General features: G+C 74.2%; 46 protein-coding genes. 23 read left to right on the top strand and 23 right to left on the bottom strand.

Going from position 1 to position 54,772, the window contains the following annotated elements; genetic code table 11:
• Positions 1-36 precede the first annotated feature (36 nt).
• Complete coding sequence (locus tag ACFRAR_RS21335; protein ID WP_380699694.1) at positions 37-1,425, bottom strand: gluconate:H+ symporter; 1,389 nt, start codon at positions 1,423-1,425, stop codon at positions 37-39.
• Positions 1,426-1,427: 2 nt separating this feature from the next.
• Positions 1,428-1,982: a gluconokinase gene (locus tag ACFRAR_RS21330; protein WP_380699690.1), complete on the bottom strand. Its 555-nt coding sequence runs from the start codon at positions 1,980-1,982 to the stop codon at positions 1,428-1,430.
• A 151-nt stretch (positions 1,983-2,133) separates the two neighbouring features.
• On the opposite strand from ACFRAR_RS21330, the gene ACFRAR_RS21325 reads away from it, so the two are divergent.
• Together ACFRAR_RS21325 and ACFRAR_RS21320 are read left to right on the top strand one after the other, a co-directional pair.
• Positions 2,134-2,829 (top strand): FadR/GntR family transcriptional regulator, encoded by a 696-nt coding sequence (locus ACFRAR_RS21325; protein ID WP_380699689.1) that lies wholly within the window; start codon positions 2,134-2,136, stop codon positions 2,827-2,829.
• Between the two features lie 173 nt (positions 2,830-3,002).
• Positions 3,003-3,539: a hypothetical protein gene (locus tag ACFRAR_RS21320; protein WP_380699688.1), complete on the top strand. Its 537-nt coding sequence runs from the start codon at positions 3,003-3,005 to the stop codon at positions 3,537-3,539.
• A 22-nt stretch (positions 3,540-3,561) separates the two neighbouring features.
• On the opposite strand, the gene ACFRAR_RS21315 is transcribed toward ACFRAR_RS21320, so the two are convergent.
• The 4 genes from ACFRAR_RS21315 to ACFRAR_RS21300 all read right to left on the bottom strand — a co-directional run bounded on the left by ACFRAR_RS21315 (position 3,562) and on the right by ACFRAR_RS21300 (position 11,539).
• Complete coding sequence (locus tag ACFRAR_RS21315; protein WP_380699687.1) at positions 3,562-4,329, bottom strand: phosphodiesterase; 768 nt, start codon at positions 4,327-4,329, stop codon at positions 3,562-3,564.
• Positions 4,330-4,348: 19 nt separating this feature from the next.
• Positions 4,349-8,932, bottom strand: coding sequence for a hypothetical protein (locus ACFRAR_RS21310; RefSeq protein ID WP_380699686.1), 4,584 nt, complete (start codon positions 8,930-8,932; stop codon positions 4,349-4,351).
• A 95-nt stretch (positions 8,933-9,027) separates the two neighbouring features.
• Positions 9,028-9,903 (bottom strand): hypothetical protein, encoded by an 876-nt coding sequence (locus ACFRAR_RS21305; RefSeq protein ID WP_380699684.1) that lies wholly within the window; start codon positions 9,901-9,903, stop codon positions 9,028-9,030.
• A gap of 91 nt (positions 9,904-9,994) precedes the next feature.
• The gene (locus tag ACFRAR_RS21300) at positions 9,995-11,539 is read right to left on the bottom strand and encodes a hypothetical protein (RefSeq protein ID WP_380699693.1); all 1,545 of its coding nucleotides are present in this window, start codon (positions 11,537-11,539) and stop codon (positions 9,995-9,997) included.
• A 194-nt stretch (positions 11,540-11,733) separates the two neighbouring features.
• Here ACFRAR_RS21300 and ACFRAR_RS21295 point away from each other — a divergent pair, with 194 nt between their 5' ends.
• The 6 genes from ACFRAR_RS21295 to ACFRAR_RS21270 all read left to right on the top strand — a co-directional run bounded on the left by ACFRAR_RS21295 (position 11,734) and on the right by ACFRAR_RS21270 (position 17,887).
• On the top strand, positions 11,734-12,786 hold the full coding sequence (locus tag ACFRAR_RS21295; protein WP_380699683.1) for an IPT/TIG domain-containing protein: 1,053 nt from the start codon (positions 11,734-11,736) through the stop codon (positions 12,784-12,786).
• A 594-nt stretch (positions 12,787-13,380) separates the two neighbouring features.
• Entirely contained in the window at positions 13,381-14,157 is a 777-nt protein-coding gene (locus ACFRAR_RS21290; RefSeq protein WP_380699682.1) for a LamB/YcsF family protein, read from the top strand.
• On the top strand, positions 14,154-14,780 hold the full coding sequence (gene pxpB, locus ACFRAR_RS21285; RefSeq protein ID WP_380699681.1) for a 5-oxoprolinase subunit PxpB: 627 nt from the start codon (positions 14,154-14,156) through the stop codon (positions 14,778-14,780). The genes ACFRAR_RS21290 and pxpB overlap by 4 nt, the downstream gene beginning before the upstream one ends.
• 12 nt (positions 14,781-14,792) lie before the next feature.
• Positions 14,793-15,656 carry a biotin-dependent carboxyltransferase family protein gene (locus ACFRAR_RS21280; RefSeq protein ID WP_380699680.1) on the top strand — a complete coding sequence of 288 codons (864 nt, stop codon included), beginning with the start codon at positions 14,793-14,795 and terminating at the stop codon, positions 15,654-15,656.
• Positions 15,657-16,033: 377 nt separating this feature from the next.
• The gene (locus ACFRAR_RS21275; protein WP_380699679.1) at positions 16,034-16,729 is read left to right on the top strand and encodes a class I SAM-dependent methyltransferase; all 696 of its coding nucleotides are present in this window, start codon (positions 16,034-16,036) and stop codon (positions 16,727-16,729) included.
• Positions 16,730-17,044: 315 nt separating this feature from the next.
• Positions 17,045-17,887, top strand: a complete 843-nt coding sequence (locus ACFRAR_RS21270; RefSeq protein ID WP_380699692.1) for an undecaprenyl-diphosphate phosphatase — start codon at positions 17,045-17,047, stop codon at positions 17,885-17,887.
• 114 nt (positions 17,888-18,001) lie between these two features.
• Here ACFRAR_RS21270 and ACFRAR_RS21265 read toward each other — a convergent pair whose 3' ends face one another.
• A complete protein-coding gene (locus tag ACFRAR_RS21265) occupies positions 18,002-19,513 on the bottom strand; it encodes a HEAT repeat domain-containing protein (RefSeq protein WP_380699678.1) in 1,512 nt (503 codons plus the stop codon).
• A 289-nt stretch (positions 19,514-19,802) separates the two neighbouring features.
• Here ACFRAR_RS21265 and ACFRAR_RS21260 point away from each other — a divergent pair, with 289 nt between their 5' ends.
• Positions 19,803-20,360 carry a hypothetical protein gene (locus tag ACFRAR_RS21260; protein WP_380699677.1) on the top strand — a complete coding sequence of 186 codons (558 nt, stop codon included), beginning with the start codon at positions 19,803-19,805 and terminating at the stop codon, positions 20,358-20,360.
• 124 nt (positions 20,361-20,484) lie between these two features.
• On the opposite strand, the gene ACFRAR_RS21255 is transcribed toward ACFRAR_RS21260, so the two are convergent.
• Positions 20,485-21,966: a hypothetical protein gene (locus ACFRAR_RS21255; protein ID WP_380699676.1), complete on the bottom strand. Its 1,482-nt coding sequence runs from the start codon at positions 21,964-21,966 to the stop codon at positions 20,485-20,487.
• Positions 21,967-22,512: 546 nt separating this feature from the next.
• Between ACFRAR_RS21255 and ACFRAR_RS21250 the strand changes: the two genes are divergently transcribed.
• Positions 22,513-23,754, top strand: a complete 1,242-nt coding sequence (locus tag ACFRAR_RS21250; protein ID WP_380699675.1) for a phosphotransferase — start codon at positions 22,513-22,515, stop codon at positions 23,752-23,754.
• A 67-nt stretch (positions 23,755-23,821) separates the two neighbouring features.
• On the opposite strand, the gene ACFRAR_RS21245 is transcribed toward ACFRAR_RS21250, so the two are convergent.
• The 4 genes from ACFRAR_RS21245 to ACFRAR_RS21230 all read right to left on the bottom strand — a co-directional run bounded on the left by ACFRAR_RS21245 (position 23,822) and on the right by ACFRAR_RS21230 (position 27,042).
• Positions 23,822-25,219, bottom strand: coding sequence for an acyl-CoA dehydrogenase family protein (locus tag ACFRAR_RS21245; protein ID WP_380699674.1), 1,398 nt, complete (start codon positions 25,217-25,219; stop codon positions 23,822-23,824).
• A 167-nt stretch (positions 25,220-25,386) separates the two neighbouring features.
• Positions 25,387-25,470 carry a putative leader peptide gene (locus tag ACFRAR_RS21240; RefSeq protein ID WP_350526312.1) on the bottom strand — a complete coding sequence of 28 codons (84 nt, stop codon included), beginning with the start codon at positions 25,468-25,470 and terminating at the stop codon, positions 25,387-25,389.
• 104 nt (positions 25,471-25,574) lie between these two features.
• Positions 25,575-26,069: a hypothetical protein gene (locus tag ACFRAR_RS21235; protein WP_380699673.1), complete on the bottom strand. Its 495-nt coding sequence runs from the start codon at positions 26,067-26,069 to the stop codon at positions 25,575-25,577.
• Positions 26,070-26,814: 745 nt separating this feature from the next.
• A complete protein-coding gene (locus ACFRAR_RS21230; RefSeq protein ID WP_380699691.1) occupies positions 26,815-27,042 on the bottom strand; it encodes a DUF397 domain-containing protein in 228 nt (75 codons plus the stop codon).
• 366 nt (positions 27,043-27,408) lie between these two features.
• Between ACFRAR_RS21230 and ACFRAR_RS21225 the strand changes: the two genes are divergently transcribed.
• Entirely contained in the window at positions 27,409-27,948 is a 540-nt protein-coding gene (locus ACFRAR_RS21225; protein WP_380699672.1) for a PTS-dependent dihydroxyacetone kinase phosphotransferase subunit DhaM, read from the top strand.
• Between the two features lie 104 nt (positions 27,949-28,052).
• Here ACFRAR_RS21225 and ACFRAR_RS21220 read toward each other — a convergent pair whose 3' ends face one another.
• From ACFRAR_RS21220 to ACFRAR_RS21210, 3 genes are all read right to left on the bottom strand, one after another.
• Positions 28,053-28,541: an NUDIX domain-containing protein gene (locus tag ACFRAR_RS21220; RefSeq protein WP_380699671.1), complete on the bottom strand. Its 489-nt coding sequence runs from the start codon at positions 28,539-28,541 to the stop codon at positions 28,053-28,055.
• Between the two features lie 10 nt (positions 28,542-28,551).
• Positions 28,552-29,106, bottom strand: a complete 555-nt coding sequence (locus ACFRAR_RS21215) for a sugar transferase (RefSeq protein ID WP_380699670.1) — start codon at positions 29,104-29,106, stop codon at positions 28,552-28,554.
• A gap of 383 nt (positions 29,107-29,489) precedes the next feature.
• Positions 29,490-29,762 carry a hypothetical protein gene (locus ACFRAR_RS21210; RefSeq protein ID WP_355260827.1) on the bottom strand — a complete coding sequence of 91 codons (273 nt, stop codon included), beginning with the start codon at positions 29,760-29,762 and terminating at the stop codon, positions 29,490-29,492.
• 372 nt (positions 29,763-30,134) lie between these two features.
• Between ACFRAR_RS21210 and ACFRAR_RS21205 the strand changes: the two genes are divergently transcribed.
• A complete protein-coding gene (locus tag ACFRAR_RS21205) occupies positions 30,135-31,280 on the top strand; it encodes a polysaccharide deacetylase family protein (protein WP_380699669.1) in 1,146 nt (381 codons plus the stop codon).
• A gap of 279 nt (positions 31,281-31,559) precedes the next feature.
• On the opposite strand, the gene ACFRAR_RS21200 is transcribed toward ACFRAR_RS21205, so the two are convergent.
• Positions 31,560-32,330: a glutamate racemase gene (locus tag ACFRAR_RS21200; protein WP_380699668.1), complete on the bottom strand. Its 771-nt coding sequence runs from the start codon at positions 32,328-32,330 to the stop codon at positions 31,560-31,562.
• Between the two features lie 57 nt (positions 32,331-32,387).
• Here ACFRAR_RS21200 and ACFRAR_RS21195 point away from each other — a divergent pair, with 57 nt between their 5' ends.
• On the top strand, positions 32,388-33,536 hold the full coding sequence (locus tag ACFRAR_RS21195; RefSeq protein WP_380699667.1) for a glycosyltransferase: 1,149 nt from the start codon (positions 32,388-32,390) through the stop codon (positions 33,534-33,536).
• A 66-nt stretch (positions 33,537-33,602) separates the two neighbouring features.
• Here ACFRAR_RS21195 and ACFRAR_RS21190 read toward each other — a convergent pair whose 3' ends face one another.
• On the bottom strand, positions 33,603-34,277 hold the full coding sequence (locus tag ACFRAR_RS21190) for a thiol:disulfide interchange protein DsbA/DsbL (RefSeq protein WP_380699666.1): 675 nt from the start codon (positions 34,275-34,277) through the stop codon (positions 33,603-33,605).
• 174 nt (positions 34,278-34,451) lie between these two features.
• Positions 34,452-35,651 carry a glycosyltransferase family 4 protein gene (locus ACFRAR_RS21185; RefSeq protein WP_380699665.1) on the bottom strand — a complete coding sequence of 400 codons (1,200 nt, stop codon included), beginning with the start codon at positions 35,649-35,651 and terminating at the stop codon, positions 34,452-34,454.
• A gap of 459 nt (positions 35,652-36,110) precedes the next feature.
• Here ACFRAR_RS21185 and mscL point away from each other — a divergent pair, with 459 nt between their 5' ends.
• The 5 genes from mscL to ACFRAR_RS21160 all read left to right on the top strand — a co-directional run bounded on the left by mscL (position 36,111) and on the right by ACFRAR_RS21160 (position 42,002).
• Positions 36,111-36,557 carry a large conductance mechanosensitive channel protein MscL gene (gene mscL, locus ACFRAR_RS21180; RefSeq protein WP_380699664.1) on the top strand — a complete coding sequence of 149 codons (447 nt, stop codon included), beginning with the start codon at positions 36,111-36,113 and terminating at the stop codon, positions 36,555-36,557.
• Positions 36,558-36,990: 433 nt separating this feature from the next.
• Positions 36,991-37,794: a DUF6643 family protein gene (locus ACFRAR_RS21175; protein ID WP_380699663.1), complete on the top strand. Its 804-nt coding sequence runs from the start codon at positions 36,991-36,993 to the stop codon at positions 37,792-37,794.
• 199 nt (positions 37,795-37,993) lie between these two features.
• Positions 37,994-38,869: an MOSC domain-containing protein gene (locus ACFRAR_RS21170; RefSeq protein ID WP_380699662.1), complete on the top strand. Its 876-nt coding sequence runs from the start codon at positions 37,994-37,996 to the stop codon at positions 38,867-38,869.
• A 265-nt stretch (positions 38,870-39,134) separates the two neighbouring features.
• Positions 39,135-41,642, top strand: a complete 2,508-nt coding sequence (locus ACFRAR_RS21165; RefSeq protein WP_380699661.1) for a right-handed parallel beta-helix repeat-containing protein — start codon at positions 39,135-39,137, stop codon at positions 41,640-41,642.
• Between the two features lie 48 nt (positions 41,643-41,690).
• Positions 41,691-42,002 (top strand): DUF6191 domain-containing protein, encoded by a 312-nt coding sequence (locus ACFRAR_RS21160; protein ID WP_380699660.1) that lies wholly within the window; start codon positions 41,691-41,693, stop codon positions 42,000-42,002.
• Between the two features lie 174 nt (positions 42,003-42,176).
• Here the strand turns inward: ACFRAR_RS21160 and ACFRAR_RS21155 are convergent, their stop codons facing one another.
• Together ACFRAR_RS21155 and ACFRAR_RS21150 are read right to left on the bottom strand one after the other, a co-directional pair.
• Positions 42,177-43,295, bottom strand: a complete 1,119-nt coding sequence (locus ACFRAR_RS21155; protein ID WP_380699659.1) for a PLP-dependent cysteine synthase family protein — start codon at positions 43,293-43,295, stop codon at positions 42,177-42,179.
• 129 nt (positions 43,296-43,424) lie between these two features.
• Complete coding sequence (locus tag ACFRAR_RS21150; protein WP_380699658.1) at positions 43,425-44,705, bottom strand: ROK family protein; 1,281 nt, start codon at positions 44,703-44,705, stop codon at positions 43,425-43,427.
• A gap of 17 nt (positions 44,706-44,722) precedes the next feature.
• Between ACFRAR_RS21150 and ACFRAR_RS21145 the strand changes: the two genes are divergently transcribed.
• Both ACFRAR_RS21145 and ACFRAR_RS21140 read left to right on the top strand, forming a co-directional pair.
• A complete protein-coding gene (locus ACFRAR_RS21145; protein ID WP_380699657.1) occupies positions 44,723-46,030 on the top strand; it encodes an MFS transporter in 1,308 nt (435 codons plus the stop codon).
• Positions 46,031-46,124: 94 nt separating this feature from the next.
• Positions 46,125-46,697, top strand: a complete 573-nt coding sequence (locus ACFRAR_RS21140) for a HutD family protein (RefSeq protein ID WP_380699655.1) — start codon at positions 46,125-46,127, stop codon at positions 46,695-46,697.
• A gap of 144 nt (positions 46,698-46,841) precedes the next feature.
• On the opposite strand, the gene ACFRAR_RS21135 is transcribed toward ACFRAR_RS21140, so the two are convergent.
• The gene (locus ACFRAR_RS21135) at positions 46,842-47,597 is read right to left on the bottom strand and encodes an acyltransferase (protein WP_380699654.1); all 756 of its coding nucleotides are present in this window, start codon (positions 47,595-47,597) and stop codon (positions 46,842-46,844) included.
• Between the two features lie 207 nt (positions 47,598-47,804).
• On the opposite strand from ACFRAR_RS21135, the gene ACFRAR_RS21130 reads away from it, so the two are divergent.
• A complete protein-coding gene (locus ACFRAR_RS21130) occupies positions 47,805-48,566 on the top strand; it encodes a maleylpyruvate isomerase family mycothiol-dependent enzyme (protein ID WP_380699653.1) in 762 nt (253 codons plus the stop codon).
• A gap of 132 nt (positions 48,567-48,698) precedes the next feature.
• Here the strand turns inward: ACFRAR_RS21130 and ACFRAR_RS21125 are convergent, their stop codons facing one another.
• A complete protein-coding gene (locus tag ACFRAR_RS21125; protein WP_380699651.1) occupies positions 48,699-49,472 on the bottom strand; it encodes an enoyl-CoA hydratase family protein in 774 nt (257 codons plus the stop codon).
• Positions 49,473-49,686: 214 nt separating this feature from the next.
• Positions 49,687-51,009 carry an MFS transporter gene (locus ACFRAR_RS21120; RefSeq protein ID WP_380699649.1) on the bottom strand — a complete coding sequence of 441 codons (1,323 nt, stop codon included), beginning with the start codon at positions 51,007-51,009 and terminating at the stop codon, positions 49,687-49,689.
• A gap of 156 nt (positions 51,010-51,165) precedes the next feature.
• On the opposite strand from ACFRAR_RS21120, the gene ACFRAR_RS21115 reads away from it, so the two are divergent.
• Together ACFRAR_RS21115 and ACFRAR_RS21110 are read left to right on the top strand one after the other, a co-directional pair.
• Entirely contained in the window at positions 51,166-52,152 is a 987-nt protein-coding gene (locus tag ACFRAR_RS21115; protein ID WP_380699647.1) for an ArsR/SmtB family transcription factor, read from the top strand.
• Between the two features lie 265 nt (positions 52,153-52,417).
• Entirely contained in the window at positions 52,418-54,721 is a 2,304-nt protein-coding gene (locus ACFRAR_RS21110) for a glycosyl hydrolase family 18 protein (RefSeq protein WP_380699646.1), read from the top strand.
• The last annotated feature ends 51 nt before the right edge of the window (positions 54,722-54,772 follow it).

Here is a 54,772-nt window from a genome sequence, read left to right as displayed (position 1 = left end):
GATCTTGACGTGCTCGCCCGATCCAGAAGAAGGGCCCTAGATGACCAGGGACAGCAGCAGGACCAGACCACCGGCGACGACCGAGATGATCGTCTCCATGACGGACCAGGTCTTGATGGTCTGCCCGACGTCCAGGCCGAAGTACTCCTTCACCAGCCAGAAGCCGGCGTCGTTGACGTGCGAGAGGAACAGCGAGCCCGCGCCGATCGCGAGCACCAGCAGGGCCGCGTGGGTCGAGGACATGTTCGCGGCGAGCGGCGAGACGATACCGGCGGCGGTGATCGTGGCGACCGTCGCCGAGCCGGTGGCCAGGCGGATCAGCACGGCGATCAGCCAGCCCAGCAGCAGCGCCGAGATGTGCCACTTGCCGGACCACTCGCTCACCGCGTTGCCGACGCCGACGTCGATCAGGGTCTGTTTGAAGCCGCCGCCCGCGCCGACGATGAACACGATGCCGGCGATCGGGCCGAGCGACTTGCCGACGGTGTCGGAGATCCGGGCCCTGTCGAAGCCGGCCGCCTTGCCGAGGGTCGCCATGCCTAGCAGGGTCGCGGCGAGCAGCGCGATCAGCGGGGAGCCGATGAAGTCGAACACCCGCTGGCCGATCGCCTTCGGGTCGTCGATCACCACGTCGGCCAGCGCCTTGCCGAGCATCAGCGCGACCGGCAGCAGGATGGTGGCCAGGACCGCGGCGAAGGACGGGGTGCGGTCGCGCTTGGCCGTCTCCTCGGGGGCGGTGGCCGCCGGGATCTCCAGCGGGCCGACCCAGCGCTCGGCCACCCGTGCGAACAGCGGACCGGCGATGATCAGGGTCGGGACGGCGATCAGCAGACCGAGCGCCAGGGTGATGCCGAGGTCGGCCTTCAGGGCGTCGACGGCGACCAGCGGGCCCGGGTGCGGGGGCACCAGGCCGTGCAGCACCGACAGGCCGGCCAGGGCCGGGATGCCGACCCGCATCAGCGGCACGTTGCCGCGGCGGGCGACCAGCAGCACGATCGGGATCAGCAGGACGACGCCGACCTCGAAGAACAGCGGCAGGCCGAGGACGGCCGCGATCAGCGCCATCGCCCAGGGCAGCGCCTTGTTGCCGGTGCGGGAGAGCACGGTGTCCGCGATGATGTTGGCGCCGCCGGAGTCGGCGAGCAGCTTGCCGAGCATCGCGCCGAGGCCGATCAGCAGGCCCACGCTGGCGACGGTGGAACCGAAGCCGGTGGAGAAGCTGCTGAGCAGCTTGTCGAAGGGGGCGCCCGCGACGGCGGCCAGCAGACCGGAGCCGAGCGTGAGGGCGAGGAACGGGTGCAGCTTCAGCTTGGTGATCAGTACGACGATCGCACCGATGCTGAGCAGCACCGCGATCAGCAGCTGGGAGTCGCTGCCGGTGTGCGGCAGGGCCGGTGGGGCGGCCGCCAGCAGGGTGGGGGCAATGCTCACGCGAGGTCTCCATTGACGGGCCGCAGCAGTGCCACGGCCTTCTCGACGAGTTCTTCGGGGGACGGGCCCACGTCCAGGTCGGCACCGCGCTCGTCCGTCGCCAGGGGTTCCAGGGCGGCGTACTGGGAGTCGAGCAGCGAGGTCGGCATGAAGTGGCCGGAGCGGTGGCTGAGCCGGTCCTCGACCAGCTGGTGGCCACCGCTGAGGTGCAGGAAGAAGGCGCCCGGGCAGGCCGCGCGCAGGGTGTCGCGATAGCGGTGCTTCAGTGCCGAGCAGGTGACCACACCGCCGGTGCCGGCCTCGGTCCGCTCCTTGAGCCAGGCGCCGACGGCGCGCAGCCAGGGCGCGCGGTCCTGGTCGTCCAGCGGGATCCCGGCGGACATCTTGGCGATGTTGGCCGCGGGATGGAAGTCGTCCGCCTCGGCGAAGGGGAGGTCGAGGCGGTCTGCCAGCAGGCGGGCCAGGGTGGTCTTGCCGACGCCCGAGACACCCATCACCACGACGGTGAGAGGGGTCTGCGGGAGGTCGTGGTTCTCGACGCTGAGAGCCATGGGGTGGTGCTCCTTCGTTGCCTGGCCGCCACTATCGCCTCAAAGATATGACGTATTCAAGTGACGGAAACCAAATCGTCATACTTTTGCGGTGTGGTGTGGATCGCAGGGCGGCATGAGCGCCCGCGCGGCGGCCGTCTAGGCTGGGCGGATGGAGATCCAGGGGCTGCCCGGACGGCTGCTTGACGAGCTCGGGCCGGCGATCGCGTCGGGGGAGGTCCCCGAGGGCGCGGTGCTGCGCGCGGAGGAACTGGAGGAGCGGTTCGGGGTCTCCCGGACGGTCGTCCGGGAGGCGGTGCGGGTCCTGGAGGGGATGGGCATGGTGGCGTCCCGGCGACGGGTCGGGATCACCGTGCGGCCGAAGCCGCTCTGGGACGTCTTCGACCCGATGGTGATCCGCTGGCGCCTGGCCGGCTCGGACCGGTCCGCCCAGCTCCGTTCGCTCGGCTCGCTGCGGATGGCCGTCGAACCGGCCGCGGCCGCGCTCGCCGCCACCCACGCGAGCGACGACGACCGGCGCGAACTCAGCTCGCTGGCGGTGGATCTGACGGTCACCGCGCGGGCCGCCGACCTGGCCACCTTCCTCCGGCACGACATCGCCTTCCACTCGCTGGTGCTGCGCGCCTCGGGCAACGAGATGTTCGCGCACCTCGGGGACACCGTCGCGGCTGTGCTCACGGGCCGGACCGAGTACCATCTGATGCCTCATCAGCCGGAGCCGTACGCGATCCGGCTGCACCGCGAGGTCGCGGAAGCGATCTGCGCCGAGGACGCCGCCCACGCCGAGCAGGCGATGCGGACGATCGTGACCGGCGCGCTGGAGGAGCTCAACCTCCAGCTGGGCTGAGCCCGGGCCGCCGGTCGGCCGGGTTTCCCGGATGACACGATTTGGCGGCAGTTCGTCGGTTTCGGACGCATAGTCCCGGTTCGACAGGGCAGAGTGAGGCGAGGGGGCGCGTTTCGTGTGCGCCCGTTCCGTATCCTTCACCGAACACGCGCCACGCGCCTGGGGGTCGCTCGATGTCCGTGCCACGCCGCCGTCGTCGCCGCCGCCTTCCCGACGAGGTGCGCGCCGCCGCAGTCCGGGCGGTCCTCTGCCTGTCCTTCACCCTGGTGGGCGTCGTGGTGGCGACCTTGGCCTCGTACGCGGGCAGTTGGCTGCTGACGCCCGCGCTGCTGGCGATGGGGCTCGGGGTGTTCGGCACCATGTGGTGCCTGCTGGAGATCCTGATCTCCCGCCAGGTCGCCGCCCAGCGGATGCGGGCGCCCGACGCCGCGCACCCGATGGCGGGCAGCCGGGCGCCGGGTCCGCCGCCGGCCGCGCGGCCGCTGCCCCGGCCCGGCTCCTCGTCGGTCTACCGACAGCCGTACGAGTCGCCGCGGCCCCAGCCCCGCCCGCAGCCGTACCCCCACCCGCAGCAGCACTCCCACCCGCAGCAGCGGCCGCAGCCGCCGTACGGGCAGGGGCAGCAGTCCCACCAGCAGCCGCACCAACAGTCGTACCAGCAGCCGCCCCAGCCTCCGCGTCAGACCCGGCTGCGGACCAACCAGCCGTAGCGCCGCGCCCGTTGGCGTGCCGTCAGTCCCTGACCGGCAGCGCCCGGTAGTGGGTGGTGAGCCGACGCTCCCCGTCCAGGACGTGGAAGGCCAGCATCGGCGGGTAGTCGAAGGAGATGCCGGGCCCGCCCTCGCAGGGCAGCGTCACGGTGGAGACCACACCGGGGGCGATCAGCAGCGGCAGGCCGGCGAAGGTGGTCGCCGCGGGGGTGTGCGAGTGGCCGCAGAACAGGGCGGCCACCCGGGGGTACCGGCCCAGCACCCGCGCCAGCCGCTCCTCGCCGAACTGGCGGATCGGGTCGACGTACGGCAGGTGCAGCTCCACCGGCGGGTGATGGAAGGCCACCAGCGCGGGCAACTCGGCGCGGCCCTCGGCGAGTTGCTCCTCCAGCCAGTCCAGCGTCCGGTCGTCCAGCAGGCCGTCGTGCTTCCCGGGTATCGAGGAGTCGAGCATCAGCACGTCGGCGCCGGGCAGTTGGTGCAGCCGGTTGACCGGTTCCTCCCCCGGCGCCTCGCCGAGCAGCACCTCCCGGTAGGGCGCCCGAACGTCGTGGTTGCCGGGGCAGGTGAGCACCGGGTGCCGGGAGGCCAGCACCTCCGCGACCTCCCGGTACTCCTCCGGCAGGCCGTGGTCGGCGAGGTCGCCGGTGACCAGCACCGCGTCCAGCGGGCCGGGCAGGGCGTCGAGGTACGCCATCACCTGCTCGGCCCGCCGCCGGGCGCGCTTGCCGCCGTCCCGGCCGTCGAGCTGGCCGAGGTGGATGTCACTGAGGTGCGCGATCGTCAGCATGCCGACCACGCTAGTGACTTCAGGACTGGACCGGAACCTCCGCCGGGCGCTTGAACATCCGGGTGGCGGTGATCTCGCCGTGGATGGCCGGGCCGTCCGGGTCCGGCGCGGCGGGCAGGCCGGGGCGCAGGTGCTCCTCGACCGAGATGTACTTGAGGCCGGCCCGCAGGTCGGCGTCGTTGCGCAGCCGGATGACCAGCGGGAACTCGGCGAGCGCGGTGGTGTCGAACAGGCCGGTGGTGTAGATCAGTTGGACGCCGAGCGCGTCGGCCACGGCCCGCTGGAGCTCCAGCAGGTAGGTGGCGTTGGCGCGGCCGATCGGGTTGTCCAGGAACAGCGTGCCGGCGTGCCGCAGCTGGGACTGGCCCCGGTCGTTGGCGCGCAGCGCGGCCATCGTGCAGTACAGGGCGATGGCCGCGGTGAGCAGCTGGCCGCCGGAGAAGACGTCGGACATCTGGCCGACGCTCACCCGCTCGGCGCGCAGCACCGCGTCGGGCTTGAGGATCTCGACGCTGACGCCCTTGGGGCCGATCGCGGCGGCGACCCCGCGCAGCAGCAGGGACATCCCGTCGCGGCGCAGGTCGCTGTTCTTCCTGACGGCGGCGCGGGTGGCCTCGTCGATGACCTCGCCCAGGCGCTCGACCAGGGTGGCGTGGTCAGGGTCCTCGAAGCGGATCCGGAGGAACTCCTGGCCGGACCACTCCCCCAGGCCCTCGGGCAGCCGGGACAGCCGCTGGGCGGCGCGCAGGGTGGTGAGCGAGGACTCGACCAGGCCGCGCAGCCGGTCCACGATCGAGCCGCGGTTCTTCTCCAGCTGGGCGAGTTCGTCGGTGAGCACCCGCAGCCGGGGGGCGAAGGCGGCGGCCCAGGCGGCGGCGTGCTCGGGCAGCGCGGCGGCGGGCAGTTCGCGGATCTGCTGGCGGGCCGGGGTACGGACGGCCTCGTAGCGGGCGGCGTTGGCGTGCCGGACCAGGGCGTCGGAGGCGTCGCGGACGGCGAGTTCGGCGGAGGACAGCTCCCCGACGGCGGTGCGCAGGGAGCGGCGGGCCTCGGTGGCGCCGGTACGGGCCTCGGCCAGCGCGCCCAGGTACGGCTCGACCGGGTCCTCCTGGTCCTCCTGGTGGTCGCGCAGACCGTCGCGGAGCTGGCCGGCCAGCTCGTCGAAGTCGGCGGCGGCGGCCTGGGCGCCGTCGAAGGTGCGCTGGAGGTCGGCGTGGGCGGTGCGGGACGCGTCCAGGGCCTCGCGGCGTTCGGCGAGACGGCTGGTGGCGGTGCGCAGCAGCGCCTGGGCGTGCTCCGGGTCGGTGGGGACGAGGTCCTCGGGCAGGTCGGTGTGCGCCTCGCCGTCGGCGGGGGCGGAGCGCTCGGCCTCGCCGCGCAGCCGGCCGAGCTGCTCGCTGGCGGCGGCGGAGCGGGCCTCGATGGTGGCGACCAGTTCCTCGGCGCGGGCGGCGGCGGCCTGGCGGGCCGGGCCGTCGGCGCCGTCGGGGCTGCCGAGGAGTTCCTCGGCGCGGGTGCGCACCTTGTTGGTGAGGCGGTCGAGTTCGGTCGCGGCGGCGGCCTCGTCGCCTTCGGCGCGGGCCTGCTCGGCGCGCAGGTCGGCGCCGACGCCGACCTTCTCGTACAGCTGGGAGGCGGCGCGGTAGGCCTCGCGCAGCGCGGGCAGCGCGGCGGGGGCGGTCTCGGCGGGCTCGTCGGCCTGCTCGGCCGCGGGGATCTCGGCGCGTTCGGCGCGCAGCGCGCGGGCGGTGCGGCGGGCGTCGTCGGCGGCGCGCTGGGCGGCGCGGCGGTCCTCGTCGCAGGTCCGGGCGCGTTCGGCGCACAGGGCCTGGCGGCGGTCGCACTCGGCGGCGTCCTCGGCGAGTTCGCGCTGGCGGCGGGCCCAGTTGCCGCGCTCGCGCAGCCGGAAGGCGAGGCCGGAGAGGGCGTCGGCGCGGCGGCGGGCGCGCTGGGCGGCCTCGCGGTGCTCCTCGTGGGCGGAGGCGGCGACGGCGTGGTCGGTCTCGGCCTCGTCGTGGTCGGCGCGCAGGGTGGCCAGGGCGGCGGCGGCCTGTTCGGCGTGCTCGCGGGCGGCCTCGGAGGCGGCGGCGAGGTCGGCGAGGGTGCCGGGCGGGCAGCTGGCGTGCCAGGAGGCGAGGCGGGCGGCCAGGGCGCGGTCGGCGCCGAGGCGGCCGGCGAGTTCGCGGATGTGCTCCTCGCGGGCGCTCGCCCGGGCGCGCAGGTCGCGGCGCTCGCCGTCGGCGGCGGACTCGTCGTGCATGGCCGGGTTCGGCGGGACGAGGAAGAAGGCGGGCTCGTCGGTGATCGGGGCGATCAGCGAGGCAGCGGCGCCGACGGCCACGGTGGAGCGCGGCAGCAGGGCGGCGGACTGGAGGGCCTCGCGGGCGCGCTCCAGCGCGGACGGGTCGGTGACGACCACGCCGTCGACCAGTTCGGGGCGGGCGGCGAGGATCGCTTCGTGGTCGGCCGGGTCGACGGACTGGGCGAGGTAGCGCCAGCCGGGCAGCGCCGGGATGCCGTGCTCGGCGAGGTACTCGACGGTGGCGAGCACGTCCGGGCCGGGCGGCAGCAGGCCGCCGTCACCGAGCGCGGCGAGGATGCGGGAGTCGTCGGCGGCGGCCGTGCGCAGGTCGAACAAGGTGCGTTCGGCGGTGGCGATGGATTCGTCGAGGAGTTCGCGCAGGTACTCGGCGTTGCGGTCGAGCACGGCGGGGGTGAGGAAGCCGGCGTCCTCCTCGGCGCCCGACCCGTCCTCGTGCCAGTCGGTAGGGGCGGGGGTCAGCGAGAGCAGGTCGGCGAGGCGCTGCTCGGTGGCGAGCAGCGCGGCGGTGCGCTGTTCGGCGGCCAGCGCCCGGGCGGCGTCCTTGCGGGCGTCGCCGGCCCGCTCGGCGGCGAGTTCGGCGCGCGAGGTGGCGGTGGCGGCCTCGCGCAGCCGGGTGGCGGCGGACTCGGCGGCGGCACGGGCCTGGGCGAGCGCCGCGGCGGCGGCCTTCTCGACGTCGGCGGCGTGCAGCGCGGCGCGGGCCGGGTCCACGTCGCCGTCGGCGTCGATGAAGCCGGCGGCGACGGCGGCTTCGGTCTCCTGCTCGACCTCGGCGAGGCGCTGGCGCAGGTGCTCGGCCTCGCTGCGGGCCTTCTGGGCGGCGGTGGCGGCCTCGGTGGCGTCGCTCTGCGCCTTGCCGCCGTCCTCCTGGAGCTCGCTCGCGCGCTGCTCCTCGGTGTCGGCGCGGGATTCGGCGGCCGCGGCGGCGGCCTCCAGAGCGCGGGCCAGGGCGGTGGCGGCGCGGGCGCGGGCGGCGAGCGCGGGGGCCGCGTCCAGTTCGGCCTCGCGGATGGCGGCGGCGACCCGGGCGACCCGGTCGGCGGCGGCGCGCTGGCGCAGCACGGCCTCGGCGGCCTGCCAGGCGGAGTGCAGGGTGCGGGCGTCGATGAGTTCGCGGCGCAGCGCGGCGGCCTCGGCGGTGGCCGCGGCGAGGCCCAGCGTGGCGTGCCGGTGGGTGAGTTCGTCGGTGATCAGGCTGTGCCGGGTGCGGTCGGCCTCGGCCGCGGTGACGGCGCTCGCGGCGGCGGCGACCTCGATGGCGAGGTCCTGGGCGCGGTCGCGTTCGGCGGCGGCGCGGGAGGCGAGGGCGTGGGCGAGGCGGCGGGTGCGGCGCTCGGCGGTGCGGTGGGCCTCGCGGACGGTCTCGCGGGCGGTGGTGGCTTCGGCGATGCGCTCCAGCAGGTCCGACGAGCCTGCGGTGAAGTCGCGTTCGGCGGTGAGTTCGGCGCGGCGGCCGAGCTTGGCGGCGAAGCCGTGGACGAGGTCGGCGAGGCCGTCGGTGTCCCGGGTGTCGGTGACCGCGCGCAGCAGGAGGTCGGTGAAGTCGCTGTCGTGCTTGACCGCGAAGAGGCCGGCCGCCTCGCCCTCGTCGGCGTTCATCTCGCGCTGGTAGCGGAAGAGTTCGGGGTCGAGGCCGAGTTCGCCGAGGTGTTCGGTCCAGCGGTCGTGGCCGTCCTCGAAGACCAGGTCGAGGTGGGGGTGGGCCTTGCCGGCCTCGGTGAGGGCGTCGCGGAAGCCCTTCATGGTGCGGCGGCGGCCGCGGGCCTTCTGGTCGCCCGCGAGGCTGACCCGCTCGGCGACCGGCAGCGAGTCGAGGGTCAGGCCGGGCCCGGGGCGGAAGGAGTACCAGGTCTCGGCGAACTTGCGCGGGTCGGAGGAGACCTGGCGGCCGCGCCACTCGCTGACCTTGCCGACCACGATCAGCTCGCCGGTGACGGTGTGCTGCCACTCCAGGGCGACGTGGCCGCAGTCGTCGGCGAGCAGGAACTTGCGCAGCACGCCGGAGCTGGCGCCGCCGAGGGTGTTGCGGTGGCCGGGGAGCATGACCGAGAAGATCAGCTTGAGCAGGACGGACTTGCCGCCGCCGTTCTCCAGGAAGAGCACGCCGGCCGGGGCGGGGCGGCGGACCGGGCCCTCGATGTCCTCGCCGAACAGGCCGATCTGCTGCGGGGCCGGGTCGGCGACGGGATCGCCGACGCCGCGCAGGTCGAGCACCGTGTCGGCGTAGCGGGCGCCGGCCGGTCCGATCGAGTAGAGGCGGACCCGGTTGAGCTCGTACATGTGCGGCGGTTCTCCGTGGCTTGCGTGGCGTGAGGGTGGGCGGGCCGGGTGCGGCGTGGTGGGCCCGGGTGCGGGTGGGCTCCGGGCCCGTCGGCTCAGAGCGAGTGGAACGGCAGCCCCGCGTCGGCGACCAGTTCGTCGCCGGTGTCCGGCGGCAGCAGGCTGGCGGTGCCGTCGGAGACCGGGACGATGCCGAGGTCGAGCAGTTCGGCCATGGCCGCGCTGCCGGCCAGGTCGCGGACCTGGAGCTGGTAGCGGGCGGTGGTGCGGTAGGTGCCGCCGGAGTCGTCGGAGACCTTCTGGAGGAAGCCGGAGTCGACCAGGAAGAGCACGGCCTTGGCGACGATGCCGATGGTGGAGCCGGAGAGCCGGCGGGCGTCCTTGGTGGCGCCGGTGGCGGTGCGCCGGGCCCACACCCGCCAGGCCGCCTCCAGGCCGGGGGCGTCGGAGGCCGGGTCGGTGTTGGCGCCCTCGGCGTCGGCCTGCTCCTCCAGCCGGCGGCAGGCCTGACGGACGAAGGCGTCGATGCCGTTGACCGTGATCCGGCCGAGGTAGCCGTCGTCGGCGAGGTCCTCGGGGCGGGGGAAGGCCATCGCGGCGACGGCCAGGTGGGCCAGTCCGTGCAGGAAGCGGTCGGTGGACTCGGAGGCGGCGCGGCGCGAGTAGTCGCCCATCCGGACGGCGAACAGCGAGTCCTCGGCGGCGGCCACGGCCATGCCGGCCCGCGGGGAGACCTCCAGGACGACCAGGCCCATGCCGGTGGCGATGGCATCGGCGAGCCGGGCGAACGGCGGGTCCTCGCGGTGGCGGCGCACCAGCTCGGCGTACTCGGCGTCCCGGGCGGGCAGCAGCTTGGCCTGGAGGCCGAAGGAGACCAGCCGGGCGGCGTCCGCGACGTCGGCCGGGGTGATCGGCGCGGGGGCCGCGGGTTCGCTCTCGGCCGCCCAGGACGTGTCGTGGTGGGTCGTCACGGGCGGTGCTCCTCGGGGGTGGCGCGGTGGTTACGGTTCGTCAAGGTCGGTTCCGGCGAGTCTGGTTCCGGCAGTTCTGTTCCCGGCCCGGTCAGCCGGCGTCCTTGCGGTCGGCTGCCATGCCGGCCGCGTCGAGCAGGGCGCTGCCCACGATCAGGTCGGCGCCGCCGAACTCCCGGTCGTTCAACGGGGTGCCGTCGTCCACGGCGAACAGCAGCCGCTCCTCGCCCTGGCGGTAAGCGGTGCCGACCGGCGGGCTGGCGGCGTGCACGGCGAGCAGGGCGACCAGGTACGGCAGGTCCGGGTCCTGCTTGCGGGCGTCGGCGAGCAGACCGGAGAGCCGTCGCGGGGCGTCGGGGGGCAGGTCGAGCAGGACCATCGCGGACTCCAGCTGGGCCTCGGAGAACCGGCTGTCGTCCGGGGTGGCGACCAGGTCCGGGTCGGGCAGCTCGGCGCCGAGGTGCTCGCGCTCGACGGGCGGGGTGAGCAGCAGGTCGACCAGGTCGGTGACCCGCACCGAGACCGGGGTGCGCAGCCCGGCGCCGCGGGCGAAGAACGCGCCGGTGGGGCGGACGGCCTGCTCTATCGGCAGCCGCAGCACGGGGGCGAGCAGCTGCCCGTAGAGGTCGATGCCGCTGCGGGCGCCGGGGGTGGCGAAGGCCTGCCGGTCCTGCTCGGCGCGGAACAGCGGGCCGGCCTCCAGCAGACGGGTCTGGAGCGTCGTGTGGCGGCGGATGCAGTCCTTGACGATGTCGAGCAGTTCGGCGGCGCGGCGCTTGTGCTCCGCCCCTTCGGGGGTGTGGGGCTCGGCCTCGTCGCGGGCCTTGCGGATGTTGGTGAGAATCGCGTTCTCGTGCCGGTAGCGGTCGGCGATGTGGTCCAGCGCCTCCTCGATGAGGTCGGGGACGGCGCGCATCCAGTCGACCGCGCGGACGTTGCGGCGGGTGGCGTCCAGGGCCCGGCGCAGCGTCTCGGCGTACTGGACGGTGCGGTAGCGGGCCTGCTCGGCGGCGAGCTGGGCGTCGGCCAGGCGGCCGCGGCGGATCAGCACCTCCAGCTTGACCTCGGCGGCGATCTGGGCCGAGGTGACGTCGGTGTCGAGCGCGCCGACCAGGACGTTGACCGCCTCGTCGGTGGTGCGCAGGTAGACGCCGCCGTCGGGGCCCGGGACCTCCTCGATCAGCTTGAAGTCGTAGTCGCGGCGGACGTACTCGCCGTCCGCGCCGAAGGTGCCGTAGACGGCGCGGAAGCCGCGGTCCACGCTGCCGACGTTGATCATCGACTCCAGCACCCAGCGGGCGACCCGCTCGTGCTCGGCGGCGGGGCGGCCGGGGGCCTGGGCGGCGACCCGGGGCAGCAGCCGGGCGAGGACTATCTCGCGGTCGGCCCCGGTGTCGAAGTCCATGTGCAGGGTGACCAGGTCGATCGCGGCGAGGCCGACCTCGGCCATCGCGTAGCCGCCGTACTCGCCGGCCAGGTTGACCTTGCGGTTGTCGAGGTCGTGCAGCGGGGCGGTGCAGGCCAGCGCCTTGAGCCGGCGGGCCAGGCCCTCGTCGGCGGCGGGGCCGGGCGCGATGCGCGCGGCGGCCGGGCCGGCGGGTGGGCGGAGGCCGGGCTCGGTGGGCGGGTCTGCGATTGCGGTCACGGGGGACAAGATTAGAGGTTCGCACCGACATCGACCGAAACGGACCTTGCGGGCGGGCGGAGCGGCAGCTGGGCGGCGGTGCGAACGGCCGGTTCGGAACGCGGTTTCGACAATATTCCGCCATTCCCGAACTCACATTCGAGAAAACCGTGAGGGCTGCGCGTTCATTCGGTGATGATCGACCTATGCTCACTCGACTGGCCAAAGCGGGCCTCGCCGCCACGCTGTCCGTGACCACCCTCGCCACCGGCGCCGTCCTTGCCACCGGTGCGACCGCCTCCGCCACCACCGCCGGCACCCCGTCGGCCTCCGCCCAGCACGTGACCGTGTCACAGGGCGGGAACTACCCCGGCGGCTTCTTCACCACCGGCAACATGTCGGTCGGCTGGACCGTGTCCGGCACCACGGACCTGACCGGGCCGACCCACATCACCCTCGACCTGCCGCCCGGCGTCACCACCGAGGGCGTGCAGTTCTTCCCCACGCCGCCGGACTACACCTTCACCACGGCCCTCTCCCCCGACCACCGCCACCTGGAGGCCGTGTTCACCGCCACCCGGGCGGTCGGGAGCTACAACTTCATGAAGCTCAACCTGGCCACCACGCCCGGGGTGCCGATCGTCGGCGCGATCACCGCCACGATCTCCAACCCGAACGACACCGACCCCACCGGGCACATCGCCGGCTACGACCTCGGCAGCCAGAGCCGCCTGCCCGCGACCGTGCAGGCCGCACCGGCCGCCACCGGCCTCGACACCACCACCGGCCCGGCCGCGGGCGGCACCGCGGTGACCGTCAGCGGCAGCAACCTGACCAACGGCATGGTGCTGGTCGGCGGCGTCCCGGCCCCCGGCCGCTGCACCGACACCGCCTGCACGGTGACCACCCCCGCGGGCTCGGGCAGCGCCCCGGTCAGCGTGGTGACGCCCGGCGGCACGGCCGCGGCGCCGGCCGCCTTCGACTACACCGGCACCCCGCCGACCCCGGCCGCTCCGGTGGTCACCAGCCTCTCCCCCACCTCCGGCCCGGCCGCCGGCGGCACCCTGGTGTACGTGTTCGGCAGCAACCTGACGTACGGGACGGTCGCGTTCGGCGGGGTGCCGGCCACCCACGTCTCCTGCGGCCCGACCGCCTGCTCGGCCACGGCCCCGGCGGGCACCCAGCCCGGCCCGGTGGACCTCACCGTCACCACGGCGGGCGGCACCAGCGCACCGGTGACGTACACCTACACGGCATAACCAGGCATTACGGCCGACCCCGATCGGTGCCCGGGTTCCTCGCGAGCCCGGGCACCGGCGCGTTCCGGCCCGATCGAACGGGTCCACACCGGCCTCGTCGAGACCGACGAGCGCCACCCCTTCCTCGCCCACGGCACCGATTCCTCGCCCACGGCGCCGACCGGCCGGCCTTCGCCCACCTGGTGATCGCCGCCGCCTTCCGGGGCCCGCTCAAGGACCCGGTCCGCACCATCCGGGTGGTCCGCCGGGCCGTGCCCGCCCGCGGGGCCGTCATCCCGCCCGCGCCGATCCGCGGACCGCTGCGGGGTCCCGGTGCCGTGGCGATTCATCGACATGTCGTTCGGGGTCTTCGGCGCGATGCCGCCGCTGATCGCGCTGCGGGCACTGCACCCGCTGGAGCGCGCGCTCCGGGAACCGGCGCCCGCGCGCCGAACCGCGCCGACCCCTACCCGGACACCACCCCCGGCAGCGGCGCCCCGGGGCGTACGCGCCCGGGCACACGCCGCGGCGCCCGCGGGGCTCCGGGTCTCGGGCAACGGCCTTCATCCACAGGCCCTACCATCTGGCTCAACAGCTGCTGGGAGGCGGACGGGCGTGACCGATGCGGTGATCGATCTCAATGCGGACCTCGGCGAGGGGTTCGGACGCTGGACGCTGACCGACGACGAGGCGCTGCTGTCCGTGGTGACCAGTGCCAACGTCGCCTGCGGGTTCCACGCCGGAGACCCGTCGACGATGCGCCGGGTCTGTGCCCTGGCGGCCGAGCGCGGTGTCCGGATCGGCGCCCAGGTCTCCTACCGGGACCTGGCCGGTTTCGGCCGCCGCTCGATGGACGTGCCGCCGGAGGAGCTGGCCGACGAGATCGCGTACCAGATCGGCGCCCTCCAGGTGTTCGCCCGCGCGGCCGGCTCCAAGGTCTCCTACGTCAAGCCGCACGGCGCCCTCTACAACCGGGTGGTCGGTGACGCCGAGCAGGCCGAGGCCGTGGTCGCCGGGGTGCTGCGGGCCGGCGCGGTCTGCGACGGCCCGCTGCCCGTGCTCGGCCTGCCGGGCTCGCTGCTGCTGGAGGTGGCCGAGGGCGTCGGCCTGCCGGTGGTCACCGAGGCGTTCGCCGACCGCGCGTACACCCGCGCCGCGACCCTCGTCCCGCGCCGCGAGCCGGACGCGGTGATCCACGACCCCGAGTCGGTGATCACCCGCGCGGTCGGCATCGCCCGGGACGGCGCGGTGGAGGCCGTCGGCGGCGACCGGATCGCCGTCGCGGCCCGTTCGCTGTGCGTCCACGGCGACACCCCGGGCGCCGCCCAGCTCGCCTGGCGGATCCGCGGCGCCCTGGCCTCCGCCGGGGTCCGGGTGGAGGCCTTCACGTGACGGTCGGCCGGGTTCGCCGGGTCGGCGAGCGGGCACTGCTGGTCGAGCTGCCCGGGACGGCCGAGGTGGCGGCGCTGTACGGCTGGCTGAGCGAGCGCCGGGAGGCCGGCGCGCTGGGCGCCCTCGAGGAACTGGTACCGGCCGCGCGCACCCTGCTGCTGGACGGCGTCGCGGACGTCGAGGCGGTGGCGGCGCTGCTGCGCACCGCCCGTCCGGCGGCGGTCGGCGCGGCGCACGGACCGCTGGTGGAGGTCCCGACCGTGTACGACGGCGCCGACCTCGCCGAGGTCGCCGCGCTCTGGGGGGTCTCCGAGGAGGCCGCCGTCCGGATCCACACCGAACCCGAGTACGTCGTCGCCTTCTGCGGCTTCGCCCCCGGCTTCGGCTACCTCACCGGCCTCCCGTCCCGGTACGAGGTGCCGCGCCGGGCCACCCCGCGCAGCTCCGTCCCGACCGGCTCGGTCGCCCTGGCCGGCCCGTACACCGGCGTCTACCCGCACCCCTCCCCCGGCGGCTGGCAGCTGCTCGGCCGCACGGCGCTCATCCTCTGGGACGACCGCCGCGAGCCCCCGGCCCTGCTCGCGCCGGGCACCCGGGTCCGTTTCACGACGGAACGGGCCTGAGGGGAGGCGGAGTTGAGTGAACTCGTGGTGGTCCGGCCGGGGCCGCTGACCACGGTCCAGGACCTCGGGCGGCGCGGGGTCGCACACCTCGGGGTGCCCCGGGCCGGGGCGCTGGACGAGCCGGCCCTGCGGGCCGCCAACCGGCTGGTCGGCAACGAACCCGGCGCCGCCGGGCTGGAGACCACGCTCGGCGGGGTCGCGCTGCGGGCCGTCGGACCGGTGCTGGTCGCCGTCACCGGGGCGCCCTCGCCCGTACGGGTGGACGGACGGGCAGCCGCCTGGGGCGCACCGGTCCTGGTCCCGGACGGGGCGGTGGTCGAGGTGGGGGCGGCGACGGCCGGAGTGCGCGGCTACCTGGCGGTGGCGGGCGGGATCGCCGTCCCGCCGGTGCTCGGCAGCCGCTCGGCCGACCTGCTCGCCGGGCTCGGCCCGGCCCCGCTGACCGTCGGGGACCGGCTGCCGGTCGGCGCCCCGCCGCCGCCCCGGGACCGTCCCGAGCTGGTGCCGCTGCCCGCTCCCCCGGCCGAGCTGGTGCTGCGGCTGCGGCTCGGGCCGCGCGCGGACTGGTTCACTCCGGAGGCGGTGGCCCGGCTCGGCCGCGACCGGTACCTGGTCTCCCCGACCGGAAACCGGGTCGGGCTGCGCACCGAGGGCCCGCCGGTCGAACGCGCCCGCGACGGCGAACTGCCCAGCGAGGGCATGGTGGTGGGTGCGGTGCAGATCCCGCCGGACGGGCAGCCGGTGGTGTTCCTGGCCGACCATCCGACCACCGGCGGCTACCCGGTGATCGGCGTCGTGCCGGCCGCCGACCTGGCGGCCGCCGCACAGGCCCGGCCGGGGACTCCGGTGCGCTTCGTACCGCTGCGGGAGCGCTGAGCGGCCGACCGATCGACGCCCCAACAGCAGTCTGGCGACAGCGTGTCGGGCCGGATCGAGCGCCGCCCGCCCTCCTCGGCCGACCGGGCGGTGTGCTGCGGCACCCGGGCCGACGGCCCGGCCGCCGCTTCCTCCCGGTCCGGCTCCAGCACCGGCCCAGTGGGCCGGGCAGTGCATGACCTCGCGTCAACTCCGGCAGGAGTTCGGCGATCACGCGCGGCGCCGTGAGATCGTCGGGCAGGTCCGGCCCGCGGTAGGCCGCCCCCGGCCCGTCCGCAGCCCCCGCCCCCGTCCGCACCCCGGCGCCGCACGACGCGATCCGGCACTTCGGGGCCGCCCTCTTCCCCCGCACACTCGTCCGTGTTCGGATGAACGGCATGACAGCCGAACGACGCGAGGGTTACGACGGAACGGGCGAGGGCGCGATCACCCCGGACGGCTGCGCCGTCGAGGTGTGGAGCCGCCTTCCGGTGGGCGACGCCCCGGACGTGATCGAGGCCGCGGTGCCACCCGGCGCGCGCATCCTCGAACTCGGCTGCGGCGTCGGCCGGATGACGCACCCGCTGACCGAACGCGGCTTCACCCTGACGGCCGTGGACGAGTCCGCCGAGATGCTGGCCCGGGTCCGCGCCGATGTCCGCACGGTGTGCGGCCCGATCGAGGAGCTGGACCTCGGCGAGCGGTTCGACGTCGTCGTGCTCGCCTCCTTCCTGGTGCACGCCGGCGACCCGGCCGTTCGCCGGGGCCTGCTGGAGACCTGCCGTCGGCACGTCAGCGAGGACGGCTGCGTACTGGTGCAGCGCGAGGGCGAGAACTGGCACCGCGACGTCCCGCGGGAGAGGTCGATCGGCCCGGGCGCGTGGTCCCGGCTGGTCTCGGCCACACCGGTCGGTGACGGCGTCAACTCCGTCCACTGCGAGTACGTCTTCCCGGACGGCACCTGGACCCAGACCTTCCTGTCCCGCCCGCTCAGCACCGACGCGTTCGAGCGGGCGCTCGCGGAGGCCGACCTGGTGGTCGAGCGCTACCTGACCGCGGACCGCACCTGGGTCCGGGCCCGGCCGGTGCTCTAGGACCCGCGCTCCGGGACCGCCGCCGGAGCCGCTTCCGGAGCGGTCGCGGAGCGGTGGCGGGCCCGGTCCCGGAGCGGTCGCGGACTGCCGCCGGAGCCGGTCGCGGACCGGCGGGGGCCCTGTGCGCAAAGGCCGGACAAAGGGTGAACAAAGAACTGTCACCTTCACCCCGTACCATCAGCCGCGCGCCGGGCTCGCGCGCGGCCCACGGGCCGCGCGGGCCGCGGTGGTTCCGCACGCCCTTCCGACCCGCAAGGACCCGCCCATGCCGCCCCTGTCCCCCACCCGACGGATATCGCCGGCGGGTGCCCGGTGATCGACTGGTTCCACGGGGCCGTCCTCGGCCTGATCCAGGGGCTCACCGAGTTCCTGCCGATCTCCTCCAGCGCCCACCTGCGGGTCTTCTCCGCCCTGCTCGGCTGGGACGACCCGGGTGCGGCCTTCACGGCCGTCACCCAGCTCGGCACCGAGACGGCGGTGCTGATCTACTTCCGCCGGGAGATCGTCTCGATCATCAGGACCTGGGCGCTGTCCCTGTTCCGACCGGCCCTGCGCTCGAACCCGGACGCGCGGATGGGCTGGTTCGTGATCATCGGCACCCTGCCGATCGGCATCCTGGGCAAGCTGTTCCAGGACACCATCGAGACCCACCTGCGCGACCTGCGGATCATCGGCACCACGCTGATCGTCTTCGGCCTGGTCCTGGCCTTCGCCGACCGCACCCGGGCCGTCCGGCACGCCCGTCCGATCACCGACCTCACGCTGCCGCACGCGGGCATCTACGGCTTCGCCCAGGCGCTGGCGCTGATCCCCGGCGTGTCCCGCTCAGGCGGCACGATCAGCGCGGGCCTGCTGCTCGGCTACAGCCGGGAGGCGGCGGCCCGCTACTCGTTCCTGCTCGCCATCCCGGCGGTGCTCGCCTCGGGGGCGCTGGAGCTGTTCAAGATCGGCGAGGGCCCGGCGCCGGCCTGGGGGCCGACCATCCTGGCCACCGTGATCGCCTTCGTGGTCGGCTACGCGGCGATCGCCTGGTTCCTGAAGTACATCTCGAACAACAGCTTCCTGCCGTTCGTGGTCTACCGGGTACTGCTCGGCGTTCTGATCGTCGGACTGGTCGTCGGCGGCGTCCTGGCTCCGGACGCGGGCGCGGTGAAGTAGAACCGGGTTTCACTTCGAGCCGGGCCTCCGCACCGGGCCCTCGGAAGTGGACCGGAGGAAAACGAGTGGGCCGGGACACCGACACGGTGTCCCGGCCCACTGAACGTCGTGGACCTAACGCCCGATCTCCCGGGCGGCGGTCAGTCGGCCGCGCACGGCGGCATGGACCTCGGCCTCCTCGGCCGGGTCGGCGGCGAGCCTGCGCAACCGCTCCAGCACACGCGCGTCGCCCGTGGTGGCGACGTGGCGCGCGGCGAGCTCACGCGTGGACTCCTCGCAGTCCCAGAGGCACTCGACGGCGGGCCCCTCGGGAAAGTGCACGTCGGTCACGGCGAGCGCCCGGGCGGCGCGTCCGCGCAGGTCGGAGCAGGCGGCCTCACCGTAGATGTGACGCAGGACCGGTACGGCGTCGGCGGCGGTCAGCCGCCCCGCACCGTCCACCAGCGGCCCCAGCCCCGTACCGCTGACCCCGCGCACGGAGACCCAGCGGCGCAGCCCGGCCACCACCAGCGGGCCGTCGGCCGGCTCTCCCGCATCGGCGAGCAGCTGCACGGCGGCCTCGCCGAGCGCGCTGTCGGCGCCGCCGGTGGCCGGGTCGGCCCAGCGGCGGGCGTGCACCAGCACCTCGGGGCCGCGCATCCGGCCGAGCATCTCCAGGGCGGCACGGACCATCCGGTCGTCCACGTCCGCGGCGGCCGCCTCGATCAGTTCGACGGCGGCCGGGTCGCGCTGGTCGACCAGATAGCGCAGGGCGGCCCGACGGGCGCCGGGCAGGCCGTCGCGCGCCGCTTCCAGCAGCAGCGGGCGGTCCTCCGGCCGGACCACGGCGGTCAGGCAGCGGGCGGCCGCGGCCGCGCGGCGGTCCACCGCGTCGGGGCCGGACGGCGATTCGGAGCCGCGGGCGGGCTCCGGGCGGGCGTCGGGCCGGCCGAGGAAGGCGCCGACGCCGTGACCGCCGAGCTCGCCCTGGTCGGCCCAGGCCAGCACGTCGCCGGTGGACCAGCCGGGGGTGACGCCGCTGCGGTTGATCTGGCGTTGCCACAGGTCGAAGGGTGACTGTTCGCTGGCCGCGGCCACTCTGGGGTGGTAGGCGGCCCACAGCCGCCAGGGCCTGGGCTCGTACGCGTTGCGGATGAACTCCCGCAGTTCGGCGTCGCCCTCGGGACCGGGCGCGAAGTGGTCCAGCACCGCGGTGCCGAGCAGCAGCAGGCCCCGGTCGTCGTCGCGCAGGGCGAGCTCGTCGAGGGCCCAGGACCAGTTGGCACCGGTGGCGGCGTACTCGCGCAGCACCAGCAGCGCGTCGCGCCGGCCGTACGCCGCGAGGTGGCCCAGGACGGAAAGGGCGAGACCGGTGCGGCTCTCGTCGTCGGTGACCAGGTCCTCGGCGGAGTGGAGGTGGTCCTCGATGCCGTCGAGGGGGGCTTCGAGCTCCATGTAGATGCGCGCGTAGTAGAGGGAGCGGCTCTCGACCTGCCAGTCGGCTCGCGGATCCCTGGTGACGCACTCCTCCAGCGCGGCGATGGCCTCGGCACGGTCGGCGGCCAGCGCATGGAGCTGCCCGTCACCCCGGCCTCGCTGAAGGAGGCCTAGGAGGCTGGCACTGGGTGCTATCACTGGCTCGAACATGAGGTCAGCATCCGTTGCGGCGGTCGGAGTGGCAACGGGATTTCCGTCGCCGGGGTCACTGGTCGGTACTGCGGTGGGCGCCCGGGCGCCGGAATCACCGAAGGTTACCGCTTCGGGACCCCGTCCGCCCACAGGGCGACGAGGGGTCCGGCCACAGTGGCATATGCCAGGGGAACTTTGCCTGCGTTCTGTCCAAATCACCCGCAGGGGTGACGACGCTGTGCGACAGTCTTCTCACTGTCCGAACGACCCGCAGACCCGCGGGCCGCACCCGAGCGATGGGCCCGCCATGACCATGCCCTTAGGTGCCACCCGCCCGCCGGAAGCCGTCGTGGACGGCGCCAGGGCGGGCGGGAGCAGCGCGGGAACCGCCGCGCGCGGCTGCGCTCCCCACGGAGCGGGCGGCGGCGAGGGCGCGGGCGACGCCGACAACGGAACGGACGGCAGAGTGGACGGCACCACGCAGGAGCCGTCCGGCCGCTACCTCGGCGACGGCGGCGGCCACCACGGGACCGACGACGGCCTGACCGGCTCGGCCGAATGGGACCTGCTGACCGACGGCGTCCGCTGGAGCCCCGAGGCCTACCTCCTCCTCGGGTGCGACCCGCGCCACGGCCCGCTCGGCCTCGACCGGCTGCCCGACCGCCTCCCCGAGGCGGACCGGCCGCTGCTGCGGCGGATGATGACCGACGCCCTGGTGCACGGCCGCCCCGCCGCCGGCGTCCTGCGGGTCCGCCGGCCCGACGGGCGGCACGACGGCGTCGACTGCGCGGGCGAACCCGTCCTCGGCCCGGACGGCACGGTCACCGCGCTGCGCATGCTGCTCCGCCCGGCTCCGTCGGCCTGAGCACCGGTCTGTCGGGCCGACGGCCCGTACGGGCCGGAACACCCCCTCCGCCCCAGAGCCCCACCGGCCCCGGCCCCGGCCAGGCCGGCCGCGGTCAGGCCGGCCCCGGTCAGGCCGGCCCCGGTCAGGCCAGCCGCGGTCGGTTCTTCGCGTCCGCCGCCCGCAGCGCCAGGCCCAGTTCCTCCCGCAGTTCGTCCACCGCCGGCAGCCCCCGGTACTGCGCGGTCAGCCGGTACATCTCCCGCAGCCGGTCCCAGGTCCGGTGCGAGGAGTTCTGGCCGATCAGGTTCATCACCATCTTGGCCTGGAACCGCGCCGCGTCCGGTTCGCCGGTCATCAGGTGCACCGAGGCCAGGGTGATCCGGTCGAACAGCGCGGAGCGCAGCTGCCCCGTCCCCTCCCGCAAGGTGATCACCCGCTCCGCGTGTCCGCGGGACCGGGCGGCCGCCCGCGGGTCGTGCTCGGCCAGCGTGCGCAGCACCAGGGCCTGCATGCCGCGCAGTTCGGCCTCGTCGAACACCTGCATCCAGGACGGCGGCGGCTCCGACGAGTCCTCCGCGAACAGGTCCTCGGCCTCCCCGAGCAGCCGGTAGGTGTCCTCGGAGTGCCCGACCGAGGCGTGCGCCCACGCCTCGACGGTGTTGAGCATGGCGCGCGTTCTGGGCATCGGCCGTCCCCCGGTCGCCTTGGCCGCCGCCATCAGGTCGAGCGCGTCGTCGGCCCGGCCCAGGTGCACCATCTGCCGCGCCGCCCGGGAGATCGCCTCGCCGGCTCTCGGCCGGTCGCCGGCCTCCTTGGCCGCGTCGGCCGCGATCATGAAGTACCTCTGGGCGGTGGGCTCCAGGCCCACGTCGTGCGACATCCAGCCCGCCAGCACCGCCAGGTTCGCCGCGACCAGCCACAGCCGCCGCTCCACCGCCGGCGCGTGGCGGTGCGTCAACAGGCCGCCGACCTCGTTCAGCTGACCGACCACCGCCTTCCGCTGCAGGCCCCCGCCGCGGGCCGCGTCCCAGGCTCTGAACACCTCCACCGAGTGCTCCAGCGACTCCACTTCCCCGGACCCGACCGGGCCCGCGTCGTACACGTCCACCGCCGGGTGCAGGCCGCTCCCGGCGACCACCTGTCGTGGCCCCGGGACGGAGGCCGCGTACGCGACCGCGTCCCCGCCCAGCCAGCCCTTCAGCGAGTCGGCGATGACCGCCCCGGCCGTGAGCGCGGCTCCGGCGCCCACCAATCCACGTCGGTTCAGCATGAGGTCCATTCCCGTGAACTCGGTGAGGACCGCGGCTGTTCGATCCGGCGACCATGGCACTGCCGCGGACGCGTCCGCTCCGGACCTGGTGGGCCGGTGTCGTTCCAGACCGAGGTCCTCAGTGGTGACGACACGGCCGAGCCGCTCCGTGAACACGGCCGCCAGCACCCTCGGCACCGGATCGCGCGGGATCTCCCCCTGCTCGATCCAACGCCGTACCCTCGACGTGTCGGTGGACAGCTGCTGCTGCCCCAGCGCGGCACCCCGACGGTTGACCAGCCGCGCCAGCTCGCCCTTCGACCATCCGGTCAGGACGAACAGGTCGGCCAGTCGGGTGTTGGGTTCCCTGCTCAACGAAGCCCCCAGGTTCCTCGGCTGATCCGAGGCTAGAGGCTCCGGCAAGCGCCGGGCGAGCATTCGCCACCGTTCGCCAGGGCCCGCCAGACTACTAAGCCAGTGCCCGACGGGTGTGTTGTAGGGGTGCGCCACCTCGCCCCCGGGTCGGGCGGCGTCCCACCAGCGTCGGGGCTGTCCCCCGACGGTGGCACGGGGCGCTCCCGGTCCTCACCCGAGGGGGTGGCGCGGCCGGGTGGCGCGGGGGCGCCGGGCACGGCCACGGCAGTCCGGCCGACCGCGTTCCCCAGGATGCGGACGGCCGGAGCACCGTCGAACAGGGGTTCCTGACCCCGCGTCCGCGCCCGGCGCCCGCGCACCACCCACCGGACCGCACCACCACCCGCAGCACCACGAGCCGCACCGCACCACGAGCCGCACCGCACCACGAGCCGTACCGCACCACCCGCAGGGCCGCCGTCACGCCAGGAAGCACACGGCACCGGCCCTCCCCCGCCCCCGCGGGGCAGCACCCGCCGACGGACCGGAAGGGACCACCCTCAGCCCATGTACTCCTCAGCGACGACCCCCACGCCCACCGCGAGCCGCCCCGCGCTGCGCCCCCCCACCGCAGCCACCGGCCGCCCGGGCCCCAAGCCGGTGCCCCCGGCGGTGCGGCCGACGGCCCCGCGCGGCGCCGAGGGCCGGGCCACGGACACCCGGGTCGTCCCGACCGGCCGTACCGCGCTCGGCCCCGCCGGCCGCACCGCGCTGGGACTGCGCGCCCCCGAGGCCGGCCTGCCCGGCGCCGGCCGGATGCCGCTGGCCCGACAGGCCGACGGCCAGGTGCTGCGGGCCCGGAGGCCCGGCCAGCCCGGCGGCGGCCTGGAGCGGATCGATCCCTCCGCGCTCCAGACTCCGGCGGTCCGGGCCGCGCTCGCCGGCGTCTCGCGGATATGTCCCGCGTTCACCCCGCGCCAGGTCCTGCGTGAGGGCAGCCGCCACATCCTGGTGGCGGGCACCATCGGACGGGCTCCGGTGGTCGCCAAGTGCCTGGCGCCGCAGGCGGTGCGGAGTGAGTACTTCGAGCAGCTGGTGGCCGATTTCCACCACGAGGTGGCGGTCTACCGGGCGTTCGTCCGGCACCGCCCGCCGGTGCGGCTGCCCCGGCTGGTCGCGGCCGACCACGACCGGTGCGTGCTGGTCATGGAGCGCGTCCCCGGGCGCCCGGCCGCCCGTGAGCGCCACCCGGTCAACGCGCCCACCCCCGGCGAGGTGCGGGCGCTGCTCACCGCGGTCCGCACGCTGAACCTGTGGCGGCCGCCGACCGACGTCTTCCAGCAGCGCCTGGACTACCAGGTGGAGATCGCCCGTTACCACTCGGTGGGCCAGCTCACCGACCGGGACGCCGGCGACCTGCGCGGTCTGCTGCACGGCCTCGGCAGCACCCCGCTCCAGCTCTGCCACGGCGACGCCCTGCTCAGCAACATGCTGCTGGCGCCGTCCGGTCCGGTGCTGGTCGACTGGGAGCAGGCCGGCTGGTACCTGCCCGGCTACGACCTGGCGGTGCTCTGGAGCGTCCTGTCCGGGGACACCGCGGCGCGTCGTCAGATCAGCCAACTCGCCCAGAGCGGCGGCACCCTGGCCCGGGACGCCTTCCTGGTGAACCTGGTGCTGGTGCTGATGCGCGAGATCCGGCTGTACGACGTGCCGGGTGCCGGCGAGGAGCAGCGGATCATGATCCGCCGGCTCTACGACGACGCGGCCCTCGCACGCCGGGCCGTCCGCGCCGCGGTCGGAACGCGCTGACGGTCGCGTCGGCGGTCCGGCCGGCGGGTCTGGCCGGCGGTCGCGCCGACGGTCCGGCCGCGCGGCACTACGGCCGGGCGCCCCGCCCCAGGGCGGCCCGGCCGGCGGCCTCCAGCACGGTCTCCTCGGGGGCCAGGTGCACCCGGCTGCTGAGCACGTCCCGCAGATAGCGCTCCAGCGGGTGGCGCCGGCTCAGGCCCGGGTTACCGGTGAGGGCGACGGCCTGCTGGACCACGGCCGTCGCGGCCCGGGTGGCCAGCAGGTGGGCCGGACCGGTCCGGGCGACGGCCCCCGGATCCCCCCGGTCCACCCGGGGGGCCAGCCCCTCGACCAGCTCCTCGGCACCGATCAGCTGGGCCTCGATCTCGCCGAGGGCGGTCCGGTAGCGGGGCAGGGTGCCGAGCGGCTCGGTCAGGTTGGCCGGGGTGCGCTGGCCGAGGAAGCGGATCAGCCAGGCCTCGGCGGCCCGGGCGACACCGATCGCCACGGCGGAGAGGGCCAGATCGTGCCAGGCGAGGGAGAGTTCGGCGGCGGTGTCGGCGTCCTGACGGGCCGTCCGGCCGACGGGCGTCAGGCCGAGCGCGAGGTCGGCCGGCACCCGGACCCGGTCCAGCACGACGTCGTGGCTGGCGCTGGCCCGCAGTCCGAGCTGGTCCCAGGTCGGGTCGATCTCCAGGCCCTCGCTCTCGCCGCGGACCAGGAAGGTGCCGATCCGGGGCTCCTCCTCGTCGGTCCGGGCGGTCACCGCCATCCAGGCGAGCGCCTCGGCCCCGGTGCAGTACGTCTTCCGGCCCGTCAACAGCCAGCCGTCGCCGTCCTGTCGGGCCACCGTCCCGGGCAGCTCGCCCGCCCCGGCGCCGGGCTCCGCCCGCAGCGTGTTGACCAGTGCCGGGCCGCGCCTGGATTCGGTGAGCAGCCGCCGGTAGCCGGCCGCGGGCCAGTCGGCACGGCGGGCCTGCTCGGCGTGCCGGAGCAGGGTGAAGGCGGTGACCACGGCCACCGAGGCGTCCCCGCGGCCGAGTTGGGACAGCACCCGAACGATGTCGGCGAGCGTTCCACCCGGGCCGCCGTACCGCTCGGAGACGGTGAGGGTGAGCAGACCGGCCTCGTGGACGGCCTCGATCCCCTGGTACGGGAAGGTCGCGTCGCGGTCGTGCTCCTCCGCGCGGGCGGCCAGCAGGTCGACCACCCGGGGCAGCCCGGCCAGCGCGGTCTCGATGGCGGTGCGGTCGGGGCTCACGGAGTTGACGGAGTCGGTGGAATCGATGGAATCGGCGGATGTCGAACCGGTGGATTCGGGATGGCCGGAACTCGCCTGCGGCGGGACGGTCCGGGAACGGCGCCCGGTGGAGGCCTTCTTGGCGGACGCGCTCCCGGCGGAGCGGTCCCCGGCGGGGCGGCCGTCGAGCGGGAGGCTCTCGGACGGACGGTCGACGGTCGAACGATTGGCGGCGCGGGTCGTCATGATGCGGTGCCTCCGGGCGGCAGCGTGGGCTCGACGGATGCGGGCGGCACGCCGTACGGGCGCGCGGTACGAAGTGGCGGCCCCGGAGGTCGGCTCACGACCCGCCCCCTGGTGTCGGCGCCGACCGGATCCGGCCGGGCACCCGCCGCCGGGGGGCGGATGCCCCCTCAGCGGCCCGGACACGCCGCGCTGGCGGTGCGCCGCAGGTCCAGATGCCTGCGACGGGTCAGCAGCGGAAGACGGCACGGCATGTCCGCGACTGTACGAACCGTTGATCGATACCGTCAAGCAGCGCCCGAACCCCGGGCAGAGCGGCTCCCGCCCCTCCGGGCGGGGCCGGTCCACCCGGCCGGAATCAGCCCTGCTGGAACATGTCCGCCGGGAGCGGCTTGAGCAGCTGGTACAGGTCGTCCGAAATCGGTCGGTCCCAGGAGGCGATGGTGACCAGCACGCCGTCGCTGCGGCCGAACTGGGCGCAGAACACGCGTTCCTCGCTGACCTTGACCTTCTTCACGATCAGCAGGTCGTCCCCGAGCATCACCGGGAAGTCCTCGGCCGAGACGAAGTCGACCGGCTCGTCGTTCTCCAGCGCCGCGAGCAGCTGCCGCACCTCGAAGGGCACCTCGTCGCCGGTCTCCCGGGCGGGCGAACCCTCGGGGAGGTTGCCGATGAACATCGCCGGGCCTCTGCCGCCGAACAGGTCGTAGCGCAGGAAAATGCCCTGGCAGGAGCCGTCCGGACCGGTCATCATGGCCGCACCGAAGTCACCGGGCCAGTCGCCCGGGTCCATCGCGAGCACGTCGAAGTCCGGGCCGGCGGGCTGTCCGGAGCGACGGCGGAGAAAAGACATGGGACCATCGTACGTGTCCGGCACACCGCGTTCGCGAGGTGGGTGGGGCACCGCCGGGGGGCGGTCGGGAGATCGACGCTCAGAGACCAATGTTGACTCTGAGCAACCGTCCGGGCTACGTTCGGTTCTGCACGACAGCCGTTCTGGGTTTCACCCTCCGGGGGGACGGCATGTCGCAAACGCGGCCCTACACGCGTTTCCCTCACTGTGCACTTGTCGTGCCGAACTGCCGAGCACCCAGCTTCGTCGTCGCACACAGCACAAACACACAAGCCAACAGTTCCATGCACCACAAGCCAGATCCGCGGGGCCCCGGCCCGTCGCTCCCGTGGATCTGCTCGGGACGCCGCCGCGTGGGGGCGTGCGGGTCCCGAGCGTTCGGCGCCGCCGTCGAGTCGCTCTCGGCTTCGGCACCACCCTCCCGGCGACTGCCGGCCCCTTGTGGGGGCCGGGACCGGCCGACGCACCCCGGTGCGCAGGGGATGACTGGGAGGATGGCCTGGCAGCTTGCCGGGCCGCACAGCAGGCGCCGTGTCTGGCCGCGTGGGGGCGGTGGGCACGGCGTCTGCCTGTGCTCATACTCTGAGCTGCGTTTGTCTAACAGTCAACAGAAATTCTGACGTGGCACGCTCAATAGATCATCAGTTGTGATGTTCGGACTCGAAAGATCGTCCGCGAAAGCGGGCCCCCTCCGTCCGGGACCCGCTTCCGCGACGAGAGGCCCTGCGAGAGCCCCCGGCGGACCTCAGGTGAGGTCGAACTCGCCGTCCCGGGCGCCGAGCACGAAAGCCCGCCACTCGGCCGGGGTGAAGACCAGGACCGGACCGTCCTCCTGACGGCCGTCCCGCATCCCGATGTAGCCGTCCACGAAGGCGATCTGCACGTCCCCGACGCCCTGACTGCTGCACAGCCACTCCGCCCCGGTGAAGTCCACCTTGGGCTTGCCGTTCCGCGCCAGCTCCGGCTGCGCCACGGCGGCCTCCGTGTCCGTCCCGCTGTTGGATCCCACTGACCGATCTCCTCCCGACGGTGTTCCGGGGCCAGCCTAGCCACACCGCCCGGGCCCGGTCAGCGGGTTGACGAGGACTCCTCCGGCCGGGGACGGAGACCCCCTGAGGAAGGGTTGAGGCGTGTCCCGACCGGCGGGGACGGCGAGCGGCTGCCAGAGTGCTGCCAGGGCGCCCGGGAGCCTCTGCCGGCCCCGCTGCCCGACCGCCCCGCCGGGGCGCTGGGCGGCCGGACTGCGGGCCGTTCCGCCCGCACGATCCGCCCGTCGATCCGTTCCACCGACCCCCGTTCCACCGACCCCATGTCGCCGATCCGCTCAAGGGAGCAGCCGATGAGCCGCCGGGACGGCACCCGCGCCGACGTCATCCCCATCTCCGACGCCCCCTCGGCCCACCCCCCGGCACCCCGCACGCCCCCCTCGCCCGCCCCGTTGCCGCGGCCGACCGCCGCCCGGCTCACCCCGCACGGACGGGTCGGGATCGTCCTGGTGTCGCACAGCCGGGAACTGGCCACCGCCGTGCGCTCACTCGCGCTCGCATTGACCGGATCCGACTCCCCCGCGCCGGTCGCGGCGACCGGCGGCGACCCGCCGGACGGGCCCGGCATCAGCGCCGTCCTGGTGGCCGCCGCGACCCGCCAGGTGGACCAGGGCCACGGCGTGGTGCTGCTCGCCGACCTGGGCGGGGCGGTCACCACCGTCCACGCGCTGCTGTCCGAAGCGGACGAGCACGGCCTGCCGTTCCCGGTCCGGTTCGCCAACGCCCCGTTCGTCGAGGGGGCGGTGGCCGCCACCGCCACCGCCACGGCGGGCGGCGACCTGGCGGCGGTGCTGGACGCGGCGGAGGAGGCCTACCGGCAGGACAAGGGCTGATGCCGCTGGAGCCTCCTGGGCCGGGGGCCTGACGCGCAGAGGCCTGCCGGGCGGGGGCCTGCCGGGCGGGGGGGCGCGTGGCGCGGTGGGCGCGCCGGGAGGGCTCAGCGGCGCTCCTTGCCCTCCCAGGTGAAGACCGCCGGGCCCTCGCACTCCAGCGCGTGGCGCAACCGTTCGAGCTCGGTGTCGATCATCGGCGGCAGCTCGTCCAGCCCGAACCAGCCGACCTCCAGCGACTCGTCGTCGTTCACCCGGGCCTCGCCGCCGACCGCGCGGCAGCGGAAGGTCAGCACCAGGTACTGCGTCACATCCCCGTTCGGGTACGTGACCTGCGGCGAGACCGTGACGGAAGCGAGCAGCTCGGGCACGACCACCACCCCGGTCTCCTCCTCGCACTCGCGCACCACACCGTCGGCGGGCTGCTCACCGGGGTCGAGGATGCCGCCGACCGGCGCCCACCGGCCGTCGTCGCTCCGGCGGGCGAGCAGCACCCGGCCGCCGTCGTCCAGTACGACGGCGACGACGGCGCTCAGCCAGAGCGGACGGGTGCCCACGACGGCGCGGAGTTCGGCGAGGAAGGGGGGAATGGCCATGGGCCGCAGCCTACCGGGGCGGCTGCGGGCCGACCCGGTGCGTCCGGCGGGCGTCGGGTCCGGGCAGTGCGGCGAGCACCGTGAGCCCGAGGATCCGCAGGTCGAGCCGGAGCGAACGGTGCTCGACGTACCAGAGGTCGAGCTCGGCCCATTCGGGACGGCTCAGCGGGCGCGGGTTCCGGCCGCGGCTCAGGGCGTGCAGCTGGGCCCAGCCGGTGAGGCCGGGCCGCACCGCGAGCCGGCCGCGCTCGCGGCGGGAGTAGCGCACCGCCTGGTCGGGGCTGGCCGGCCGGGGCCCGATCACCCCCATCTCGCCGCGTGCCACGTTCCACAGGCGCGGCAGCTCGTCCAGGCCGGTGCGGCGCAGCAGGGCGGCGAACCGGCCACCGTCGCCGGTTCGGAAGCGGAGGATCTGGAACTCGCGGCCGTACCGGCCGGTCCGGGTCAGCCGCTGGAGGACCGGGCCGCCGGTGGTGCAGCGGAGCAGGAGCGCGATCAGCAGGGCCAGCGGCACTGCGACGATCGCGGCCAGGGCGGCGACGGCGAGGTCGCCACCGCGTCTCATGAGGCGGCCACGGCACGATCCGGTCTGCCGCCCATCGCTCCACCTCCGCGGCGATTCGAGCCGGAAGAACGCATTCACAGTAGGGGCGGGATGAAGCCCTCGTCCCGGAATGGTGAAAGAAGCGGGCGTGTGATTGTCGGACTGTACGATATTCAGTCGGTCTGACCAATTTCGCTCGATCGGCCGTTTCGGAATGCCGAGGACGATCGACGCAACGGGTGGGGGCGGGCGTTCCGCCGGAACCCGCGTTCCGCACGGCCCGCACCCGCGTTCCGCGCGGTCGGCCCTGCCGGTACGGATGCGGTGCCCGTACGGGGGCCGCGTGCGCGACCAAGGCGTGGGATCCCTCTGCGAAGTCCGCGCGTGGCCGGATGCCGTCGCCGTCAGAGCGCCGCGCGGCGCCGGTCGCGGAACACGCCGAAGGCGATCCGGCCGAGCAGCAGGACGCCGGCGGCCAGGCAGCCGGCCACCGCCATCGCCCAGGCCGGACCGTCGCTGTCCGGCACGAACACGGCCACGACGATGCCGAGCGCCAGGCAGGCCAGGCCCACCACGGTCAGCGGGAGCTGGTGGGTGACCAGGGCCCCACCGCTGCACGCGCGAGCCATCCGGGAGGCCCCGTGGAGGTGGAAGGGGTCACGGTCCGCATCTGCCATGAGCCCAAGGTACCCCGGTGCGACACGGGCGGCAGCCCGCAGGGAGTGAAGGTTCGAACACGCCGTGCGATCGGCCGGTCCTGGCTGGTCAGAGCGCTCTCCGGCGCCGGCCCGATGTGTGTCCGAGGCGTCCACACGAGCATTCCGGCTCCACAATCAGTCCACGAAAAATCCTCGTCCCCCCGGTACAACCATCCACTGAGTGCAACGGTCTCAATGGCATTGAGTGATCCAGGAGCCGTTCGAGGGACGGGTGTGAACCCCCCACCGAGAACAGGAATATCCAGGGGCGGAGCCTCCACCCCTGGAGTCGGAGGCCGGGCTCCGTCCTCCGGCGGTACCGCCACGCCGCTCGGCGAACGAGGGGGAACCGTGCCGCAATCCCAGTCCAGTACATCCATCTCCACGGCTCGCGCCCGGCCGGTGCCCGGCATGCGCGCGCTGCCGCCGCCCACCGGATGGCCGGTGGACCGGCAGGACGTCGACCGGCTCGTCGACCGGCTGCACGGCATCGGCCGGCCGACGGGCGGCCCGCCCGGCGGACACCGGGACGGCCTGAACTGGTACGGCGGGGGCCGTCACCGGGCAGCCGTCGAAACGGAACAGCAGGACGCTCGGGGCGAATGGCTGCGGTTCGCCCCCGTCCAGCCGCTGTTCCGGGCCCGGGCGGCCCAGCGGCTCGCCGTGCTCGCGTACCACGGGGTGACCGACCACCACTCGTTCGGCGCCCAGCTCGACCGGCTGCAACGGCTCGCCACGCCCGTCTCGCTCGACGCGGTCCTCCGGGCCGTGGCCGAACGGCGGCCGCTGCCGCCCCGGAGCGTCCTGGTCACCTTCGACGACGCCGACCGGAGCGTGCTGACCCACGCCCTGCCGGCGCTCGACGCCCGGGGCATTCCGGCCACCGCGTTCGTCATCTCGGAGCTCATCGGCACCGAGCGGCCGTTCTGGTGGCACGAGGCCGACTTCCTCGCCCGGCACGGGGGCCGGGCCCGCTCGCTCGACTGCGGGCACCCGTCCCAGCTGCTCCACCGGCTCAAGGCCATGCCGGACCCGGACCGCCGGCGCAGCCTGCACGAGCTGCGGGTCAGCGCCGACCGCCGGCCGCCCCGCCAGGAACAGCTCACTCCGGCCGACCTGCTCGCCCTGCGGGACGGGGGCGTCGCCATCGGCAACCACACCCAGGGGCACCCGTGCCTCGGGCGCTGCGACGACGACACCGTGCGCGCCGAGATCACCGGCGCCCACGAGGCCCTCACCCGCTGGCTGGGTGAACCCCCGATCGCCTTCGCCTACCCGGACGGCGGCCACGACGTCCGGGCCGAAGCCGTCCTCCAGGAGCTCGGCTACCGCCTCGGCTTCCTCTCCGACCACCGCCTGGGCCCCCGGATCCCCTCCCACCCCCTCCAGATCAGCCGCCTCCAGGTCGACTCCACCACCAGTACCCGCCGTTTCGACACCATCCTCTCCGGCCTCGAACCCGCCTACCGACGCTGGCGCCGCCAGGCCGTCGCGTAGCGGGGGGACTGGTCCCGGTCGCACGGGAAGTCGGCCGGGCCGACTTCCCGTGCGGCGCGATCGAGCCAGAGCCACACTCCGCGCAAGACCGCCCCGCCCGGCCCGACGCGGCCACCACGACACGGCGGCCCCCGCCGGACGACCCGCTCGACCCTCCACACCTCTACGCGCATGGAAACTTCACGGCCGAGCAGGCCGCAGGGGCGGCCACACCGCGGCACATCGCGCGAGAAGTCGGGCCGGCCGACTTCCTGTGCGGTGTCGGCTTCGGGAGGGGCGTCAGCCGATGAGGGTGGCCAGGGAGTTGCCCTGGGGGTAGAGGGCGGCGGCCGCGGGGAGGTGGGCGGGGGCGCCGGCGTGGAGGACGGTGAGGGTGCCGTTGCCCGTTCGGCTGGGGTCGGTGACGCGGCGCAGGGCCTGGGCGGCGACGGCGTCGGCGGAGCCGAGCAGGGTGAGCGCCGGAGAGGCGGTCGGGGCGACGGCGGCCCGGATGCGGTCGTCGACGAGTTCGTAGTGGGTGCAGCCCAGCACGATGGTGTCCGTGCCGGCCGGTGTGCGGGAGGCGGCGTCGGCGATGGCGGCCGTGATGGCCTCGTCGTCACCGTGTTCGACCGCGTCCGCGAGGCCCGGGCAGGCGACCTCGACGACCTCCGCCGAGCCGCCGAAGTCGCGGATGAGCCCGCGCTGGTAGGCGCTCCCGGTGGTGGCCGGGGTGGCCCAGATGGCGACCCGGCCGCCCCGTGCGGCGGCGGGCTTGATCGCCGGGACGGTACCGATCACGGGCAGCCCCGGCTCCAGTTCGGCCCGCAGCGTGGCGAGCGCGTGGACGGAGGCCGTGTTGCAGGCGATCACCAGCGCGTCGGGTTCGAGCGCGGCGGCGGCCCGGCAGCACCCGAGGGCCAGTTCGGTCACCTCTTCGGGGGTACGCGGACCCCACGGCATCGAGGCCGGGTTGGAAGAGAGCACCAGATCCACGTCCGGGCGCAGCTTCCGAAGGGCGGCGGCGGCGGCCAGCAGACCGATTCCGGAGTCCATCAGTGCGATCTTCACAGGTCAAGACTTTAGTCGATTCCCCCGCCGGGCCCGGTTCTGCGGCAGACTGCCGGGGTGACCGTCCTGCTGTGGATCGCCGCGTTCTCCCTGCTGGTCTGGCTCTGGCTGGCGTGCTGCCACGGCTTGTTCTGGCGCACCGACGTCCGGCTGCCGCCGCGCCGCCCGCCGGTCCGCTGGCCGCAGGCCGCGATCGTGGTGCCGGCCCGGGACGAGGCGTCGGTGCTCCCGGTGAGCCTGCCGACGCTGCTCGCCCAGAAGTACCCGGGACGGGCCCGGGTGATCCTGGTGGACGACCACAGCTCGGACGGCACGGGCGCGCTGGCGGCGGAGCTGCGGACGATCGACGGGCTGGAGCTGACCGTCACCATCCCTCCCCCGCTGCCACCGGGCTGGACCGGCAAGCTGTGGGCACTGCGGCACGGCGTGGAGCTGGCCGGTCCGGACGCCGACTACCTGCTGCTGACGGACGCCGACATCGCGCACGGCCCGGACTCGCTGGCCGAGCTGGTGGCCGCCGCCGAGAGCAACGGGCTGGACCTGGTGTCGCAGATGGCCCGGCTGCGGGTGAGGACCGGCTGGGAGCGGCTGATCGTGCCGGCCTTCGTGTACTTCTTCGCCCAGCTGTACCCGTTCCGCCGGAGCAACCGCCCCGGTGCCCGTACGGCGGCAGCGGCCGGCGGCTGTTCGCTGGTGCGGCGCGACGCGCTGGAGCGGGCCGGCGGGGTGGCCGCGATCCGCGGCGCGGTGATCGACGACGTGTCGCTGGCCCGGGCCGTGAAGTCCACCGGCGGCCGGACCTGGCTGGGCCTCGCCGACGGCGTGGACAGCGTCCGCCCGTACCCGCGGTTGGAGCAACTGTGGCGGATGGTGTCGCGCAGTGCGTACGCCCAGCTCAGGCACTCACCGCTGCTGCTGCTCGGAACGGTGCTGGGGCTGGCGCTGGTGTACCTGGTGCCGCCGGTGGCGATGGTGGCCGGGCTGGTGGCGGGGTCGCCGGCGGTGGCGGTCTCGGGCGGGGCGGCATGGGCGCTGATGGCCGGCACCTACCTGCCGATGGTCCGGTACTACGGGCAGCCGGCCCCGGCCGTGCTGCTGCTGCCGTTCACGGCGGGGCTGTACCTGCTGATGACGGTGGACTCGGCGGTGCAGCACTGGCGCGGCCGGGGTGCCGCGTGGAAGGGCCGGACCTACTCCCGGGTCTGAGCGGGTCTGAGCGGGTCTGAGCGGGCCGGGGCAGGTCGCGGCGCGGGTAGGCACGGGCGCGAAGCTTCAGTGGGCCTTCGCCTGCTCCTCCCGCACCAGGTAGTCGAGCACCCCGGGCATCTGCTCGACCCCGCCCGCCTTGGTCGGCGAGGTGCGGTACTCGCCCTCGACGACGACCGTCGGCAGCTCCTCGATGCCGTAGCGCGTGAAGGCGGCGGCCGCCTCGTCGACCGACTGCCGCACCGCAGCGGAGCGGTACGTCTCGCCGAAGCGCTGGGCGTCGATGCCGTGGCGAGCGGCCCAACCGGTCGCACCCGTCTCGGTGGTGAGGTCGGCCCGGTCGTTGCGCACGGCGCGGAAGACGTCGACCTGGAGGCGGTCGACCTGGCCGAGCTGCTCCAGCGTGTAGTACAGGCGCGCGTGGCCGCGCTGCACCTCCTCGGTCGCGCCGCCGGGCCAGATCGCCGGGACGCGGCGCAGCGTCACATCGGCGCGGTGCCTCCCGGCCCAGGACTGCAAGGGCTGTTCGAGCGCCTGGGAGTGGACGCAGTCGTACCAGAAGAACTCGACCGCCTCCGTACGGGCGCTCTCGGACACCGGTTGCGGATGGTCGAGCTTGACGAACTGGACGCCCTCGACGGGGTTTCGGTGGGTCATCGCGCCGGCCTGTACGGGGGACACGGCGATCCCCGCGGCGACGGCGAGCAGGACTGTGGAGCGCAGCAGCGTCTTCGAGTTCACACCGGGCAGTGTGCTGATGGCGGTTGGCTACCGGCCGGTCTCGCGGGCGCGGCGGACCGGATTCACCCGGACGGCGCAACCGGGCCACACGGACGGCCCGGGGCGACCGGGAACACCACCGGGCGAACCGGGCGAACGACCCGCGGGGCGGCGCGGCCTACAGGAGCGATGTGATCAGCGGGCGGCCTCCACGCCCGCCGTCCACACCTCGGCGACGAGCCCCTGCCAGGCGTCCACGACGGCGCCCAGCTCGAAGTGCTCCAGCGCGTGCGCCCGGGCCGCGGCGCCGAGGCCCGCCCGGTTGACCGCCAGCACCTTGCCCAGCGCCTCGGCGAGGGCGAGCGGGTCCCCGGGGGCGACCAGCGCACCGGTGGCACCGTCCCGGACCACCTCGCGCACCCAGCCGACGTCGGTGGCCACGGCGGGCACCCCGGCCAGCGCCGCCTCGATCAGCGCGCCCGGAACGCCCTCGCTGTCGCTGGTGAGCAGCAGCGCGTCGGCGGCCCGGTAGAGCGGGGCCGGGTCGGGCAGCGGGCCGAGGAAGTGGGCGCGGGCGGCGGCCGGATGGCGGGCCAGTGTCTCGCGCAGCGGGCCGTCCCCGGCGATGGCGAGCCGGACGTCCGGCAGCCGGTCGAGCACGTCGAGGGCGAGGTCGAGCCGCTTCTCCGGAGCTATCGCCCCGATCCAGGCGACCAGCAGCACATCCGCGGGCAGGCCCAGCTCGTGCCGCGCGGCACGCCGGTCGTCCCGGCCGTCGGCCGGCGGATAGCTCTCGGCGGCACGGGAGTTGGGGATCACGTGCACCTTGCCCTCGGGCAGCCGGAACTGCTCCTCCAGCACGGCGCGCGCCTCGTCGGTGAGCGTGGTGACGGCGGCCGCGCGGTGCATCAGCGCGCCGCCGCGCACCCGGCGCAGGCGGTTGGCGGTCCAGTAGCGCGGGTGGCCGACCGAGACGTAGACGAAGGGCGTACCGGTCCCGGCGAGGGCGAGGGCGCAGGCGGCCAGGGTGTCCGAGCCGTGGGCGAGCACCACGTCGGCGGCGCGGGCGGCGGATCGCAGCGCCCGGAGCGTACTCGGGCGCAGACGGCCGGGGCCGAGTACGGCGGCGGAGCGCAGACCGGAGGCGTCCGAGCAGTCGGCCGCTCCCAGGGCCGCGGGGCCCTGGCCTGCGGAATCCGGGCCCGCGTCGGCGGGGCCGGGCTGGACGGCCGGGTGCGGGGCGAGGGCGCACAGCGCGGAGGACTGGCCTCGACGGTTCAGTTCCCGGTGGAGGTCACGGGCGAAGTTCTGTGCGCCGCCACGGCGTGAGTCACTGATCAGGTGCAGGACACGCGGACGGTTTCCGGCCGGATCGGCCGACAAATGGTCGGGCATGGACCGACCTTGGCACAGTGCTCCGCCCGGTACATCCCCTTCGCGCAACCTGGTGGTGGTCCATCCGCCCGTACTTGTACACCCGATGTGCGCCACGGGGCCTCCGTCGTGCGCCGGTTGCGACCACCGCGCGCCCCGCCTCGCCCCCTGCCGCGCTCCGGTCCGCCCCGTCGCGCCGGGTAGCCGCCGCCCCGAACCGGCACATGCCCACGTCAAATGCCGGGTCGGGACTTCCAGTTGGGCCCCGGAGCCGGGCCTGGTGTTCGAGCGCCGAAAGACCGGTACGCGGAGCGTCCCCGCCACGCCCGGCCGGTCGGCACGGGGCGCCGAGGCGGTTACGCGGATCGGGTGAACGCGGTTGGACCTCGGCCCGGGCCGGTCGGCAGGATGTCCGGCCGGGGGCGGCGCCCGCCGCGCCGCCCCATCTCCCCCGTCCCCGTAAGGATTTGGAGTCACCCGGTGTTCAAGGGATTCCGCAGCTTCCTGCTGCGCGGAAACGTGGTGGACCTCGCGGTCGGCATCGTGATCGGCGCGGCCTTCACCGCCGTCGTCACCGGGTTCGTCACCGCCTTCCTCACGCCGCTGGTCGGGGTCGCCTCCGGCGCCGTCGGCGACTTCACCCAGAAGACCTTCGACGTGGCCGGCACCCGGTTCCCGTACGGCGTCTTCGTCAACGCGCTCATCGGCTTCGTGCTGACCGCCGCCGTCCTCTACTTCGTCGTGGTGCTGCCGGTCGGCAGGCTCCAGCGGCGCTTCGAATCGGCCACGCCCGAGCCGGCCGCGAAGGTGGACTGCCCCGAGTGCCTGAGCTCCATCCCGGCTGCCGCGACCCGGTGCTCGTTCTGCACCTCCGAGGTCGGCAAGCCGGCCGTGCCCGCGCAGACCCAGGCACTGCAGGCGCACTGAATCCTCGGTGCCGGACGGCGGTGGGCGTCGACGACCAGGGGCGACGCGGGTCGGCGGTGCAGGGCGACGACGCAGGTCGCGGCCCGGACCGGGCGCCCGGCGAGCTGACGGGAACTTTATTCCCCAAACATTCACGAGCCCCCGTCGCATCCTCGGCGGGGGCTCGAACGCTCCGGCGCACGCCGTCGACGGAAGAAGTTTCTCCACCGGACCCCTGACCGTGTACCGGCCAGTCACCACATGCCCTTCCGAGGCCTCCGTCCGCGCCCTGTTCGATCACTGACGGGCCGCCAAGGTTGTCCGGAACCGGACTCCGGAATGTCCGCCTTTCCTACTTTCGAAACTTTTGTGCGAGCGAAGACTGTGTAAACAGTCGAACTGCTCCCCCTCCCGCTCTCCTCAGCAGACTCGTTGTGGGCTTACCGTATGCCCCATGACCTCGCCCCGCTCCTACGACGGAGTCGGCTACCCCTCTCCGTCCTTCTCCTCCGGCACGCCGATCTACGACAGCCTCGTGGCTGAGCGCGGCGTCCCCCAGATCGCGCCCATCAACGTGCCGGCCGCCCTGCCGCCGGCCCTGTCGTCCGGTTACGGATCCGGCCTCGGCCAGTCCTACGAGAACCGCTACGGCAACGGGTACGAAAGTGCCGGCAGCAACCTCCCCGCGCTGCCGCCCGCCCGCCTCGCCCTGGGCCCCGGCCCGAGCAGCGGCCCGTCCGCCGGCCCCGCCACGGCGTACATCCCCGCGCAGCCCGCGCCGGCGTACGCCGCCCCGCAGCCTCCGGTCCCCGGTTACGGCGCCCCCCAGCCGTACCAGCGGCCCCAGGCCGGCACCCCCGGCTTCACCCAGACCGCCAGCGGCGGCTACCAGCCGACCGGCGGCCAGAGCTTCGGCGGCCAGAACACCTTCATCGGCGCCCAGGGCGGCCCGCAGACCTTCGGCGCGCAGCCGGCCGGCAACCCGGGCGGTTTCGGCCAGGGCCAGGCCACCGGTCCGCAGGGCTTCGGCGGCCCGCAGTCCTTCGGCGGCCCGACCGCCGGCGGCCCCGGCTTCCCCGGCCAGGCCGGCGACCAGTCCCCCGGCGGCGCCCAGCTGCGCCCGGCCATGGCGCCGGTCGCGCCGGTCCGCCCGATGCAGCCGCAGCGGCCCGGCCCGTACGGCGAGCCCGGTCACGGCTCCTTCAACGCGGCGGGCCAGGGCAACGGCGGCTACCAGTCGCAGGGCCAGGGCTACTGAACCACCGCCACACCGAGGCCGGCCCCCACGCGGCCAGCACCCGCACCACCTGAGCACCACCCGGCGCCCCCCGTACGCCGGGCGAACGGAGAAACGGGTCATCCACGGACCGCCCGGAACGCCCCCACGGCGTCCCGGGCGGTCCGTGCGCGTACCGGGCCCTTCGTGCGGGCCGGGACCGGGCTGGCAGGATGGGGGAATGCAGCTCACCGGACTCCACGTCTACCCCGTCAAGTCCATGTACCGCCTGAGCCCGGACGACGCCGTGGTCCAGCCCTGGGGCCTGGCCGGAGACCGCCGCTGGATGCTCGCCGACCCGACCGGACGCTTCGTCAGCCAGCGTGAGAACCCGGCCCTCGGGCAGATCCGGGCCGGACTGCTGCCCGACGGCACCCTCGCCCTGACCGCCCCCGACGGCTCCCGGATCGAGGTCCCGGCCCCCACCGTCGCGACCGGCGACCCGCTCGCCGAGGTCGAGGTCTGGGGCACCCGCTTCCGCGCCGCCGGGGCCGCCGAGAAAGCGCACCAGTGGATCGCCGAGCACCTCGGCGACTACCGCCTGGTGCACCTGGACGACCCGCGGGCCCGGCCGGTCGACCCCGAGTACGGGCAGCCCGGCGACAGCGTCTCGATGGCCGACGGCTTCCCGCTGCTGCTCGCCACCACCGCCTCGCTCGACCGCCTCAACGAGCTGATCGCCGCCGAGAACCCGGACGGCCACGAGACCCTGCCGATGGAGCGCTTCCGTCCCAACGTGGTGATCGGCGGCGCCGAGCCGTGGGCCGAGGACACCTGGCGCCGGATCCGGATCGGCTCGGTCACCTTCAAGGTGGTCAAGCCGTGCGGCCGCTGCGTGGTCACCACCACCGACCAGGAGACCGGCGAGCGGCGCGGCAAGGAACCGCTGCGCACCCTGGCCCGGCACCACCGGCTGCTGCGCAAGGCCGCGTTCGGGCAGAACCTGATCCCCGAGCGGCCGGCCGGCGTCGAGGGCGACGCGCTCGGCACGCTGCGGCTGGGCGACGAGGTCGAGGTGCTGGAGGACGGGGCGCACTGGCCCGCCGACGGGAACTGAGCGTGCGGGCGGCAGCCGCGCGGGACCGGCGCCGAGCACGTCGAGCGCTCGGGAAGCGGCGCGTCCGGACGGAACCACCGCCGTGCGTGCTCGTTGAAACAAGTGGTCGGAACCTGTGGCGCCGGTGAGCGCTGCCGGTGTCCGCGCGACCGCGGACGGCCGGACCACCCACGTGGGCGCGCTACGGTGGGCGGACGGCCCGCGCACCCCCGCGCGTTCGGCCCGTTGATCGCCGGCTCGACGAAGGTGGGGACGACAGACCGTCATGGCTGAGCACAGGGTCCGGGTCACCCAGGACAGCGCATCCCGCTGGCGTCGCCGAGCGGGCGAGTACGACACGCTCGCGGAGGCCCTCGCGGCCGCCGAACCGGGCGACACCGTGACCGTCCGACCGGGCACCTTCCGGGAGAACGTGCTGGTGGACAAGCCGGTGACGATCGTCCCGGCCCACGGGCCGGGGACGGTCCGGATCGACCCGCCCTCCGGGGTGGCGCTCACGGTGACCGCCGCCGCGACCGTGCGCGACCTGGTGGTCGAGGGCGGCGACAGCTCCACCCCGGCCGTCCTGGTCACCGGACCGCAGGCCACGCCCGCCTTCAGCGGCTGCCGCGTCGAGACCCGCTCGGCCACCGGCATCGAGGTCACCGGCGGCGCCCGGCCCACCCTGCGCGGCTGCGTCGTCACCAACCCCGGCGGACTCGGTCTCCGGCTGCGCGGCGAGGACACCGCCGCCGTGTTCGAGGACTGCGAGGTCGCCGCCGCCGGACAGGCCGGGCTGGCCGTCCTCGGCGGCGCCACCGCGGCGCTGGACCGCTGCCGCATCCACCACGCCTCCGGCGCCGGCGTCCTGCTCTCCGACCCCGGCAGCGCGGCCGAGCTGACCGACTGCGAGATCTACGAGATCCGCGGCAGCGGCGTCCAGGCCGAGGCACAGGCGGGCGGACGGCTGGTCGACTGCGAGATCCACCGGGTCACCGGCAACGGCCTCACCCTGGACGGCGAGGCCGAGCTGGTGCTCACCGGCTGCCGGGTGCACGACCTGCCGGAGAACGGCGCGGACCTGCGCGGACGCGCCCGGCTGACCCTCTCGAACAGCACCGTGCGAAACTTCGGCCGCGGGGCGCTGTCGGTCTGGGACCAGGGCACCGAGGCCGTCGCCGAGTCCTGCCAGATCCACGGCTCGACCGGCGAGTACCCGGCCCTGTGGGTCAGCGACGGCGCCCGGCTGACCCTCACGGACTGCTCCCTGCACGACCTGCCGGACGCCCTGTTCGTCCTCGACCGGGACTCCGCCGCCCACGCCGAGGGCTGCTCGTTCAGCCGCATCCGCAGCTCGGCCGTCTCGGTCAGCGGCGGCGCCACCGTCTCCCTGGCCTCCTGCCGGGTGCAGGAGGCGGGCACCGGGCTCTGGTTCCGCGACCACGGCAGCGGCGGGCTGCTCACCGACTGCGAGATCTCCGACGTGGCCACCGGTGTGATCGTCACCAAGGGCGCCGACCCGGTGCTGCGCGACTGCACCGTCCGGGCCAGCACGGACGCCGGGGTGTATGTCTCCGCACAGGGGCGCGGCACCTTCGAGGACTGCCGGGTCTCCCAGGGCAAGGGCTTCGGCTTCCACATCATCGACGGCTGCCGGACGCAGCTCATCCGGTGCCGGGCGGAGCACAACCAACGGGCCGGGTTCGAGTTCTCCGAGCCGGGGCCGGTCGCCGAGGGCTGCACCTCGGACGACGTCGGGACCGCTCCGGTGCCGGCGGCTCCCGCCGCCCCCGGTGGCGGGGCGGGGTCGGGCCCCGGGCTCGGTTCCGGGCCCTCTCCCGGGCGCGGGCCGGGGCTGGCGCCGGCGTTCGGGTCCGCCGAGGTGCCGGCACCGAGGTCGGCCCAACTGACCGCGGCCGCCGCGGCGTTGACATCCTCCGCGGCGGCTTCGGCGGCGATCGCGCCGATCCCGGACTGCCGGCCTGCCGACGAGGCGCTCGCCGAACTGGACGCGCTGGTCGGACTGGCCACCGTGAAGCAGGAGGTGCGCACGCTGATCGACCTGATCTCGGTCGGCCGGCGCCGCCGCCAGGCCGGGCTCAAGGCGCCCTCGCTGCGCCGGCACCTGGTCTTCACCGGCGCGCCGGGCACCGGCAAGACCACCGTCGCCCGGCTCTACGGCGAGATCCTCGCCTCGCTCGGGGTGCTCCAGCGCGGGCACCTGGTCGAGGTGGCCCGGGTGGACCTGGTCGGCGAGCACATCGGATCCACCGCGATCCGCACCGCTGCCGCCTTCGACCGGGCACGGGGCGGGGTGCTCTTCATCGACGAGGCGTACACGCTCGCACCCGAGGACGGGGCACGCGACTTCGGACGTGAGGCGATCGACACCCTGGTCAAGCTGATGGAGGACCACCGGGACGAGGTGGTCGTCATCGTCGCGGGCTACACCGCCGAGATGGAGCGTTTCCTGTCCGCCAACCCCGGCGTGTCGTCCCGCTTCTCCCGCACCATCGGGTTTCCGGACTACACGGCGGACGAACTGCTGGACATCGCCCGGGCACAGTGCGCGGAGCACGAGTACGCGCTCTCCGAGGAGACCGAGCAGGCGCTGCTGGAACACTTCGGCGGGCTGGAGCGCGGCCCCAACTTCGGTAACGGGCGCGCCGCGCGGCAGGTCTTCGAGACCATGGTCGAGCGGCACGCGGTGCGGGTCGCCCACCTCGCCGACCCGTCCACGGAGGAGCTCCAGCTCCTCGTCCCGGCGGACTTGCCCGCGGCCTCGCTGCCGTAGCTCGACGACGGGGGAACTCGCCTGCCAGGCCCGGCCGTTGAGGTGGACATGGGCGTACTGCTGACGGGCGCGGCGGACGGGCTGCTGTTGCCGGCCGGACTGGTCGTGGTGTTCTTCCTCGGTGCGGTGGTACGGCGGCTGCGCGCCCACCCGGCGGCGACGGGGCTCTCGGCGCCGGGCGGTGGGCGCGGCGCGGGTGCGACCGCGACGGAGGAGCTGCACGCGCTGCTCTATCCGGGCAAGCGGGCGCAGCTGGAGCAACGGCGGGTGGAGCTGGTGCTGCGGGACGACGAGCACGACGGCGCGCCGAAGCGTACGGGCATCGACCTCGCGGGCGGGCGAGCGGTGATCCAGCGGTGAGGGGTGGGGGCGGAGGGGCGGCGGACGGGTGACGGATGGCGGATAACAGATGACAGCGAACAGATAACAGATAACAGATAACAGAATCTGTTCGCTGTCATCTGTTATCCGTTCGCTGTTCGTTGTTCGTTGTTCGCCGCCCAGGCTCCCGGCCGGCCGCCGTCCGACGCCGGATCAGCCCGCCCAGGGGCCGTCGGCGAGGAAGGACTCCAGCGCCGCACGGTAGGGCGCGATGTCGATCCGCTCACCCGCCAGCCAGTCGTCCGAGTAGTACTTGTCCAGGTAGCGGTCCCCCGGGTCGCAGATCAGGCCGACCACGCTGCCCGTCCGCCCGGCCTCCCGCATCTCGGCGACGATCCGCAGCGCACTCCAGAGACCCGTCCCGGTGGAAGCGCCCGCCTTCTTGCCGAGCACCTGCTCCAGCACCCGCACCGCCGCGATCGACGCGGCGTCCGGCACCCTCATCATCCGGTCGATCGACCCCGGCACGAAGCTCGGCTCCATCCGCGGCCGCCCGATGCCCTCGATCCGCGAGCCGCTCTCGCAGACGGCGTCCGGATCGCGCCGCACCCAGCCGTCGAAGAAACAGGAGTTCTCCGGGTCCGCGACGCAGATCCGGGTGTCGTACTGCATGTAGTGCACGTAGCGGGCGATCGTCGCCGACGTGCCGCCCGTGCCGGCGGTGGCCACGATCCAGGCCGGCTCGGGATGCGGCTCCAGGCGCAGCTGGGCGAAGACCGACTCGGCGATGTTGTTGTTGCCGCGCCAGTCGGTGGCCCGCTCGGCATAGGTGAACTGGTCCATGTAGTGCCCGCCGGTCTCCTCGGCGAGCCGGGCGGACGCCTCGTACACCTCGTCCGGGCGCTCGACCAGGTGACACTCGCCGCCGTGGAACTGGATCAGGTCGATCTTGGCCTGACTGGTGCTCTTGGCCATCACAGCGATGAACGGCACGCCCACGAGCTGGGCGAAGTACGCCTCGGAGACGGCGGTGGAGCCGCTGGAGGCCTCGATCACCGGCTTGCCGGGCCGGATCCAGCCGTTGCAGAGCCCGTAGAGGAAGAGCGAGCGGGCCAGGCGGTGCTTGAGCGAGCCGGTCGGGTGGGTGGACTCGTCCTTGAGGTACAGGTCGATCCCCCACTCCGGGGGCAGCGGGAAGCGCAGCAGGTGGGTGTCGGCGGAACGGTTGGCGTCGGCCTGGACCTTGCGCACCGCCTCCTTGAGCCAGGCACGGTACTCCGGGTCGGAGCGGTCGACGTCGACAGTCGGCTCGATGCCGGGCTGGGTGCTCATGGTGACTTTCTCCCTCACAGTGAACCCTGTTGCTCACTACGAGTGTAGGAGAGTCACGATAAGTGACTTTTTCCGGTGAACCAGCTTCCGCTTATCGCCTTCGGCGCCATCACGTCCGGACTGCCGCCGTCAGGGCAGAACCGGAACCGACTGCGGGTCCGCCAGGTACGGCCCCCAGCCCAGCTCTGCCGCCCCCGCGAGCGCGCCGTCCGCCAGCTCGGCGCCGACGATCGGCACCCGGCCGCTTCGCCCCCACAAGCTGCGTTCGGCGACGACCGACCGCAGCCGGTCCGGCGCGGCCTCCAGCAGGTCGAGGTGCAGCCCGCTGAGGGCCACCCGGTCGGGGTTGAGGATGTTGACGACGCCGGCCAGGCCGAGCCCGAGCCGGTCGATGACGTGCTCCACCGCCGCCCGTGCGCGGTCGTCCGTCGCGGCCGCCCGGCACAGCTCCCGCGCCTGGTCGAGCAGCGGGCGGCCGGGCTCCGGGGTGAGTCCGGCGGCGGCGAACAGCGCGTCGGGGCTGGTCTCGGAGTTGAGGCAGCCGCGGTTGCCGCACCTGCAGAGTCGGCCCTGCGGGTCGACGGCGAGGTGGCCGACCTCCAGGGCGAGGCCGGCGCTGCCGGTGTGCAGGTGGCCGTCGATGACCAGCGCGCCACCGACGCCGCTGTGGCCGGAGGTGACGAACAGCAGGTGGCGGGCGCCGCGGCCGGCCCCGTGCCGGTACTCGGCGAGCGCGGCCAGGTTGGCGTCGTTGGCGACCGCGGTGGGCAGCGGGCGCAGCGCGTTCGGGCCGTGGTCGGCGCGGCCGACCTCGACGTCGTACAGGTCGGCGACCGGTGTGCCGCTGGGCCAGGCGAAGTGCAGCGCGGCGAGGGCGGCGCCGTCCGGCTCGGTGACCGGGTTGGGCAGCGCGAGCGCGGCACCCAGACAGCGGCGGTCGCTCGCACGGGCGAGCTCGGCGCCCGCCACGGCGACGGCGCGCAGCATCCGAACGGGGTCGGTCGCGGCGGGCAGCGGCAGGTGGACCGGCGGGTCGAGCAACCCGCCGAGGCCGGCCAGGGTGACGCTCAGCCCATCGGCGTGGATCTGCCCGGCGATCACGACCGGGCCCCGCGGGTCGATCGCGAGCCGGTGCGAGGGGCGTCCGCGGCCACCGCCGGCCGGACGCGAGTCGACGGCGATCAGGCCGAGCGCCTCGAGTTCGGCGGTGACCGCGCCGGCGGTGGCCCGGGTGACGTCCAGGGCACGGGTGAGCGCCGAGCGGGTCGGCGTCCGGCCGGTGTGGATCAGGGAGAGCGCCGGGCCGAGCAGCGTCCGGCCCCGGTCGGGAGCCGCGCGGCGGTGGCTGTCGCGCTGCGCGTCGAAGTCGTTTCCGGTACCGGGCCTCGGGCTTGATGGTGAGAGCTGCACGCCCCTATTGTGACTTTGTGTCGCTTCGAAACAAAATTGGTCCACGCACTCGACCCGACCAGCCCGCCCCCCAGTCTCGCAGCACACCCCCGGCGGCCGACAGCCCCTGGCGCCCGGCACGTGTCGCCCTCACCGCGTTCTTCGCCATCGACGGCTTCCTCTTCGCCGCCTGGGTCGTCCGCATCCCGGACGTCCGCAGCCAGGTGAGCGCCTCGCACAGCACCCTCGGGCTCGCGCTGCTCTGCCTGTCGATCGGCGCCGTCCTCACCATGCCACTGATCGGCCGGCTCTGCCTGCGGTACGGCTCGCGCCCGGTGACCGTCGGCTCGCTCGCCCTGCTCAGCCTGGCCGTGCCGCTGCCCGCGCACGCCCACTCGGTCACCGCGCTCGGCGGGGTGCTGCTGCTGTTCGGCGCCGGGTACGGCGGGGCCAACGTCGCGATGAACAGCGCCGCCGTCGACCTGGTCGCACAGCTGCGGCGACCCGTCATGCCCAGTTTCCACGCCGGGTACAGCTTCGGCGGACTGGTCGGCACCGGCGTCAGCGGGTTGCTCGCCGGACCGCTGAGCACCGCCTGGGCACTCGCGCTCAGCGCCGCGCTGGGCGTGGCCGTCACCGCAGGCGCGGGCGTCGTCCTGCTGCGCAGCCCGGCGGCGACAGCGGTCACGCCCGCACGGGCGAACCGTGCGGCGGAGCGGTCCGAGGACGCGGGCGCCGGCTCGGGTCCGGTCCGTGCGCACACCCGGCTGCTCGTCCTGCTGCTGGGCCTGACCGCGCTGTGCACCGCGTACGGCGAGGGCGCGATCGCCGACTGGACCACACTGCACCTCACCGATGACGTCCACGCGAGCTCCGTGGTGGCTGCCACCGGGTACGGCGCGTACGCGTTCGCGATGGCGGGCGGGCGGGTCGGTGGCACCTGGCTGTCCATCCGGCTCGGTCAGACCCGGTTGATGCTGTTCGGCGGGTTGACGGCGGGGGTCGGCATGCTGATCGCCGCCCTGGCCCCGGCGGTGCCGGTGGCGATCTGCGGGTTCGTGCTGGTCGGCCTCGGCCTGGCCAACCTCTTCCCGCTCGCCATCGCCCGGGCCGGGGCGGCCGGCGGCCCCCAGGGTGTGGCGTTCGCCTCCTCGCTCGGCTACGGGGGGATGCTGATCGGCCCGGTGGTGATCGGCTTCCTCGCCGACGCGGCCGGACTGCCGCTGGCCCTCACCACGGTCACGGTCACGGCCACCGTGGCGGCGCTGCTGCCACTTGCAGTCGGACGGCGGGGCCGCGAACAGCGGACGGCCGGTGACGGGCAACGGATGTCAGGCGGCGGGTGACGGACAACAGGCGACGACTAACAGATGACAGATGACAGATGTTGAAATCTGTCATCTGTCAACCGTCAGCCGTCATGTGACAGGATGCGGGCCCATGACCACCAGCGAGCGCTTCCAGGTACTGCGGGCGAGTGAGCGCCCGGCAACGGCGTGGCTCAATGGAGGCGGGGTGACCAGGGAGGTCGCCGGGTTCCCGGCCGGAGCCGGGCTGAACACCTTCGACTGGCGGGTCAGCCTCGCGGACGTCGCCACGGCCGGGCCGTTCTCCCCGTTCCCCGGCATCGACCGGGTGATCACCCTGGTCGAGGGCACCGGCATGGCGCTCACCGTCGACGGCACCGAGCACCTGGTCGACACGCCGCTCCGGCCGTTCGCCTTCTCCGGCGACGCCGTCACCGACTGTCGGCTGTCGGCCGGCCCGGTGGTCGACTTCAACGTGATGACGCGCCGCGGGCGGGTCGAAGCCACGGTCGACCTGACGACCTCGGACACCGTCCTCGACATCCCGGACGGAAGCACCGTCCTCCTGGTCTGCCTCACCGGCACCGCCACCGTCGACAGCCTCGAACTCGGACGCTACGACGCCGCGTTGCTCAACACCCCGGGCACCCACGAGCTGCGCCCGGGCGGCACCACCGCCGTCGTCACGTTCCGCCCCGCGCGCTGACGACCGCCCTACGGACCGCAGCGAACCGGCCGCACCGACGGACCGGGGCCGGGACCGGGACCGCCGCACCACCGCACCGCCACGCCCGACAGGGAGCGCATGGGCGGCCGACCCGTCATTCCGCCAGGGGCCGGGTGCGCCGACTCAGCCCTGCTCACCCGGCAACCGGAGGTCCCAGCCGACCAGCGCCCGCAGCTGCTCCGCCGTCACGCCGTCCGGCACCGGCTGCGGAGCGTCGTGGCGCAGCGGCGGCTGCCAGCCCTCCTCCTCGGTCCAGCGGCGCACCACCTTGGCCGGGGCCCCGGCGACCACGCTGTGGTCGGGCACCTCGCCGCGCACCACCGCCCCCGCCGCGACCACCACGTTGCGCCCGATCCGCGCCCCCGGCAGGATCACCGCGCCGGTGCCGATCCAGCTGCCCGCCCCGATCTCCACCGGTTCGTTGCGCGGCCACTGCTTGCCGATCGGCAGCTCGGTGTCCCGGTACTCGTGCGCCTGGTCGCTGATGTAGACGCCCGGCCCGGTCCACACGTCATCGCCGATGACGATCGACTGGTGGCCGACGACGTGGCTGTCCCGGCCGATCACGCAGCCGCCACCGATCCGCAGGATCGGCTCCGGCCCGAGGTCGAGCCCGGGCAGGAACCCGGCGCTGATGGTGACCCGCTCGCCGATGATCGAGAACGGCCCGATGGTGATCCACTGCTCGTTGAACACCGCTCCGAGCGGAAACGCGAGGCTCGTGCCGTCGCCCAGCTCGCCGAACCGGTACGGGCCGGGGTTGAGGTTGGTGACGGCGCCGGTCCGCTGCACCCAGCGCCAGCCCCGGTGAACGAGGCGTCCGGCGGCGCGGCGGCCACCAGCCCGGACGGCTGAGACGAGGGAACGGGTTATCGGCATGCGCTCACGTTACCGGCCCGTAGGGTCCGCCCGTCCGTCGGGAGTCCGACATCACGGCGGCCGCTTCCACCCCATCGGCGGCAGTGCCCGACTCCACCCCCAGCAGCGCCGCGTCCGTCCGTGTGAGAGTGCCTCCAGCCCTGGACCAGCCGAATGAATGTCCGAAATCCACGGCCGGCAGCCGACAACGATGGAAGACTCCGCTCCATGGAGATCACCGAGCACATCGACGCGCTGCGCCGCGAGGGCCTCCTCCTCGCCGACGCCGCGGCCCGTACGGAGCTGTCCGCCCCCGTGCCGACCTGCCCGAAGTGGCAACTGGCGGACCTGCTGCGGCACATCGGCTCCGTCCACCGCTGGGCCGCTTCCATCCTCGGCCAGGGGTTGCGGGAACGGCCGGGCCAGGCGGGCGAGTTCGCCGCCGTCGGGCCGGTGCCCTCGGACGACGCGCTGCTCGCCTGGTACCGCGAGGGACACGCCGCGCTGGTGGACACGCTCTCCTCGACACCGTCCGACGTCGAATGCTGGACCTTTCTGCCCTCGACGAGCCCGCTGGCGTTCTGGGCCCGGCGCCAGGCACACGAGACCGCCATCCACCGCCACGACGCCGACGCGGCCGCCGGGGTGCCCGGACCGGCGGTGGACACCACGCTCGCCGCGGACGGCATCGACGAACTGGTGAGCGGTCTCATGGTCCGCGGCCGGGCCACCCTGCGCAGCGACCGACGGCGCACCCTCCTGGTCCGGACCACCGACGGCGTCGGCTCCTGGCACCTGACGATCACCCAGGAGCCGCCGACCGTCACCACCGGCGAGACCCCGGCGCCTGCCGACCTGACCCTCGCCGGTCCCGCCGACGAGCTCTACCCGCTGCTCTGGAACCGGCTGTCCGCCGGGCAGGCCCGGCAGGTCGAGGTGAGCGGTGACGAGAGCCTGCTCGACCTCTGGCACAACGCGGCGACGATCTGAGCTTGACGCTCGCGACGCGCTCTGACGTGCTCTGACGCGCCTTGATGGGCTCTCATGCGCCCTGGCGCCTCCTGACGCGGAGCGACGGTCAGGGCCCCGGGCGGGCGAGCGGAACGCCCGGGGCCCTCGGGGTCAGCGCACCCAGCGAGCGGGCCGCTTCTCCAGGAACGACCGCATCCCCTCCTGTGCCTCCGCCGAACCGAACAGCCGCGCCGACAGCTCCACCAGCTCCTCCGCGTCCCGTTCGAAGGAGCGCACCACCTCGGCGTTGGCCACCCGCTTCGACTCCGCCAGGCCCTGCGGGGAGCCCTGGCGCAGCGCGTCCAACAGGGCCTTCAGCACCACGCCGGTGTCCTCGGCGGACTCGGTGGCGCTGGTGATCAGCCCGATCCGGGCGGCCTCGGCGGCGTCGAAGACCTCACCGGTGAGGTAGTAGCGGGAGGCGGCGCGCGGTTCCAGCTTCGGGCGCAGCGGCAGCGAGATCACCGCGGGCGCAAGGCCGAGCCGGACCTCGGTGAAGGCGAAGGTCGAGGCCGGTCCCGCGACGGCGAGGTCCGCCGCGCCGACCAGGCCGAGGCCGCCCGCCCGTACGTGTCCGTCGATGACGGCGATCACCGGCTTGGCACAGTCGACGATCGCCCGCTGGAGCTCGACCAGGCCGCGCGGGCCGACCGTCGGGTCGGCGCCGGTCGCCTCGGAGAGGTCCGCGCCCGCGCAGAACACCTTGCCGGTGTGCCCGAGCACCACCGCGCGGACCTCGGGGTCGGCCGCGGCGGAGGCCAGCCCGGCGTGCAGCTCGGCCATCAACCGGGTGGAGAGCGCGTTGCGGTTGTGCGGCGAGTCGAGCATGAGCGTGGTGACGGCGTCGGCGGTGCTGACGCGGACGAGGGGCGCTGCGCTGGTCATCGGCGGGGCCTGCCTTCCGGCTGAGGGTGGGTCGGACTGCGGGCGCGGTCCGGGAGCTGCCCGGACGGCGCCCGGACGACTCTGGCACGCCCACCCGTCCCTCGGCCAGAGCCAACCTCTCCGGTGACCGGAGGCGGGCTGCCTGGTGACCGGAGTCGGATGACAGCGAACGGATGACAGATGTTGAAATCTGTCAGCTGTTATCTGTCGGCTGTTACTTGTCATCCGTCATTCCGTCACCCGCCCGCCGCCCGGCCCACCGCACGGCGGGGCGCATGCCCAGGCCCGCCGCCGCCAACAGCCCGCCGAGGACGATCCAGCCGGTCATGCCGTACCCGATCACCAGGGTGCTGACCAGCGCCGGGCCGGCCATCATCGCGGCGGCGGTACCCGCGTTGAACACGCCCTGGTAGGCGCCGTGGTCGCGTTCGCCCGCGAGGTCGTAGCTGAGCGCCCAGCCGCCCGCCTGCCCGACCACCTCTCCGAGCGACTGGAGCGCCACCCCGCCGAGCACCACCACCGCCGCGAGGATCGCGGGCAGGCCGTGGGCGAGTGAGATGACCAGGCAGGAGGCGGCGAGCACCAGCCCGGCCCGGCCACAGGCCCGGATGGCGCCCGCCCGTTCCTCGGTCCCCCTGGTGGCCCGCATCTGAAGGGCGATCACCAACAGCGTGTTGACGATCAGGGTGCCGGCGACGGTGACCCGAGGCGCCTCGGTCTCCTGGACGATCCAGAGCGGCACCCCGACCTCCAGGACGGCGAACTGGAGGCAGAGCACGGCGTTCAGCACCGTCACGGCGAGGAACGGGCCGTCCCGCAGCGCCGGGTTCCGACGCCCGCCCTGCCCGGCGCCCTCGCCGGAGGGCGGGGTCGCGACGCCGCCCTCCGCCGCGACGCCGCCTTCCGCCGGGCGCCTCGGGTCGGCGAGACGGTGGAACAGCACGGCGACGACCACGAAGGACGCGGCGTCGGCCAGGATCGCCGTCAGGTAGACCGGCCGGGTGTCCAGCTGGAGCGCGATCGCGCCGAGCGCCGTACCTCCGCAGAGGCCCATGTTGGTCACCACCCTCAGATAGGCCCGGCCCGCCACCCGGCGGTCGGCGGGCAGCACCTCGGCGTAGAGCGCGTTCCGTACGGCGGCGGACCCCCGGTCGACGGCGGAGACCAGGCAGGCCAGTGCGACAAAGGCCGGGTAGCTGTGCACCAGCACGTACCCGGCGGTGCCGATCGCCTGCGCCGTGACCAGTGCCACCAGCACTCGCCGGGCACCCCAGCGATCGGCGGCCCGGCCGGCCGGCACGCTGGCGATCACCCCGCACAGGCCGGCGGCGGTCATCCCCAGGCCGAGCTGGGCGGCGCTCAGGCCGAGCACCCGGGTGAAGAACAGCACCGCGACGGCGAGGGACAGACCGTTGCCCACCGTGTTGACGAGGGTGATCCCGGCCAGCCGACGGACCGTCGGATCGGGGTGCAGGCGCCGTCGCAGAGCGCCGAGGACCCCGCCTCCTCCTGCCTGCGCAGCGGCGGTCGCGGTCACGGTTCCGGCAGGACTTTCGGGCACAGCAGAAGAAGGCGCGGAGGACTCCGCCGTCGGGGTGGTCATGCGGCGATCCCACCGCTCGCCGGTCCGGTCCAGGTACTCATTTAGGCTCTGGCTGAATCCAAGGCCCGATCTCCGCAGAAGGACACCCCCGTGCACCGGTTCACCCTCCGCCTGGCCGACCTCGCCACCACGTGGTTCGCCGCCTCGCCGATCCACGAGGCCGCGCTGAGCCTGCGGATGTGGACCCACCCGGGCGTCTACCACCTCCAGACCCGGGCCTTCGAGCAGCTCAGGCCCGCGTTCGAGCGCCTGGACTCCCACCTGCTGCTCTCGCTCGTCGCCGAGAACCGCTTCGTCCCGGACTTCCTGACTCCCCGCCCGACCTCCCCCTCCCCCGAGTTCCGCACCGAGCTGGCCACCGTCCGCACACTGCCGCCGGAGCAGCTGCGCCCCGAACTCGAGCAGACCTTCGTCCTGTACGGCCAGCCGATGCCGACCGTGCTCGCCGCCGGGCTCTCCGACCCGGAGCGGCTCCTGACACGGATCGCCGACGCGTTGGAGGAGTACTGGGAGCTGTGCCTCGCACCCACCTGGTGGCCGCAGGCCCGTGCGGTACTGGAGGCCGACCTGGTCTACCGCGCCCGGCTACTCGCCCAACAAGGAGCGGCGGCCCTGTTCGCCGATCTGGACCACCGGCTCCACTGGGAGGACGGGGTGCTGTCGATCGACCGGCGGTGGACGGAACGGAACGTGGAGACCCCGGTGGACGGACGCGGGCTCGTGCTCTGCCCGACCTTCTTCGTCCGCGGCGCGATCACGATGATCGGCAACGACCGCGCGCCCCAGATCAGTTACCCGGCCCGTGGACAGGCGGGCATGGTGGGCGGGGGCGCGCCGGTGCCACCGCAGGCCCTGGAGGCCCTGGTCGGCGCACCGAAGGCCCGGCTGCTGGCCCTGCTCGGCGAGGCCGCCTCCACCACCGAGCTCGCCTACCGCCTGGGGGTCACCCCGGGCGCCGTCAGCCAGCACCTGTCCGTCCTGGCCGCCACCGGCCTGGTCACCAAAGCCCGCCACGGCCGCTCGGTGCTGTACCGGCGCAGCCCGCTCGGGGACGAGCTGACGGGGTCGAACAGATGACGGACAACGAATGACGGATGACAGAGAACAGATTTCAGATAACAGAAGTTGAAATCTGTCATCTGTCACTCACCTCCCCACCCCCACGCCCACCCCCCGCCACCACCGCCGCCACCTCCCAAGTGGTACAGACCTGTTGACGCATTGGTCCAGTCCTCCTACAGTGCCCATGCCCCGCCTCCCCAACGGCGCGGGCACCGATCGCACACGGATCAACCCCGGTTCTACGTCACCCTGTTCAACCCCCACGATCACAGGGAGAACCATGTCCGCTCGATCCCGGGCCGGACGCCCGCGCGTGCGCAGCAGACTGCTCGCACTGCTCAGCGTCCTGCTCCTCCCCCTCGCCGCGCTCACCGCGCTGGCCACCCCGGCGAACGCCGCCGGAAAGCTCACCGCCACCTTCACCACCGCCAACAACGGCTCCTGGTGGCAGGGCACCTACATCGTCCACAACGACAACGCGACGGCCGTGAGCGGTTGGACGCTGGAGTTCGACCTCCCGTCCGGCGTGACCATCGGCAACAGCTACAACGGCACCGCCACCGTCAACGGCCAGCACGTCACCGCCACGGCCGCGTTCTACAACTCCACGGTCAACGCCCACAGCACCACCGAACCGTACAGCTTCTGGTTCGTCGGCAACGGCCCGGTCTCCACCCCGCTCAACTGCCGCATCAACGGCGACAAGTGCGACGGCACCCCCGACGTCCCGCCGTCCGCTCCGGGCACCCCGACCGTCACCGAGTCCACCGCCCACACGCTCGCCCTGAAGTGGTCGGCCGCCACCGGCGGGGACTTCCCGGTGGCCTCCTACGACGTGCTGAACGGCAGCACCGTCCTCGCCTCCAGCCCGACCACCAGCGCCCTGGCCACCGGCCTCACCCCGGCCACCTCCTACACCCTGACCGTCCGGGCCAAGGACAGCCGCGGCAACACCGGTCCGGTGAGCGCGTCCGTCACGGCGTCCACCTTCGACCCGTCCACCGACACCCAGCCGCCCACCGCGCCGACCAACCTCCGCTCCACCGCGGTCAGTTCGTCGGACGTGACGCTTGCCTGGAACGCCGCCACGGACAACGTCCGGGTCGCCGCGTACGACGTCTACCAGGGCGGCACGCTGGTCGCCACGGTCACCGGCAGCACCCTCACCGCGACCGTCGGCAGCCTCTCGCCGTCCACCACCTACACGTTCACCGTGAAGGCCCGCGACCCCGCCGACAACGCCTCGCCCGCCTCCGCCCCGCTCACCGTGACCACCTCGGACCTGGTCGGCGCCGGGAAGTACGCCCGGGTCGGCTACTTCGTCCAGTGGGGCATCTACGGCCGCCAGTACTTCGTCAAGAACCTGGACACCTCCGGCGCCGCCGCCAAGCTCGACGTCATCAACTACGCCTTCGAGAACATCGATCCGGTCAACCTGACGTGCATGGCCGGCGTCACCAAGGGCACCACCGGCAACCCGGAGGACCCGGACCAGGGCACCGGCGCCGGTGACGCCGACGCGGACTACGGCCGGCCGATGAGCGCCGCCCAGTCGGTCGACGGCGTGGCCGACGACGGCTGGGGCAAACTCCGCGGCAACCTCAACCAGTTGAAGAAGCTCAAGGCCAAGTACCCGAACCTGAAGGTGGTCGTCTCGCTCGGCGGCTGGACCTACTCCAAGTACTTCTCCGACGTCGCCGCCACCGACGCGTCCCGCCAGAAGTTCGTCAAGTCCTGCGTCGACACCTGGATCAAGGGCAACCTGCCCGCGTACAACGGCGCCGGCGGCGACGGCGTGGCAGCGGGCATCTTCGACGGCTTCGACATCGACTGGGAGTGGCCCGGCTCCGGCGACGGCCACCCGGGCAACCACTGGAGCGTCAACGACAAGGACAACCTGACGCTGCTGATGGCCGAATTCCGCAAGCAGCTGGACGGGTTGGGCGGCTCCCACAAGCTGCTCACGGCCTTCACCCCCGCCGACCCGGCGAAGGTCGCCGCCGGCTGGGACCTCTCGAAGATCTTCGGTTCGATGGACATCGCCAACGTCCAGGGCTACGACTTCCACGGCTCGGGCAGCGACAACTCCTGGGAGCCCAACCGCACCGGCCACGCCTCCAACCTCTACAACGACCCGAACGACCCCTACACCAACCACTTCAGCGTGGACACCGCCGTCCAGACCTACCTGAACGCCGGAGTCAACCCGCGCAAGCTGACCATCGGCTTCCCGTTCTACGGACGCGGCTGGCAGAGCGTCACGGACGGCGGGGCGAACGGCGCCTGGCAGTCCGCGAACGGCGCCGCACCGGGCCAGTTCTCCGACGAGGCGGGTACCCGCGGGTACAACAACCTGATCACCAGCCTCTCCAACCTCACCGTCTACCACGATCCCAAGTCGGTCGCGACGTACGGCTACACGGGAGCCGGCGGCCAGTGGTGGACCTTCGACGACGCCTGGTCGATCTCGCAGAAGACGGCCTACCTCAAGTCGAAGGGCCTGCTCGGCGGGATGATCTGGGAGCTGTCCGGCGACACCCCGTCCGGCACCCTGATGTCCGCGCTGGACGGCGGGCTCAAGTAACCGACGCCCCAAGGCGAAAGGGCCGGCGTCCCTCCTCGCACCGAGGAGGGA

Origin of the sequence: Kitasatospora sp. NPDC056651, from assembly GCF_042792155.1 — a bacterium.
Classification (GTDB): domain Bacteria; phylum Actinomycetota; class Actinomycetes; order Streptomycetales; family Streptomycetaceae; genus Kitasatospora.
The sequence above is the reverse complement of the archived record's forward strand: the minus strand, read 5'-3'. Positions and strand labels throughout refer to the sequence as shown.

Bases quoted from the DNA above. Each gene is read 5' to 3' on its own strand.
- ACFRAR_RS21250 (WP_380699675.1), top strand. From the start codon at position 22,513: ATGTACTCCTCAGCGACGACCCCCACGCCCACCGCGAGCCGCCCCGCG.
- ACFRAR_RS21235 (WP_380699673.1), bottom strand. From the start codon at position 26,069: ATGTCTTTTCTCCGCCGTCGCTCCGGACAGCCCGCCGGCCCGGACTTC.
- ACFRAR_RS21110 (WP_380699646.1), top strand. From the start codon at position 52,418: ATGTCCGCTCGATCCCGGGCCGGACGCCCGCGCGTGCGCAGCAGACTG.
- ACFRAR_RS21125 (WP_380699651.1), bottom strand. From the start codon at position 49,472: ATGACCAGCGCAGCGCCCCTCGTCCGCGTCAGCACCGCCGACGCCGTC.
- ACFRAR_RS21220 (WP_380699671.1), bottom strand. From the start codon at position 28,541: ATGGCCATTCCCCCCTTCCTCGCCGAACTCCGCGCCGTCGTGGGCACC.
- ACFRAR_RS21325 (WP_380699689.1), top strand. From the start codon at position 2,134: ATGGAGATCCAGGGGCTGCCCGGACGGCTGCTTGACGAGCTCGGGCCG.
- ACFRAR_RS21265 (WP_380699678.1), bottom strand. From the start codon at position 19,513: ATGTTCGAGCCAGTGATAGCACCCAGTGCCAGCCTCCTAGGCCTCCTT.
- ACFRAR_RS21275 (WP_380699679.1), top strand. From the start codon at position 16,034: ATGACAGCCGAACGACGCGAGGGTTACGACGGAACGGGCGAGGGCGCG.
- ACFRAR_RS21310 (WP_380699686.1), bottom strand. From the start codon at position 8,932: ATGTACGAGCTCAACCGGGTCCGCCTCTACTCGATCGGACCGGCCGGC.
- ACFRAR_RS21135 (WP_380699654.1), bottom strand. From the start codon at position 47,597: ATGCCGATAACCCGTTCCCTCGTCTCAGCCGTCCGGGCTGGTGGCCGC.
- ACFRAR_RS21130 (WP_380699653.1), top strand. From the start codon at position 47,805: ATGGAGATCACCGAGCACATCGACGCGCTGCGCCGCGAGGGCCTCCTC.
- ACFRAR_RS21155 (WP_380699659.1), bottom strand. From the start codon at position 43,295: ATGAGCACCCAGCCCGGCATCGAGCCGACTGTCGACGTCGACCGCTCC.
- ACFRAR_RS21165 (WP_380699661.1), top strand. From the start codon at position 39,135: ATGGCTGAGCACAGGGTCCGGGTCACCCAGGACAGCGCATCCCGCTGG.
- ACFRAR_RS21225 (WP_380699672.1), top strand. From the start codon at position 27,409: ATGAGCCGCCGGGACGGCACCCGCGCCGACGTCATCCCCATCTCCGAC.
- ACFRAR_RS21245 (WP_380699674.1), bottom strand. From the start codon at position 25,219: ATGACGACCCGCGCCGCCAATCGTTCGACCGTCGACCGTCCGTCCGAG.
- ACFRAR_RS21260 (WP_380699677.1), top strand. From the start codon at position 19,803: ATGACCATGCCCTTAGGTGCCACCCGCCCGCCGGAAGCCGTCGTGGAC.
- ACFRAR_RS21315 (WP_380699687.1), bottom strand. From the start codon at position 4,329: ATGCTGACGATCGCGCACCTCAGTGACATCCACCTCGGCCAGCTCGAC.
- ACFRAR_RS21170 (WP_380699662.1), top strand. From the start codon at position 37,994: ATGCAGCTCACCGGACTCCACGTCTACCCCGTCAAGTCCATGTACCGC.
- ACFRAR_RS21175 (WP_380699663.1), top strand. From the start codon at position 36,991: ATGACCTCGCCCCGCTCCTACGACGGAGTCGGCTACCCCTCTCCGTCC.
- ACFRAR_RS21185 (WP_380699665.1), bottom strand. From the start codon at position 35,651: ATGCCCGACCATTTGTCGGCCGATCCGGCCGGAAACCGTCCGCGTGTC.
- ACFRAR_RS21240 (WP_350526312.1), bottom strand. From the start codon at position 25,470: ATGCCGTGCCGTCTTCCGCTGCTGACCCGTCGCAGGCATCTGGACCTG.
- ACFRAR_RS21160 (WP_380699660.1), top strand. From the start codon at position 41,691: ATGGGCGTACTGCTGACGGGCGCGGCGGACGGGCTGCTGTTGCCGGCC.
- ACFRAR_RS21210 (WP_355260827.1), bottom strand. From the start codon at position 29,762: ATGGCAGATGCGGACCGTGACCCCTTCCACCTCCACGGGGCCTCCCGG.
- ACFRAR_RS21330 (WP_380699690.1), bottom strand. From the start codon at position 1,982: ATGGCTCTCAGCGTCGAGAACCACGACCTCCCGCAGACCCCTCTCACC.
- ACFRAR_RS21320 (WP_380699688.1), top strand. From the start codon at position 3,003: ATGTCCGTGCCACGCCGCCGTCGTCGCCGCCGCCTTCCCGACGAGGTG.
- ACFRAR_RS21295 (WP_380699683.1), top strand. From the start codon at position 11,734: ATGCTCACTCGACTGGCCAAAGCGGGCCTCGCCGCCACGCTGTCCGTG.
- ACFRAR_RS21140 (WP_380699655.1), top strand. From the start codon at position 46,125: ATGACCACCAGCGAGCGCTTCCAGGTACTGCGGGCGAGTGAGCGCCCG.
- ACFRAR_RS21215 (WP_380699670.1), bottom strand. From the start codon at position 29,106: ATGAGACGCGGTGGCGACCTCGCCGTCGCCGCCCTGGCCGCGATCGTC.